The 57,671-nt window shown below is 34.2% G+C and carries 60 protein-coding genes and 2 pseudogenes (2 of these 62 cut by a window edge); 48 read left to right on the plus strand and 14 right to left on the minus strand.

Annotated features, from left to right (window positions below; genetic code table 11):
* The 3 genes from U860_RS0106495 to U860_RS0106505 form a co-directional block, all read left to right on the plus strand.
* Nucleotides 1-427 carry the 3' portion of a DUF2785 domain-containing protein gene (locus tag U860_RS0106495; RefSeq protein ID WP_025147847.1) on the plus strand. 398 nt of this gene lie to the left of the window's left edge, so the window shows 427 of its 825 coding nt (coding positions 399-825); its start codon lies beyond the left edge, outside the window; the stop codon is at nucleotides 425-427.
* Between the two features lie 51 nt (nucleotides 428-478).
* Nucleotides 479-898 carry a GNAT family N-acetyltransferase gene (locus U860_RS0106500; RefSeq protein WP_025147848.1) on the plus strand — a complete coding sequence of 140 codons (420 nt, stop codon included), beginning with the start codon at nucleotides 479-481 and terminating at the stop codon, nucleotides 896-898.
* A gap of 191 nt (nucleotides 899-1,089) precedes the next feature.
* Entirely contained in the window at nucleotides 1,090-1,404 is a 315-nt protein-coding gene (locus U860_RS0106505) for a DUF3892 domain-containing protein (protein ID WP_025147849.1), read from the plus strand.
* An 86-nt stretch (nucleotides 1,405-1,490) separates the two neighbouring features.
* Here the strand turns inward: U860_RS0106505 and U860_RS0106510 are convergent, their stop codons facing one another.
* Complete coding sequence (locus U860_RS0106510) at nucleotides 1,491-1,931, minus strand: YaiI/YqxD family protein (protein WP_025147850.1); 441 nt, start codon at nucleotides 1,929-1,931, stop codon at nucleotides 1,491-1,493.
* Nucleotides 1,932-2,942: 1,011 nt separating this feature from the next.
* On the opposite strand from U860_RS0106510, the gene U860_RS0106515 reads away from it, so the two are divergent.
* Complete coding sequence (locus U860_RS0106515) at nucleotides 2,943-3,824, plus strand: alpha/beta hydrolase (RefSeq protein ID WP_025147851.1); 882 nt, start codon at nucleotides 2,943-2,945, stop codon at nucleotides 3,822-3,824.
* Between the two features lie 197 nt (nucleotides 3,825-4,021).
* Nucleotides 4,022-4,795 carry a GNAT family N-acetyltransferase gene (locus U860_RS0106520; protein ID WP_025147852.1) on the plus strand — a complete coding sequence of 258 codons (774 nt, stop codon included), beginning with the start codon at nucleotides 4,022-4,024 and terminating at the stop codon, nucleotides 4,793-4,795.
* Between the two features lie 119 nt (nucleotides 4,796-4,914).
* On the opposite strand, the gene U860_RS0106525 is transcribed toward U860_RS0106520, so the two are convergent.
* Nucleotides 4,915-6,357, minus strand: a complete 1,443-nt coding sequence (locus U860_RS0106525) for a PLP-dependent aminotransferase family protein (RefSeq protein ID WP_025147853.1) — start codon at nucleotides 6,355-6,357, stop codon at nucleotides 4,915-4,917.
* A gap of 124 nt (nucleotides 6,358-6,481) precedes the next feature.
* Here U860_RS0106525 and U860_RS0106530 point away from each other — a divergent pair, with 124 nt between their 5' ends.
* Nucleotides 6,482-7,393, plus strand: a complete 912-nt coding sequence (locus U860_RS0106530) for a DMT family transporter (protein ID WP_025147854.1) — start codon at nucleotides 6,482-6,484, stop codon at nucleotides 7,391-7,393.
* 39 nt (nucleotides 7,394-7,432) lie between these two features.
* Here the strand turns inward: U860_RS0106530 and U860_RS0106535 are convergent, their stop codons facing one another.
* Nucleotides 7,433-7,876, minus strand: coding sequence for an NUDIX hydrolase (locus U860_RS0106535; protein WP_029952879.1), 444 nt, complete (start codon nucleotides 7,874-7,876; stop codon nucleotides 7,433-7,435).
* 96 nt (nucleotides 7,877-7,972) lie between these two features.
* On the opposite strand from U860_RS0106535, the gene U860_RS0106540 reads away from it, so the two are divergent.
* Genes U860_RS0106540 through U860_RS0106555 form a run of 4 tightly spaced genes read left to right on the plus strand, consistent with a single transcriptional unit; the run spans nucleotide 7,973 to nucleotide 10,769 of the window.
* On the plus strand, nucleotides 7,973-8,374 hold the full coding sequence (locus U860_RS0106540; protein WP_025147855.1) for a DUF3980 domain-containing protein: 402 nt from the start codon (nucleotides 7,973-7,975) through the stop codon (nucleotides 8,372-8,374).
* Between the two features lie 17 nt (nucleotides 8,375-8,391).
* A complete protein-coding gene (locus tag U860_RS0106545; RefSeq protein WP_025147856.1) occupies nucleotides 8,392-8,862 on the plus strand; it encodes a GNAT family N-acetyltransferase in 471 nt (156 codons plus the stop codon).
* A gap of 48 nt (nucleotides 8,863-8,910) precedes the next feature.
* Entirely contained in the window at nucleotides 8,911-9,801 is an 891-nt protein-coding gene (locus U860_RS0106550; protein WP_025147857.1) for a GyrI-like domain-containing protein, read from the plus strand.
* 23 nt (nucleotides 9,802-9,824) lie between these two features.
* Nucleotides 9,825-10,769 carry a serine hydrolase gene (locus U860_RS0106555; protein ID WP_025147858.1) on the plus strand — a complete coding sequence of 315 codons (945 nt, stop codon included), beginning with the start codon at nucleotides 9,825-9,827 and terminating at the stop codon, nucleotides 10,767-10,769.
* 194 nt (nucleotides 10,770-10,963) lie between these two features.
* On the opposite strand, the gene U860_RS0106560 is transcribed toward U860_RS0106555, so the two are convergent.
* Nucleotides 10,964-11,719, minus strand: coding sequence for a CPBP family intramembrane glutamic endopeptidase (locus tag U860_RS0106560; protein ID WP_025147859.1), 756 nt, complete (start codon nucleotides 11,717-11,719; stop codon nucleotides 10,964-10,966).
* Between the two features lie 170 nt (nucleotides 11,720-11,889).
* Here U860_RS0106560 and U860_RS0106565 point away from each other — a divergent pair, with 170 nt between their 5' ends.
* Nucleotides 11,890-12,189 (plus strand): hypothetical protein, encoded by a 300-nt coding sequence (locus tag U860_RS0106565; RefSeq protein ID WP_025147860.1) that lies wholly within the window; start codon nucleotides 11,890-11,892, stop codon nucleotides 12,187-12,189.
* 67 nt (nucleotides 12,190-12,256) lie between these two features.
* Nucleotides 12,257-12,370: pseudogene (locus U860_RS35790) on the plus strand (ABC transporter ATP-binding protein); the annotation flags it as partial.
* Nucleotides 12,371-12,706: 336 nt separating this feature from the next.
* Here U860_RS35790 and U860_RS0106570 read toward each other — a convergent pair.
* Nucleotides 12,707-13,876 carry an MFS transporter gene (locus U860_RS0106570; RefSeq protein WP_025147861.1) on the minus strand — a complete coding sequence of 390 codons (1,170 nt, stop codon included), beginning with the start codon at nucleotides 13,874-13,876 and terminating at the stop codon, nucleotides 12,707-12,709.
* Between the two features lie 223 nt (nucleotides 13,877-14,099).
* On the opposite strand from U860_RS0106570, the gene U860_RS0106575 reads away from it, so the two are divergent.
* From U860_RS0106575 to U860_RS0106615, 8 genes are all read left to right on the plus strand, one after another.
* A complete protein-coding gene (locus U860_RS0106575) occupies nucleotides 14,100-15,125 on the plus strand; it encodes an SDR family oxidoreductase (protein WP_025147862.1) in 1,026 nt (341 codons plus the stop codon).
* A 30-nt stretch (nucleotides 15,126-15,155) separates the two neighbouring features.
* Nucleotides 15,156-15,512 carry an SMI1/KNR4 family protein gene (locus U860_RS36960; protein ID WP_025147863.1) on the plus strand — a complete coding sequence of 119 codons (357 nt, stop codon included), beginning with the start codon at nucleotides 15,156-15,158 and terminating at the stop codon, nucleotides 15,510-15,512.
* Between the two features lie 455 nt (nucleotides 15,513-15,967).
* Nucleotides 15,968-16,357, plus strand: coding sequence for a GntR family transcriptional regulator (locus U860_RS0106590; protein ID WP_025147864.1), 390 nt, complete (start codon nucleotides 15,968-15,970; stop codon nucleotides 16,355-16,357).
* Entirely contained in the window at nucleotides 16,345-17,217 is an 873-nt protein-coding gene (locus U860_RS0106595) for an ABC transporter ATP-binding protein (protein ID WP_025147865.1), read from the plus strand. The genes U860_RS0106590 and U860_RS0106595 overlap by 13 nt, the downstream gene beginning before the upstream one ends.
* Nucleotides 17,205-17,822, plus strand: a complete 618-nt coding sequence (locus tag U860_RS0106600) for an ABC-2 transporter permease (RefSeq protein WP_025147866.1) — start codon at nucleotides 17,205-17,207, stop codon at nucleotides 17,820-17,822. The genes U860_RS0106595 and U860_RS0106600 overlap by 13 nt, the downstream gene beginning before the upstream one ends.
* A gap of 29 nt (nucleotides 17,823-17,851) precedes the next feature.
* Nucleotides 17,852-18,145: a YfzA family protein gene (locus tag U860_RS0106605; protein ID WP_025147867.1), complete on the plus strand. Its 294-nt coding sequence runs from the start codon at nucleotides 17,852-17,854 to the stop codon at nucleotides 18,143-18,145.
* Between the two features lie 362 nt (nucleotides 18,146-18,507).
* A complete protein-coding gene (locus U860_RS0106610; protein ID WP_025147868.1) occupies nucleotides 18,508-18,975 on the plus strand; it encodes an NUDIX hydrolase in 468 nt (155 codons plus the stop codon).
* Between the two features lie 63 nt (nucleotides 18,976-19,038).
* Entirely contained in the window at nucleotides 19,039-19,641 is a 603-nt protein-coding gene (locus tag U860_RS0106615) for an alpha/beta hydrolase (protein WP_240184457.1), read from the plus strand.
* Nucleotides 19,642-19,692: 51 nt separating this feature from the next.
* Here U860_RS0106615 and U860_RS0106620 read toward each other — a convergent pair whose 3' ends face one another.
* Nucleotides 19,693-21,642: a TetM/TetW/TetO/TetS family tetracycline resistance ribosomal protection protein gene (locus U860_RS0106620; protein ID WP_025147870.1), complete on the minus strand. Its 1,950-nt coding sequence runs from the start codon at nucleotides 21,640-21,642 to the stop codon at nucleotides 19,693-19,695.
* Nucleotides 21,643-21,905: 263 nt separating this feature from the next.
* Here U860_RS0106620 and U860_RS0106625 point away from each other — a divergent pair, with 263 nt between their 5' ends.
* The 4 genes from U860_RS0106625 (at nucleotide 21,906) to U860_RS0106640 (ending at nucleotide 24,127) form a co-directional block, all read left to right on the plus strand.
* Nucleotides 21,906-22,334: a MarR family transcriptional regulator gene (locus U860_RS0106625; RefSeq protein ID WP_002172515.1), complete on the plus strand. Its 429-nt coding sequence runs from the start codon at nucleotides 21,906-21,908 to the stop codon at nucleotides 22,332-22,334.
* Between the two features lie 19 nt (nucleotides 22,335-22,353).
* Nucleotides 22,354-22,992, plus strand: coding sequence for a nitroreductase family protein (locus tag U860_RS0106630; RefSeq protein ID WP_025147871.1), 639 nt, complete (start codon nucleotides 22,354-22,356; stop codon nucleotides 22,990-22,992).
* Nucleotides 22,993-23,038: 46 nt separating this feature from the next.
* Complete coding sequence (locus tag U860_RS0106635; RefSeq protein ID WP_025147872.1) at nucleotides 23,039-23,335, plus strand: putative quinol monooxygenase; 297 nt, start codon at nucleotides 23,039-23,041, stop codon at nucleotides 23,333-23,335.
* Nucleotides 23,336-23,761: 426 nt separating this feature from the next.
* Nucleotides 23,762-24,127: a hypothetical protein gene (locus U860_RS0106640; RefSeq protein ID WP_025147873.1), complete on the plus strand. Its 366-nt coding sequence runs from the start codon at nucleotides 23,762-23,764 to the stop codon at nucleotides 24,125-24,127.
* 70 nt (nucleotides 24,128-24,197) lie between these two features.
* Here U860_RS0106640 and U860_RS0106645 read toward each other — a convergent pair whose 3' ends face one another.
* Entirely contained in the window at nucleotides 24,198-24,410 is a 213-nt protein-coding gene (locus U860_RS0106645; RefSeq protein ID WP_025147874.1) for a hypothetical protein, read from the minus strand.
* 435 nt (nucleotides 24,411-24,845) lie between these two features.
* Between U860_RS0106645 and U860_RS0106650 the strand changes: the two genes are divergently transcribed.
* The 12 genes from U860_RS0106650 (at nucleotide 24,846) to colA (ending at nucleotide 40,739) form a co-directional block, all read left to right on the plus strand.
* Entirely contained in the window at nucleotides 24,846-25,694 is an 849-nt protein-coding gene (locus tag U860_RS0106650) for a ThiF family adenylyltransferase (protein WP_025147875.1), read from the plus strand.
* A 13-nt stretch (nucleotides 25,695-25,707) separates the two neighbouring features.
* Nucleotides 25,708-26,574, plus strand: a complete 867-nt coding sequence (locus tag U860_RS0106655) for a ThiF family adenylyltransferase (RefSeq protein WP_025147876.1) — start codon at nucleotides 25,708-25,710, stop codon at nucleotides 26,572-26,574.
* 15 nt (nucleotides 26,575-26,589) lie between these two features.
* On the plus strand, nucleotides 26,590-27,027 hold the full coding sequence (locus U860_RS0106660) for a DUF441 family protein (RefSeq protein WP_002172501.1): 438 nt from the start codon (nucleotides 26,590-26,592) through the stop codon (nucleotides 27,025-27,027).
* Nucleotides 27,028-27,041: 14 nt separating this feature from the next.
* On the plus strand, nucleotides 27,042-28,106 hold the full coding sequence (locus U860_RS0106665; protein WP_025147877.1) for an alpha/beta hydrolase: 1,065 nt from the start codon (nucleotides 27,042-27,044) through the stop codon (nucleotides 28,104-28,106).
* The gene (locus U860_RS0106670) at nucleotides 28,103-29,521 is read left to right on the plus strand and encodes a 2-isopropylmalate synthase (protein WP_025147878.1); all 1,419 of its coding nucleotides are present in this window, start codon (nucleotides 28,103-28,105) and stop codon (nucleotides 29,519-29,521) included. The genes U860_RS0106665 and U860_RS0106670 overlap by 4 nt, the downstream gene beginning before the upstream one ends.
* An 852-nt stretch (nucleotides 29,522-30,373) precedes the next feature.
* Entirely contained in the window at nucleotides 30,374-31,306 is a 933-nt protein-coding gene (locus U860_RS0106675) for a MoxR family ATPase (protein WP_025147879.1), read from the plus strand.
* Nucleotides 31,303-32,412, plus strand: coding sequence for a DUF58 domain-containing protein (locus tag U860_RS0106680; protein ID WP_025147880.1), 1,110 nt, complete (start codon nucleotides 31,303-31,305; stop codon nucleotides 32,410-32,412). The genes U860_RS0106675 and U860_RS0106680 overlap by 4 nt, the downstream gene beginning before the upstream one ends.
* 15 nt (nucleotides 32,413-32,427) lie before the next feature.
* Entirely contained in the window at nucleotides 32,428-33,156 is a 729-nt protein-coding gene (locus U860_RS0106685; protein ID WP_025147881.1) for a hypothetical protein, read from the plus strand.
* 503 nt (nucleotides 33,157-33,659) lie between these two features.
* A complete protein-coding gene (locus U860_RS0106690; RefSeq protein ID WP_025147882.1) occupies nucleotides 33,660-34,826 on the plus strand; it encodes a serine hydrolase domain-containing protein in 1,167 nt (388 codons plus the stop codon).
* A 387-nt stretch (nucleotides 34,827-35,213) separates the two neighbouring features.
* A complete protein-coding gene (locus U860_RS0106695) occupies nucleotides 35,214-36,956 on the plus strand; it encodes an adenine deaminase C-terminal domain-containing protein (RefSeq protein ID WP_025147883.1) in 1,743 nt (580 codons plus the stop codon).
* Nucleotides 36,957-37,072: 116 nt separating this feature from the next.
* Nucleotides 37,073-37,594 (plus strand): hypothetical protein, encoded by a 522-nt coding sequence (locus U860_RS0106700; protein ID WP_025147884.1) that lies wholly within the window; start codon nucleotides 37,073-37,075, stop codon nucleotides 37,592-37,594.
* 508 nt (nucleotides 37,595-38,102) lie between these two features.
* Nucleotides 38,103-40,739: a collagenase ColA gene (gene colA / locus U860_RS0106705; protein ID WP_025147885.1), complete on the plus strand. Its 2,637-nt coding sequence runs from the start codon at nucleotides 38,103-38,105 to the stop codon at nucleotides 40,737-40,739.
* A 367-nt stretch (nucleotides 40,740-41,106) separates the two neighbouring features.
* Here colA and U860_RS0106710 read toward each other — a convergent pair whose 3' ends face one another.
* Entirely contained in the window at nucleotides 41,107-42,486 is a 1,380-nt protein-coding gene (locus U860_RS0106710; protein ID WP_025147886.1) for a catalase, read from the minus strand.
* Nucleotides 42,487-42,775: 289 nt separating this feature from the next.
* On the opposite strand from U860_RS0106710, the gene U860_RS0106715 reads away from it, so the two are divergent.
* Nucleotides 42,776-43,993, plus strand: a complete 1,218-nt coding sequence (locus tag U860_RS0106715) for an aminotransferase class III-fold pyridoxal phosphate-dependent enzyme (RefSeq protein ID WP_025147887.1) — start codon at nucleotides 42,776-42,778, stop codon at nucleotides 43,991-43,993.
* Nucleotides 43,994-44,362: 369 nt separating this feature from the next.
* Entirely contained in the window at nucleotides 44,363-45,814 is a 1,452-nt protein-coding gene (locus U860_RS0106720) for an MFS transporter (RefSeq protein WP_025147888.1), read from the plus strand.
* A gap of 67 nt (nucleotides 45,815-45,881) precedes the next feature.
* Here the strand turns inward: U860_RS0106720 and U860_RS0106725 are convergent, their stop codons facing one another.
* The 3 genes from U860_RS0106725 to U860_RS0106735 are packed head-to-tail and all read right to left on the minus strand — an operon-like array spanning nucleotide 45,882 to nucleotide 49,058.
* Nucleotides 45,882-46,994: a DUF4018 domain-containing protein gene (locus U860_RS0106725; RefSeq protein ID WP_025147889.1), complete on the minus strand. Its 1,113-nt coding sequence runs from the start codon at nucleotides 46,992-46,994 to the stop codon at nucleotides 45,882-45,884.
* Nucleotides 46,969-48,132 carry a DUF58 domain-containing protein gene (locus U860_RS0106730; RefSeq protein WP_025147890.1) on the minus strand — a complete coding sequence of 388 codons (1,164 nt, stop codon included), beginning with the start codon at nucleotides 48,130-48,132 and terminating at the stop codon, nucleotides 46,969-46,971. The genes U860_RS0106725 and U860_RS0106730 overlap by 26 nt, the downstream gene beginning before the upstream one ends.
* Nucleotides 48,129-49,058: a MoxR family ATPase gene (locus U860_RS0106735; RefSeq protein ID WP_025147891.1), complete on the minus strand. Its 930-nt coding sequence runs from the start codon at nucleotides 49,056-49,058 to the stop codon at nucleotides 48,129-48,131. The genes U860_RS0106730 and U860_RS0106735 overlap by 4 nt, the downstream gene beginning before the upstream one ends.
* A 203-nt stretch (nucleotides 49,059-49,261) precedes the next feature.
* On the opposite strand from U860_RS0106735, the gene U860_RS0106740 reads away from it, so the two are divergent.
* From U860_RS0106740 to U860_RS0106750, 3 genes are read left to right on the plus strand one after another with little or no spacing between them, the layout of a single operon-like run.
* Nucleotides 49,262-49,579, plus strand: coding sequence for a PadR family transcriptional regulator (locus tag U860_RS0106740; RefSeq protein ID WP_025147892.1), 318 nt, complete (start codon nucleotides 49,262-49,264; stop codon nucleotides 49,577-49,579).
* A 7-nt stretch (nucleotides 49,580-49,586) separates the two neighbouring features.
* Nucleotides 49,587-50,123, plus strand: a complete 537-nt coding sequence (locus tag U860_RS0106745) for a DUF2812 domain-containing protein (protein ID WP_025147893.1) — start codon at nucleotides 49,587-49,589, stop codon at nucleotides 50,121-50,123.
* Nucleotides 50,124-50,145: 22 nt separating this feature from the next.
* The gene (locus tag U860_RS0106750; RefSeq protein ID WP_025147894.1) at nucleotides 50,146-50,874 is read left to right on the plus strand and encodes a type II CAAX endopeptidase family protein; all 729 of its coding nucleotides are present in this window, start codon (nucleotides 50,146-50,148) and stop codon (nucleotides 50,872-50,874) included.
* Nucleotides 50,875-50,929: 55 nt separating this feature from the next.
* Here U860_RS0106750 and U860_RS32900 read toward each other — a convergent pair.
* Nucleotides 50,930-51,039: pseudogene (locus U860_RS32900) on the minus strand (DNA alkylation repair protein); the annotation flags it as partial.
* A 328-nt stretch (nucleotides 51,040-51,367) separates the two neighbouring features.
* Between U860_RS32900 and U860_RS0106755 the strand changes: the two are divergent.
* A complete protein-coding gene (locus tag U860_RS0106755; RefSeq protein WP_025147895.1) occupies nucleotides 51,368-52,477 on the plus strand; it encodes a beta-propeller fold lactonase family protein in 1,110 nt (369 codons plus the stop codon).
* 168 nt (nucleotides 52,478-52,645) lie between these two features.
* Here U860_RS0106755 and U860_RS0106760 read toward each other — a convergent pair whose 3' ends face one another.
* On the minus strand, nucleotides 52,646-52,894 hold the full coding sequence (locus tag U860_RS0106760) for a hypothetical protein (protein ID WP_000433610.1): 249 nt from the start codon (nucleotides 52,892-52,894) through the stop codon (nucleotides 52,646-52,648).
* 299 nt (nucleotides 52,895-53,193) lie between these two features.
* Here U860_RS0106760 and U860_RS0106765 point away from each other — a divergent pair, with 299 nt between their 5' ends.
* Genes U860_RS0106765 through U860_RS0106780 form a run of 4 tightly spaced genes read left to right on the plus strand, consistent with a single transcriptional unit; the run spans nucleotide 53,194 to nucleotide 55,338 of the window.
* Nucleotides 53,194-53,577: a VOC family protein gene (locus U860_RS0106765; protein ID WP_025147896.1), complete on the plus strand. Its 384-nt coding sequence runs from the start codon at nucleotides 53,194-53,196 to the stop codon at nucleotides 53,575-53,577.
* Between the two features lie 15 nt (nucleotides 53,578-53,592).
* Nucleotides 53,593-54,135, plus strand: coding sequence for a GNAT family protein (locus U860_RS0106770; protein WP_025147897.1), 543 nt, complete (start codon nucleotides 53,593-53,595; stop codon nucleotides 54,133-54,135).
* Nucleotides 54,135-54,722 carry a kinase gene (locus U860_RS0106775; protein ID WP_025147898.1) on the plus strand — a complete coding sequence of 196 codons (588 nt, stop codon included), beginning with the start codon at nucleotides 54,135-54,137 and terminating at the stop codon, nucleotides 54,720-54,722. Before U860_RS0106770 ends, U860_RS0106775 begins: the two co-directional genes overlap by 1 nt.
* Nucleotides 54,723-54,753: 31 nt before the next feature.
* The gene (locus U860_RS0106780; protein WP_025147899.1) at nucleotides 54,754-55,338 is read left to right on the plus strand and encodes an HAD-IA family hydrolase; all 585 of its coding nucleotides are present in this window, start codon (nucleotides 54,754-54,756) and stop codon (nucleotides 55,336-55,338) included.
* Nucleotides 55,339-55,414: 76 nt separating this feature from the next.
* Here U860_RS0106780 and U860_RS0106785 read toward each other — a convergent pair whose 3' ends face one another.
* Nucleotides 55,415-56,368: a hypothetical protein gene (locus U860_RS0106785; protein ID WP_025147900.1), complete on the minus strand. Its 954-nt coding sequence runs from the start codon at nucleotides 56,366-56,368 to the stop codon at nucleotides 55,415-55,417.
* 169 nt (nucleotides 56,369-56,537) lie between these two features.
* Between U860_RS0106785 and U860_RS0106790 the strand changes: the two genes are divergently transcribed.
* Complete coding sequence (locus tag U860_RS0106790) at nucleotides 56,538-57,272, plus strand: response regulator transcription factor (protein ID WP_025147901.1); 735 nt, start codon at nucleotides 56,538-56,540, stop codon at nucleotides 57,270-57,272.
* Nucleotides 57,272-57,671 carry the beginning of a GHKL domain-containing protein gene (locus U860_RS0106795; protein ID WP_025147902.1) on the plus strand. 941 nt of this gene lie beyond the right edge of the window, so the window shows 400 of its 1,341 coding nt (coding positions 1-400); the start codon lies at nucleotides 57,272-57,274; the stop codon falls past the right edge of the window. The genes U860_RS0106790 and U860_RS0106795 overlap by 1 nt, the downstream gene beginning before the upstream one ends.

Consider the following 57,671-nt stretch of genomic DNA (forward strand, 5'->3'; position numbering starts at 1 on the left):
TTTAGAAGAAGATGTAAGGGGTTACGTAGAAGGAAAAGGATGGGCGCACTCTACGGCACATGCTGCAGATGCGTTAGATGCTTTAGCACGTACGATACAAAATCGCGAGTTTTCATATGCTATACTAGCTGCTGTTCGTCAAAAGGTTCGTATGAATGACTACGTATACATACACTTTGAGGATGAGAGATTAGTAAAACCAATTATGTCGTTGCGGGACCAAAATCTTTTAACTGAAGAGGAATGGAGCAACTGGCTACATAGTATAGCAATTGCTGAAGACATCCGACATCCTCAGTATGCTATTTTAATCCAAAATGTTAGAGCTTTCTTAAGAAGTTTGTATTTTACAGCTTTGGAGAAAGAGGGATCTACTGTTTTTACAGATGATATATTGGAGACTTTGAAGAATTTGCGTAGATATTAAAAGATGTCGAATTTATATACTTGTTGAAATTGAGGACTTGGAGGATACATTTTGAAGAAATATGAGTTTAAAAATAACATTCCAACATTGGAAGAATATAAATATTTGTGCGAGTCTGTCGGATGGACTAATTATATGAATTTTGAAGTGGTGGAAACATCACTGAAGAATTCAATTCACTGCATCACTGTCAATGATAATGAACAAATTGTAGGCATGGGGAGAATTGTTGGTGATGGGGCTATCTATTTCTATATTCAAGATATAGTGGTTCATCCAGATTATCAGAAAAATGGTATTGGGAAAGAAATAATGAATATTTTGGTTGAATATTTAAATCGAAATGCCCCGGATAAGGCATTTGTCGGTTTGTTTGCATCACAAGGTAAAGAATCGTTCTATGAAAAATATGATTTTCAAGATTACTCACCAAACATGACGGGGATGTTTACTGTAATCTCGAAAAAGTAAACATTAACAGTTTTAATTCCCTAATATTGAGAGGTACTCTATAAAATTTAAAAATGAATTTGTAATAGATTGAAAAAATTATGATTTGGGTTATCTCTTTTTGGGAGTGTATTTTTGTTAATTTGATAGGTAGAATACATAAAACTAATAGCTTCCAAACATACTAATAAAATGTTTTGGAGGTGAGTTTTATGGATAAAAAAGATTTTCAAAAAGTTTATAATGATTACTTACATCAAGGAGAAGAGCAAGCTCAATTGGAAGTAGCTCGGGAAGTCGATTCAGGAGTAGAACAAATTGTTGCAGTTCGTAAAAATGATGAAGGTGATTTGATTGCTTTTAAAACAAGTAGTGGAAGAGAATTAGATTATATTACTGCTCTTGATGAAGCAAAATCAGGGAAGTTAGCTCATGTGGACGTATTCCATAAGTATGGCAGGGATATTATACGTAGTGAACCAGATGGTATGAAAGAAACTAACTTAGATAATTTACCTTCTTTTTAAACGGGTAAACCTAAAGAAGAGAATGTTAATTTTGATATTCTCTTCTTTTCTTTGCCAAGATTCCCCTGCAAATAGACAGTTTGTTTCTAAAGTGAAATTACTTTTTTAAAAAGCTCCCTGAATTTTTCTCTATCTTCTGCTGTAAACGGTTTGGGACCCTTTGTACGCTTTCCGCTTTTTCGAGCCATTGCACTTAAATAACGTGTTTGTAATAATTGGTCAATGTTCTCATTTGTATACTTATACCCTTTATGATGAAGAACTACACAGCCTTTTGCTAAACCGAGCGAAGCAAGACCATAATCTTGCGTAACGATTAAATCTTCTTTTTTTGCTAACTGCATAATCCGGTAATCCGCAGCATCTGCTCCAGAATCAACATAAATTGTTTCCACACCTGCTGGCTGCTCCGCATTAGAAAAATGAGAAAAGCTAGTAACGAGGGTAACAGGAATTTCAGCATTCGTAGCTTCAAAGATAATAATATCTTTTACAGGACAAGCATCTGCATCAACGTAAATTTTCATTTTTATCACTCCCATAAATAAGTACGAATTGATAATAATGGCAGATTTATCTTTTGTCAAACGAGGAAGATTTATCTAAACTCAGTGAACTACTCACCACTTAGCAAAGCTTGAAGTGGGAGCTTCTCAGTTCCACGACGAAAGTAACCTTTCGTCTCCCTGAGCGTTACTTCGGGGTGTTCCACCCCTAGATGTCCAACGCTTGGGTGCTCTCTTGGTACGGTTGATATTTTACGCAGGAACCGAATGGCTTGATTTTCGCACTCTATTTTCTTCCTGCAACCTCATATATCAAGTTATCAAAGAACTTCATATAGCTAGTTTATCAAAAGTTTTTGGCTATGCCAAACCGAAATTCATCTCCCACCTACCGTTGGGCTATCGCCCTTCACACGCTTGAGGAAGGAGAATTCTTTCGGTAAATTCGTTAAAAAAACATTTTTTTATTAAAGGGCGCGAATGTTGAACAAGAATTATAAGGGTGATACATGACTAATATGTATCACCTTTCATTTTTTATGATTTTTCATGTTTCATGTATTGATAATAAAAAAGATTGATCACTCATTTATCCCGCATTAACGGGCAGTAAGACTCCCACCTCAAAATTCGGAGAATGCGAGGAAGTTAGGTGGGAGATCAACTGCACGTAAACGCCCGATTGGTTCAACTAATAATCAGTGGGGGATGAACAAAACCCCCACTGATTAAAGTTTCACTTTATATGAGGGGGTAAATATGGAGGATAATTAGTCTGCTAAAGGGTTGATTAACAGGTATAAATAGTGTATTCTGAAAATTACAAAAAGAACACAAGTTCCCTTTTGTGTCAACAGGAGATGGTTGATAAATAGAGATAAAAGTTATAGAAGTTCCAATGGTAACTAGTTTTGTTTAATGGCAAGACCATTTACTTAAATAGAATTATTTCATTGGGAACTTGTATAAAGTCAAGAAACTGGTTGCGATTGCTCGTATTGTGGTCAACATACTTATAAGGAGTGAGACAAAATGGTGAATACGAAAAAAGGTACAAAACCATTCTTCACACACAGGAAGGTTATTGTTAAAGAGATACCTATCCATGTAGTCGAAGCAGGTTCAGAGTCAAAGCAAACAATCTTTTTTATTCATGGGTGGCCGGCATGTTGGTTAGAGTTTGAAACAGTTATGACAGTCCTATCTGAGGACTATCATGTTGTAGCCATTGACTTGCCCGGTATAGGAGACTCGAAAATCCCGCTACAGTCATACAGCAAACGGAATATAGCAAGATATGTTCGAGGCGTTATGGATGCTATGAATTTAACCGATGTCACCTTAGTCGGATGTGATGTTGGTGGACAAATAACTTATGCATTTTTAAAGGAATCTCCAAATAGGGTTACACGCGCGGTTATTATGAATGTCGTTATCCCAGGAGTTGATCCTTGGGACATAGTGAAAAGCAATCCTTACATCTGGCATTTTGCTTTTCATTCTATACCTGAAATACCTGAACAACTTGTTGCGGGTAATGAATCTCTATATTTTTCCTACTTTTATGATGTCCTTGCAGGAAAAGGTAAGAAGATGAGTGATGCCCTTAGAAAATCATATACCAATGCTTACACCCGTCCAGAAGCTCTGAAAGCAGGATTTGATTTTTATAGATATTTTGATCAGGATCAAAAAGATAATTTCGCGTCGAAAGGTGAAATCGTTTTGATTCCGATTCTCTATCTGCGCGGAGAAGATGAACGTATATATATTGAAACATATATGAAAGGATTTAGAGAAAATGGTTTACAAAATATCAAAGCAAGGATAATCGGAAATTGCGGGCATTTTGCTGCCGAAGAACAGCCTGAAAAAGTGGCATCCGCTATAAAGGAATTTGTAAGAAGTAACTAGACTAGGTTCCCATGGTCATTTTTATGTTGAATGTCAAACTTATTCCAGAATAAGGTACTATTGTGGAATGAAACTTAGATTTTTAAACGACTTTATTGTTATATTTTTTAGTGTAGTTGAATTTTATTTATCTTAAAAAAATATATGATAACATAGTATTGATAGAAAAATATTAATTTTCAGAAATGAGGAATTGAATGATTTATGAAGCAGATAACAACGTAAGGGGAAAATTAGTATCAATGTTTGAAAATATTGATAGCACTATAGTTCTTTCATATTTCCAAGGACATATGGGAAATGCTTGGGTAGACAACCTTGAAAGTCCAACTGTGGCTCAAATAACTGTGGGGATTTTTGTATTTTATGCTGGGAATCCGAACGCAGAGGAAGCGGAAGAATTACTGTATAATCTTCCTGATTTTACTCTTGCAATTGTTGATTCGGATGAATGGAAACATCGGATAGAGACTGTTCACAAAGGATCAATTCAGAAATTTCAACGATTCAGATTTAACAAGAACCCTGAGGATTTAGATAGAGTACACATACAGAAACTACTGTCTACATTACCTGAAGAGTATGAAATTAAAAAGATTGATAAAAACATAGCAAAAGCCCCGTCATTCCATGAACTCTCAGAAGACTTTATAAGTCAGTTTGATTCTAGTGCTGATTTTATTGATAGAGGAGTAGGGTATGCTATTTTACATAAAGGGCAAGTCGTTTCTGCGGCAACATCATTTAGCATATATGATGATGGAATTGAGATTGAAATTGCTAGTCACCCTAACCATAGAAGAAAAGGTTTAGCAACAATTGTAGCATCTGCACTCATATTAGATTGTCTAGATCGAGGAAAATACCCTAGTTGGGATGGAGCTAATTCTGAATCTGTTGAACTAGCAAAAAAGCTGGGATACACGTTTAAGGAATCTTATGATACGTATTTTATTGATATTAAAAAGTGAACTAACTGTTGTACATAAACTAAAGGAGGCTTTAGTTTATGTACATAGCACAAAGAGTGATCAAACTACATTTTAAAACCAAAATGATGTGAATTTCCGCGTATATTAAAAAGTCCCACTCATTCCCCACAAACCAAAATAGCCTCACGCAAACGAGAAATACCTTCCTCAATTTGATCCATATTGACTTTTCCATAAGATAAACGAATGTAACCATCTTTAGCGCCGAAAATGCTACCCGGCATAAAGGCAATTTCTTGTTTTAAACTTTGCATAATAAGTTGTTTTTCATTTATTGGTTCGTTTAATTTTCCCCATATGTATATACCGCCGGTCGGATTAGAGAAAGAGATTTTATCTTGTAGTTGCTCGTTTAGAGCGCGGACGATAATGTCTCTTTTTTCTGCTAGTTGTTTTCGTAAGGGCGCTATATGTGACTGGAATGGAACGGTTTCGAAAAATTGTTGCATAAGCCACTGGGGGAAAATACTCATTCCTAATTCCATTTGGTGCCGTGCATCTGATAATCGCTCTACTACAGACTGCGGAGCGACAAGCCAGCCGACTCGTAAACCTGGTGCAATCATTTTTGATAAGGAATGTACATAAATAACTGTTCCGTTTTCATCAATTGATTTTAAAGTAGGGCAAGGTTGTTTGTTTTCTAAAGTAAGCAAACTTGACGGATCATCTTCAACGATCGCAATTCGTAAGTCCGCGCAAAGTGACAACAGTTTTTTTCTACGATTTGGATGCAGCATCGTTCCAGTAGGGTTTTGAAAATTTGGATTTAAAAAGATCATTTTAATACGATGCTTTCTATATAACTCTTGCACATCGTCTGGATTAATACCGTGTTCATCGACAGGTAATGGGAAAATACGAATACCTGCTGATTGGAATAACGGTAATGAATAACAGTGCGATGGACTTTCGAAAGCGACGGCATCACCTGGATTTAATAAACATTGTACGATTAGGTGAAGTGCTTGCTGTGCACCAGATGTAATCATAATCGACTGTTCGGTCGCTTCAACTTTTAAATATTCCTTCATATATTTTACTACCGCTTGTCTTAGCGGGAGATAGCCTTGCGGGTGATCGTAACTTAATGACTGTGTTAACGGTTGTTCTCGTAAAATCGTTTGTAGCTGATCATGAGGATAGAGATTACAACCAAGCTCTCCGTTTGCGAAGTCAATGATGTTTTCATTTTGCTGTATTTGCGCCCGAATGTGACGAAGTAATGGTAAGTTTGGTAAAAAAGTACCGCCCTCTACGAAACCTCTCCAGTTCGGCGTTAATGTTGGAGAAACGCCCCACATATGTGTACTCACACGTGTTCCTTTACCGGTCGTGCTTTCTACAATTCCCATTGCACGAAGTTCATTATAAGCAGTCGTGACAGTACTTCGGTTCACATTTAACTGTGTAGCTAATTTCCGTTCTGAAGGGAGGAAGCTACCTGGGGGAAGCTCTCCGTATGTAATACGTCTTTCAATGAAATCAACAACTTGCTGATAAATGGGGATTTTACTGTCGTTATCTAGCTTCCATTCCATACAAACGCCTCCGCATCTCTTATATACATAAAGTATAACAAATTGGCTGGGTAAAAAAACAGCCAATTGGACGGTGTTATATCCAGCCAATTTTACTATGCTAAATTTGGAAGGGGAGATTCGAATGAAACGATGGCAAATGGAGTGGCTCCTAGTAGCAGTTGCTTTAGTATGGGGAGCAAATTATACAATTGGAAAGTATGGCGTGGCATTTATGTCATCCATTCAATTTAATAGTTTACGATTTTTAGTAGCATCACCGGTATTATTACTTATTACATTTATGATGGAACGCTCACTTCGTATTGAACGAAAAGATTGGTTACGATTATTAGCAGTCGGTATCGTTGGAACGACAATGTATCAAACGATGTTTATGTTATCTGTAAAATATACTTCGGCAACGAATGCCTCATTATTAATTGCGATGTCACCTATTTTTACAGGGATATTAGCAGTATTGCACAAACAAGAACGTTTTTCGATGAAAGTACAAATTGGTTCTATATTATCCTTTATTGGTGCAGCACTCGTTTTATTAACAGGGCATACAGGAGGAGCAACTTACGAGTATGCGTGGCTCGGAAATTTAATTGGATTGGTCGCAGCAATTGCGTGGGGGTGGTATCCAATTTTGGCACAACCTCTCATTACAAAATACTCCGCAATGAGAGTCACATCATGGTCAACATTAATTGGAATTGTACCTCTTGTTGTATATTGTTTATTCAATGTAAATACATTAACATGGCCAGTAGACATGCTAAGCTGGGGGTCTCTAGCATATTCAATCGTCTTTGCGACAATCTTCGGACTTGCAATGTGGTATGTCGGTATTAGTAAAATCGGCTCAACGAAAGTAATGGTATATATGTATTTAGTTCCACTGTTCGCAGTTATTTTTGCGGCTGTAACAATTGGAGAAACGATAAACATGATGCAATTAGTTGGCGGACTAGTTATCTTTATCGGTTTATATGTTGTGAAAAAAGGCGGAATAAAAAAGCCAGCTTTCAATTTGAAAAAAGTAAGTTAACAGTAAAAATGATCTCTTTCAAATAGAAGGAGATCATTTTTATTTTTGCAATAAAAGCGCTTGTTCAACAGCCCATTTTTGATGATCATGAATTAAATGCTCTATAGCAAGTAGTGGAGACATCCATTGTAAAATATGGTCTTCTTCATGTGTTTCAACTTCATATATTTTTTGACCGATGTAAAAATAACCATCATTTAAATAATATGTATCTTCTTTTTCTGCATAAAAATATCGTGCTGCATGACCGATATAGTGATCAATCTCAATTGTCCAGCCTAATTCCTCTAGTAATTCACGATGTAAACATGCTTCTTTCGTTTCCGTACCTTCCATACCACCACCTGGTAAAAAGAAACGGTTTCCTTTTTTGATAATAGCCACTTTTGAACAAGTATTGTTAAAAATAACTGCATAACAACTAGGTCGTAATACATATTGCTCAGTAGGCTTTTTATAACCAAAAGTAAGTTTAGACATCATAAAACACATCACCTCTCTATAAAATACATAAAAGGAATAATAAGGTAAAAATAGAATTGTGTAAGTATAATCTGATTAGATTGGAGTGATAACAAAATGATAAATCGAAAGTGTTCGAGATGTAAAGAAATAACAGGTACATTGCATGGTGGTAAAAAAATTAAGGAAGAATTTTTATGTGAAGATTGTTTGCAAAAAGGAATTGCGAGTGGGGAAATCGAATTATCACAAGTGGAAGAAAAGCAAACTTCGTATCTTTCTATAAAAATATTAAAAATAATGAGTGTTATTTATTTAATAGTATCTATTATAACCGCTTTTTCTGCTGGAGCACTTATACAGGATCCAGGGTTTGGTGGAATATCATTTTCAATAACAGGTGCAGTTGGTGTTATGATAATTGGATCAATATTCCAGTCTGTTCTTGTATTTTCAGGTATTTGGGTATTCATTCTTTTAGTCGAAACGGTTATTAAAATTTATGAAAAAATGAAGTGAGTGAGAGGGAGAAACACATGCGAGTAAGAAACATTCAAGGGGAAGATTATGTAAAGATTCATTCCGTATTAAATGATTGGTGGGGCGGAAGAAATATGGCTCATCTGTTGCCGAAGTTGTTTTTCGTCCACTTTCAAGAAACTAGTTTTATTATTGAAGAAGATGGAGAAGCGTTAGGTTTCTTATGCGGTTTCTTTTCACAAACGCATAAAGATGAAGCATACGTTCATTTTATCGGTGTAAATCCGAAGTTTAGAAGGAAAGGGATTGCATCGACATTATATTCTTATTTCTTCGATGTCGCTCGTGCAAACAATCGTCAAGTTGTAAAAGCGATAACGTCACCAGTTAATAAAAAGTCGATACAATTTCATCAAGAAATCGGCTTTCGAATTGAAGCCGGAGATGACGAAATTGACGGAGTATCCGTACATATAAATTATGATGGGGACGGCGGGAGTAGAGTATTATTTTTAAAATATGTGTAAAGAAAGGCTAATGTGAAGTTAGCCTTTTTGTTGTGAGGAGGTATGAAATTGGAGAGTTCTCAAAGTAGGAACGAGTATTTACGACGCATATACAAAGTTCAAGATTATATAGAATCTCACATCAACGATTCGCTTTTAATTGAAGAGCTAGCTGATGTAGCAGGTTTTTCGAAATTTCATTTTCATAGAATTTTTAAAGGGATGATGGATGAACCGTTATCTCGGTATGTGAATCGTTTGAAATTAGAAAGAGCAACACATCTACTTACTTACCGTTCAGATATGACGATTACAGATATTGCTTATCATTTTGGTTTCACAGATTCAGCAGTTTTCTCCCGAACATTTAAAAGTCATTACGGAGTAAGTCCATCTCAATATCGAAACCACAATAGCAAGAATTGCAAAGACGCAAGCGAAGGTTATCAATACAATGAATGTAAGAAGGTTCGAGGCGATGTTGAAATAGTAACGAAGGACACTGTAAACGTTGCATACATAAGACATGTAGGTACATATAAAGATTTAACTATAGATTTTCCAAAGATGATAGAAAAACTATTTCATTATGCAACGGAGCAAAACTATCATGTATTCGAGGATACGAAGGTATTAACAATTTACCATGATCATCACGAATTTACAGAAGACTATCATTTAAGAACAAGTCTATGTATAACAATTCCGGATGAAGTAGTAGAAGGAAATAGCGAAATTGGAGTGATGACAATACCTTCAGGGAAATATGCAGTAGGCCACTTTGAAATATTGCAAGACGAATATAAAGGTGCATGGGATTTTTTATACGGTGAGTGGCTACCGAATAGTGGGTATAAACCGAGAGATTCGTATCCTTTTGAACTATATAAAAATGATCCGAGAAAGCACCCAGAAAATAAACATATAGTTGACATTTACGTACCTATCGAACCTTTTTAATCATAAATTAAGGGGGAAGCGCAATGGAAACTGCTGAAAAGTTAGATTGTATTATAAAAGAAGACTATAAAAATATAAATGGTATGTTAGTTTTACAAAAAGGTAATGTTGTTTTGGAAAAATATTATAACGGATACGGATCAGATGACGAATTTCATGTGGCATCAGTAACAAAAACGATAATCTCTGCGTTAATTGGGATATGTATAGATAAAGGTTATATAAAAAGTGTGGATCAAAAAGTAATAGAGTTTTTTCCAAAATATAATCTTAAGGCATCTGAAGTAACAGTGCGACACCTTCTAACAATGACAGCACCATATCCTTATGCAGACTGGCAGGAACCGCTAGAAGAATTATGTACACAAAAGGATTGGATAGAGTATACGTTAAATAGAATCGGGCAAGGCGGAGAAATTGGAACTTTTAAATATTCTTCTGCAGGAGCTCATTTATTATCAGCAATTATTACGAGTGTAACTGGGAAAAGTGCTCGTGAGTTTGCGAATGAACACCTATTTCAGCCTATCGGTATGAGAGAACTTCCAAACTACACTATGAAATCATTTGGATTTGATGACTTATTCGGAAAAGATGTGAAAGGGTGGGTTCACGATCCAAACGGTATTTCGACGGGCGGATGGGGACTTACGTTAACCGTTAGAGATATGGCTAAGTTTGGACGTTTATATTTAAATGAAGGTACTTATGATGGAAAACAAATTCTTTCAAAATCATGGGTAAAAGAATCAACAGCAATGAATTCGAATCAATACGGTTACTTATGGTGGTTACGAGAAGAAGATGGGGCCTTTTCATACTGTGCAATGGGCGATGGTGGGAATGTGATTTGTTGTGTACCGGAGGAGGAATTAGTGGTGGTGATTGCTTCTGAAATTATACCGGAAGCGCGGGATAGATGGAGATTAATCAAAGAGTGTATATTTCCTTATTTAAAAGTTTTATAAAATGACAATAAAAGGAATAGTTATACTAATTATGTTCTCCATAATTGAAATAAGTGTCGTGAGAACGAAGTCGTTCAATTAAGATTAGACAACTTCAACACCTATACGATTATTGAATAATTGAAAGGTGTTGAAGTACTTAATGAGCTAATTAAGGTACATTAAACTGAAATGCCTTTTTCTTTAATTGTTAACTATTTTTTAACTTTTCGATGTATAAGGTACATCATGCCGAGCACAATTGCTAATAAGATAAATTTAATTAATTCCATTAGGCTGGCATCCCACTTGTTTTGCAATCCATCTGTTAAATAAAATACATTAAACATACCATGTAAAATTGCGGGTGGTACTACAGAACGACCATACTCTCTCGTATACGTCAAGATTATAGATAATATAAATAATAATGAGAGATAACTTAATATTCCTACAAACCATAACTGATAGTTTTTATAAAAGAGTGCTACTGGTAAATGCCATAAAGACCAAAGTGAAGCGGTAATTATTGCTGCTTGTATTAATGAATATTTTTTTCGTAAATAGTAATGAAAATTCCCACGCCAAATAATTTCCTCTAAAAATGCAGATAAAGATCCAATTGTAAGACCAATGAGTAGGAGAAATCCCAGTTCATTACAATGATTAAATAAGAACTTTATATTATAAATATAAAAATAGAAATGGAGACATAGACCTAGAAGTAGTGGGAATAAAATGGAGAAAATTAGTGATTTTAATGTTGGACGTGAAATGCTAAATGTATGAACTATTTTTTGTTTCTTATATACTTTTTGATATGAAATAACCGCTAACAGCGGAACAACCATCGTAAAACCCAAATAATTACGACCATTTTCTATGTTTAGTAAAACGATATAAACAAGCGATGTGAGAAAATAAATGTATAATGTTGAATGATAAACTATGTTTTTATTAATATTTTTCACCTACCTAAGTACATATAATTTGTTAATCGAATATTGGATATTTTAATTATATATGAAATGGAAATAGACAGAATGAATATTTTCATACTGTTGATTCTAATAATAGAGAAGAGGATTAAATTTTATACCGCTATTATGTATAAGTAAGAGATAGAAAGAGATTGCTCTAGATGGATAAAAGACGTTGTTTGAAAGGTGAGGGTATGATGACAAAGTCTAATGTTGTAGAAATTATTTCAGCTTTAGTATCTATTATCGGTGTGTATATACTAATAAATGCACCAGAAATCGCGAGTAAGGCAGCCGGTGCATCTGTTGCAGGGCAGGGTGGTCATATGGATACGAGTACATATTTAGCTATATTACAAGGATACGGAAATGCTTATACGATTTTAGGTGCGATTTGTTTATTTATGGGATTGCTCACTTTAATTTCGATAATTTCAATTCAAGTATATAAAAGTAAATAGAGGTTGAAAAAACAATGCTCCTGTCAACTTGGCAGGAGTATTGTTTTTATAAATAAGAATTTTTACGTTACAAGTTAATGAAAAAGGACGAACTATTATTATAGTAACTCATGATATTGAAATAGCTAAGCGATGTAATAGAATTATTGAGTTAGTTGATGGACAAGTAATGCGGAGTTAAAGGTAGAGATAATAAGAGCTAAGGAGAAGGGGTTATTAGTGAAAAGGAATCTATAATTTTAGAAAGAAATTATATGTAGTTTTTTGAATAGTGTGGTAATTAATTCGAGAGGTTAATACTATTAGATTTGAGGAACGGAGAAATTTCATGTTTATCGCCACTTACACGAAACATTGAATCAAAAATAATTGAACAAGAGGATATTGTAATTTATTGAGGCATTCCATACAGCCAATGTTAATCAGTACAAGAACAAGTTTGCTCTTGTGCTCATTGACATCCACTGGAGATAACATAAGATAAACTCCAATGCCTGCTGTAAGCCTCATAATAAGATTATATTACTTTAGATTTTGTATTCACTTTTTGTTCTTTCTTTTGCATGGAAGCAAGGCCAGCAAATAAAGCCATTACCACGAGAATTCCACCTATAACAGCATTCGCTTCAATACCGAGACGTTCAATTGTAATACCACCAATTGTCGAGCCAAACGCCATTCCTACATGGACCGCTGAGTTATTTAAACTTTGCTGAATGTCCGATGTATCAGATGCAGATATGATTAAATAGCTTTGAATAGCTGGTTGAAGTGCCCAGCTCAGCATACTCCATACTATCATAACCATAAGGAAAAGTGCTGCGTTAAATGCTGTAAAAGGAAGAATGAAAATGGACACTGCAAATACGGGAATTACAGTAATTATCGTTTTCTTAGGACCTATACGATCAGACAACAATCCACCAATAGCTCCGCCGATGATGGCCGCGATGCCAACAATCAAATACATTACGCTTATCCAGTTTCCATCAAGACTGAGTGTTCTTTGTAAAAAAGGCGTAAGATAGGCATAAAGCGTTAAATGGCCTCCAAAGAATAAAACAGACGTAAGTTGAATGTAAATGATTTTTTTGTTTTTTAATGTTTGTAGTTGTGCCTGAATCGATATACTTGGTTTCGGTTCCATCTTTCCTAATAATAATTGGATACATACAATTGAAATTGCAGTTAAAACCACAATAAAGACAAACGGAGCGCGCCATCCAAAGGCATTACCGAGCATCAATCCAAAAGGAACACCTAAGACGAGAGAAGCACTAACACCCATTAATACTAAACTAATCGCACGAGCACGGTAAGCTAATGAACTAATATTAGATGCGATTGTTAAACAAAGGGAAATTAAAAGTGCCGCGCACATTGCAGATAGGATTCTAGTAACTAAAAGCATAGTGTAACTTGAGCTTAAGACAGTAATGATATTGGCAAACAACGCCACAGATAAAGTCAAAAGCATTAATCGTTTCCGTTCCATCTTTGATGTAGCAGAAAGTAGCAAGGGCCCCGATATGGAAAAAGTTAGAGAAAAAACGGAGATTAACATCCCTGCTTGGCCTAGGGAAATACCGAAATCATTTGCGACTAAAGGAAGAATACCTCCAAAAATCATCTCTACTAGGCCGACGACAAAAGAAACAATCGTCAGTAAATATACACGTTTGTTCATAAAACACCTCTCTTTAATAATTTTTTTAAAATGCACTTCAATATGGAAGATTACCATTCTATTACTTAAAGAGCAAGCTCAATAATAAAAAAAGAATTTATAGTAATTTTCTACATTCATAAATGTCATTCGATTCCGAAAAAAGTAAATCACCCCGTAACTTTCCACAATAAAAAATCGTTAAACAAAAGAAACGATTTTTAATCATGAATGGGGGAGAAATATGAAAATTTTAATTTTAGGTGGTACACGTTTTCTAGGAAGAGCTTTCGTAGAAGAGGCTTTGAAGAGAGGTCATGAAGTTACATTGTTTAATCGCGGAACGAATAAAGAAATTTTTCCTGAAGTAGAGCAGTTAATCGGTGATAGAAATGGCGATGTATCAAGTTTAGAAACTCGAAAATGGGATGCTGTGGTGGACACATGTGGATTTTCTCCGCATCACATTAGGAAAGTAGGAGAAGTACTTAAAGATAATATTGAACACTATACATTCATCTCAAGCCTTTCCGTATATAAAGATTGGATTCCACATCATATAAAAGAAGACTATATATTACAACCTCAACCTTCGATTGATAAGTTAAAGGCTGTAGAGAATGGTGAAATATCTCCTTATGAGTATTACGGTGCGTTAAAAGTATTATGTGAAAAAGAGGCAGAGAAATATTGGCCAGGTCGTGTTTTACACGTAAGAGCAGGACTTCTTTCGGGAATGTTTGATTATACAGATCGACTCCCTTATTGGATTCAGCGTGTAGCAAAGGGAGGAAAAGTGTTAGTACCAGGAAGAAAAGACCGCCCAGTACAGTTAGTTGATATAAAAGATGTCACAAGCTTTGGATTAAACATGGCAGAAAATAATAAAGCAGGTACATTTAATGTAACAGGTCCGAAAGATGAATTGACGATGGGGGAATTATTAAATACGTGTAAAGAAGTTACGAATAGCGATGCTGAATTCGTTTGGGTAAATGAATCATTTATGAATGAACATAAAGTGCAGCCATGGACAGAGATGCCATTATGGCTTCCTGAAACATTTCCATTAGAAGGGGAAACCGAACCGTGGAAAGGTGGATTTTCTATAAGTATCGAAAGTGCTGTAAAAGCAGGGCTTACTTTTAGAAGGTTAGAAGATACAGTTACAGATGTGCATGAGTGGATGAAAGAAATGAAAGATAGTGAATTAAAAGCAGGTATTTCAGTTGAGAGGGAGAAAGATTTGTTAGAAAATTGGAATGTATAGTTTGTATAGATAAAAGGAATGGAGAGAACTATGATAGGTCAATTAAAAAAGATTAGAAAAAGGACGATAATATTAACGGTTATAATGTTGCTGCTAACTGTTATTGTAGTAAGAAATAGTACGTGGTATATCTCTCGTTCCTTTTCTTCTGAATTTTTTCAATTGCCGATGCCATTGGATAGTAAAGTAATTAAGGATTATGAGGTGGATGAGAAGAATTGGATTGAAATAGGAAATGGTGATTTGTTTGGCTATTCCATTTTGAATGGGATAGTGCAAAGAGATGATATACACGTATGGAACCATGAAAATGATAGTAGAACGTGGGTTGCTCCTTCGTTAGAAACTTTTATGGAGTGGTGGGAGAGCGGAAAGATAACAATTTAGACATAGTATTAAGAAAAAAACGCCTTGTTACTAAAGAAACGAGGTGTTTTTCGAATGTAAATTTATAACTCAATGGGTTCTTCCCCGTACATTTCCCACAGCTTAGAAAACATATTTTTCAGTCCTTCTTCGTCATCCTCATCCTAGTCTAACTTGATATCAACTTTCTCAAATTTTTTTTCTATTTCAAACTCTTTCGCTTTCACACTATCAGTTGTGCCAATTTTTATGTAAAACACAACGAAGTCTTTATCGTGTATTAGCTAGTAGCAAGACCTCCACCTCAAAATCCGGCTAATACAAGGAAGGCCCGTATAAATAAGTTGTATGAATTCCATTTACTACTAAATTGTGTTTGTAACTATATTTTGGAAATTTTCTGTTGATTTAAAATGTGCGATAGTATATATTGTATATAAAGTATATATACAATATTCCCTTAAAGAGGTACTTGCATGCAAATCATTATTAAGAACACTTCAAAGGAACCTATTTACGAACAAATTGGTGTCCAAATAAAAAAACTTATTTTACTAGGTGATTTAAAGCAAGGAGATGCTCTTCCTTCAATGCGTCAGTTAGCAAAAGATTTACGAGTAAGTATTATTACAACGAAAAGAGCATATGAAGAACTGGAAAAAGACGGTTTTATTAATTCAATTGTCGGAAGAGGGTCCTTTGTAGCAGAACAAAACATTGAAACTATGAAAGAAGAAAAATTAAAAACAGTTGAAGAAAAGTTATGTGAAGCGATTCAAAATGCTAAGCAAATGGATGTTTCTTTAAATGAGCTAAAAGAAATGCTTACAATTTTATACGAGGAGGAAAATACTTGGAAAACGTAATAGAACTTCAAAATGTCAGTAAATCTTTTAAAGGGTTCCAAATAAACAATTTTTCGATGGAAGTAAAAAAAGGATTTGTTACGGGTTTTATTGGAGGAAATGGATCAGGTAAATCTACAACGATTAAAATGATTATGAATCTAATAAACCCGGATAGTGGAAACGTCTCCTTATTTGGCATGAACTATTCGACTGATGCGAAACGAATTAAAGAAAGAATTGGCTTCGTTTATGACGATAATGTGTTTTATGATGAACTCACATTAAAGGAAATTACTAAAATTATTGCGCCTGCTTATAAAAAATGGGATTTTAACCAATTTACATATTATAAAGATCTGTTCGAATTACCATTAAATAAAAAAATGAAAACATTCTCCAAAGGAATGAAAATGAAAGCCTCACTCGCAATTGCCCTTTCACATCATGCTGAACTAATTATTATGGATGAACCTACATCTGGACTTGATCCTGTATTCAGAAGAGAATTATTGGATGTTCTACAAAATATTATGCAGGATGGAGAGAAAACTATCTTTTTCTCATCACATATTACAACGGATTTAGACCGCATTGCCGATTATATTACATTTATTCAAAATGGGAAGCATATTTTCACAAAAGATATTTATGCCATTGCAGAGGATTATGTTTTAGTCAAAGGACCACTAGATTTGTTAAAGTTTGATACTGAGCGTGAATTTATTTCTGTACGTAAGGCAAATACAGGTTTCGAGGGATTGATTGAAAATGCACATTCTATCGAAAACTTATTTGATAAGGATGTGGTGATTGAAAAACCAAGTTTAGAGGATATTATGTATTTCATGAAAAAGGGGGAGTCAAGATGCTTAATTTAATTAAAAAGGATTTGATTTTACAAAAAACTTTCTTGCCTGCTTATCTCTTATTTCTAGTTACCTATTTGTGGGCCGGCATGGATGTAGCATATGTCATAATCATTTGTAGTGCCGTTTTTGTAATTAACACATATCAATCTGATGATAAAGATAATGCTAATATTTTAGTAAACTCATTACCGTATACTAGGAAGGAAATTATAAGTTCAAAATACGTTGGAACCTTACTTTTTACAATAGTAATCATCCCATTTTGTTTAGTTGGAAAATATTTTATTTTAGACAGCATGGAATTTCAACTTTCCTTAGAAAGTTACATCCTAGGCTTCTTGGCAGTCATGCTGATTACTGCATTTTACATCCCATTTTTTGTTGCATTTAAAGTGAAAACACTTGTACCAGTTTTTATATTTTTATCTATTGGAGTTATATATTTAATGCGAAATACTCCATATTTATTAAATAAATATGCTAATGGCGTACTGACCTTTTTAAAAGAGATTTCAGATTTGAAATTATTTCTTATATTTGCTGTCATAGCAGTGGGGTGCTATGGGGTTTCATGGATATTATCTATTCGTATCTATCAGAACAAGGCTCTTTAATAGCAAGTTCTAAAAGGAGAATCATTTAAATGACATCAAAAAAAGGGCGTCCTATTCGAATACGAAATTGGCTGAAAACTCTTGGAGCATTTTTCGTTATGCAACTAATTTTTATCATCCTTGATATGAATTCGTGGATACCGAACTTCAGGGAAGGAGGAGTTGGGGATCGTCTCGTTAATTCAGAGTTCTTTACGGAATGGTTCGCTCCTTATAAAACAAAGCAATTTAACGTATTAACGGTAGTTATGGCTATTTTATTATTCCTAAATGTATTAACAAGTGCAATAAAAGAAGCTTTTTCTAGAAAAAGAATTAATTAGCACATAAGTTGACCTTACGTCTTTTTTAATAATGTCTTAACAATATATAAAAACAACAGGGGAAAGATAAAAACTACATTTATTGAAGTTTTACTTTATCTTTTATAATGATTCTCTGGAAGTTATTTGATTTTTCAGTTTTGTAGAATGACAATGTTTCCATTCGTCCCCCATAATGCTTCTCTAGTGTGCGCAGTGATTGTGACATATGTATTTATACTTGTGATGACAAATGATGCGTATTGTTTTTGGAAAGTTCGAAAATTATTGAACGGAATAGAAAAATTTAGTAATCTTATTTGTGCAGCATATACATAATAGTTTTGTAATAATTCGATATTTAATATATAGGGGGCAATGGGATGGATCTTACGTTTAAAGTAGAGGCAACATGTTTTAATTACCGCGTCGGAGCAATTTGTAAATATGATAATAAAATACTTATCCTTCAAGACGAAGGTGAAGATTATTGGTACGTACCAGGTGGACGAGTGAAAATGCTAGAAAATAGTGAGGATGCGTTAAAACGGGAGCTGGCAGAAGAAGTAGGTGTTCCTATTAAAGGGAAGAGATTAATATGGTCAGTAGAAAATTTCTTTACACTTTCTGAGCGAAAGTTTCATGAAATTAGTTTTTATTATGAAGTAGAGCTACATGAATTGCCTGCAAATGGAGCGAATCAGTATATTCTGCAAGAAGAGGGTAGAACATATATGTTTAAGTGGGTGCCGGTAGAAGAGTTAGATGCATATAATTTACAGCCAGCATTTATAAAAGATAAAGTAAAGGATTTATCAGTTCATACAGAACATATCGTTTTACAAAAGTAAACGTATTCGGAGGGGAAAACGGTGAAGGGGACTAAAAAAGAGATACATATAGATGATAAAGTAATGCGTTACACACATATCAAAAAAGGTTTTAATACAGTTTGCTTTATGTTTTCAGGTTCAGGATACAATTACGATAAACCATTATTTTATTATGCAACGATGTTAATGCTTGAACATAAAATTGATGTAGTGCATATTCATTATTCTTACGACGAACAGGTAATGAATAGACCAATGGAAGAAATAACGAAAGTAATGATGGATGATATTAATCCCGTAATAAATGAAGTATTAAAAAGAGGACAATACAACGATACAATGTTTTTAGGGAAATCACTCGGAACGATTCCAATCGCAAATGATTTAATGAAGAGAGAAGAGTTTTTACAGTCAAAAATGATATTATTGACACCTTTACTGACGTTTGATACGATTTTTGATTCTATCTTACATAGTGATCATGAAGGGCTTTTAGTAATTGGGGATAAAGATCACCAGTACGATGCAGATCAAATTGATCAGTTATATAAAACGAATTTAAAGATCGATGTTGTCAAAAACGCAAATCATTCTGTAAATGTTGGGGAATTTGAAACAGAGAATTCAATTGAAGCTATAGCGAAAGTAATAGAACAACTTAAAGAAGTTGTAAGGACAAACTAATTTAAGTTTCAATACATGCAAAAAGAGGTGCAATTTGCACCTCTTTTTTATTTAATAAGCCTTCATCACATGAAGCAAATAATCCTTCCGATTCAACGGATTATAATCAACACGTTTTCGAGTAGGGAAGGGAGCCAACAATTCTGTGAAACCAGCTGGCTTTGTTGTAAAGATACCTTCTCCTTCAGTAAATGAATGTAGCATTCGTTTAAAACTCTCTGTTTTTGCAACAAGTAATGATCCTGTTAACTGGTAAGTGTCATTATATAATGTAGGCTCTGCAAAAGTTGCTGGAATGGCAGCTAGTTTATACATCGCTGTACTAATTGCGTGCTCCGGAACTGTTAACTCAAATTCATTTACTGGTTCATATACACAAGTTTCGGCTTGTTTTAAAGCATCCATTAAAACGAGCGGTGTTATATTTCTAAAGTCGCTCGCTGTTGTCACAGGGCTTGCATAACCGGTATGAGTTAACGTGACGATAATGTCAGTAACTTCCCATCCGTATAAACCTTGTTTTAATGTTTGAAATACAGTTTCCTCAATTGCTTTATGAAACGCTAAAGGTAGTGATCCAAGCTCAACACCTAAGTTATACGTTATGCCAGAGTTAAGCTCACCTCGTTCAATTTTGAAGCCGATTGTTGCGTAAAAAGGATTCGCCTTTTCACCCATTACTTCAACGCTATTTCCTATTCCGATTGGCTTTTCAATACAAACAACTCGCGTATTTGAAAAAGTAACTTGTAGATTGTATTTTTCATGAAGCGTTGTCTCGATAACTTCTTTTTGTACTTCACCGAAAAGGCAAATGTACAGTTCATTATGAATATTATCTTTCCACACTTTTATGAGTGGATCTTCTTCGCATAGCTCCATAAGTGCAGCGTATAAATCATGAATTCGTTCTTTTGGCATTGCTTCAATAGCTGCTTCCATTTGTGGTTCGGCCAATTGAATGTCTTTAATATGATTCGTCCGTTCGCCGATAATATCACCAATTTTAATATCGCTAAATCCCCACACTTTACCAAACTCTCCACTTTGAACAGTAGGAGTTTGAACTGCATTGCCATTATGAAAAATACACATTTTTTTAATCTTTTCTTTATGTGATAAGGATTCAGTACGGTGTATATTCACGTACTTTCTAACATATAAGCATCCAGAAAACACTCTTACATAAGCAATCTTTTCACCAGAAGGCTCACGTTCAATTTTAAAAACAATACCGGATAATGTATCATCTTCACAATGCGATGATGTATCCGCGGGAAGCATAGCTGAAATATTTTCAAGTAATTCAGTTATCCCTATACCTGTCATTGCTGAACCGAAAAAGATAGGGTATACATTTGTTCGCTGTATTTGCTTTTCTAGTTCTTTTCTTAATAGTGCGTCCGGTACAATTTCGTTATTTACATACGATTCAAGTAATGATTCGTTATATGGCGCTAATAGTTCAATACAATCGTCATATGATTCATATTCAATAATGCGAGCTTGTTTTGTTCCTTCGTTTTCAACTGCATAGAAGGGTAATACTTCATTTGATAGAGTTTCTCTTATTTGTTTCACAACTTTTTCTGTGTTTGCGCCACTACGATCAATTTTATTAATAAATAAAACAGTCGGTATGTTTAGTTTCTGTAATGTCCGCATTAAGATTTTTGTTTGTGCTTGCACACCTTCAACGGCAGAAATAACTAAAATCGCACCGTCTAAAACGCGGAATGATCGCTCCACTTCAGCGATAAAATCAGCGTGTCCAGGTGTATCAATGACATTTACTTTTAAGTCATTTATAAAGAAAGAAACGACGGATGCTTTAATCGTAATTCCTCGTTGTCTTTCTAATTCCATTGAATCAGTATGCGTATTTCCGCTATCCACTCGGCCGATTTCTTTAATCACATTTGTTTCATAAAGAATACGCTCAGTCAAACTCGTCTTGCCAGCGTCCACGTGCGCGACAATCCCTATATTTATTGTTGTCATATATTAAAATCCTCATTTCATTTTCCATTTTCATTTCCTCTTTTCTATTTGTGAATTGCCGCATTACAATCACTCTCCAGTCATTTAAATTATTACTATTATAATGTAATTTACATTTTTTGTAACGTTACAAAGCGCCTTAATTTGGAAAAATAAAGTGAAAACAAAATACTTGCATTCTAAATCGATATACATTATATTAATTGACATATCAACTATTGATACATCAAACATTTTTGTTTTGAATGTAAAGGAGGGGTAATTTGACAAGTTCATGCTCAAAAGAAGCGATTATTTTATATAAATTACACTTCCTCAATAAAGAAGTAAGTTCGAAGTTTGAAGGGTGTACTGGTATGAGTCAGTCTAGATTAGAGCTCATACTTCAGTTATATGAAGTAGATGAAATTAGTCAAAAAGCACTTCAGCAAGAAGTGAATATTGATAATGCCGCGATTACGAGGCATTTAAAACAGCTGGAAGCAAACGGAATGATTACAAGACGTAAAAATCCAGATGATAACAGAATTACTTTAGTTTCTCTAACTGAAGAGGGACGAAATAAAATTCAAGTATTTCAAGAGGAAAAAGAACGTTTTGCAGCTTCAGCATTTAAAGGATTAAGTGAAGAAGAACGTGATAATCTTTTAACTATGCTAGATCGCATTCAAGAAAATATAAAAGAATTATAAAAAAAGGGAGAATACAACTATGACTAACTTACTAAAAACAAATGATTTTAACGAAATTTTAAAAGGACGTCGTTCAATTCGTAAGTACGATACTTCAGTGAAAATTAGTAAAGAGGAAATGACTGAAATTCTTACAGAAGCAACACTTGCACCGTCTTCAGTAAACATGCAACCATGGAGATTCCTAGTTATTGAAAGTGAAGAAGCAAAAGCAACACTTGCACCACTTGCAAAATTTAATCAATCTCAAGTAGAAACGTCTTCAGCGATGATTGCTTTATTTGGTGACTTAAACAACTTTAATAACGCAGAAGAAATTTACGGTACAGCAGTTGAGCGTGGTTTAATGCCAGCTGAAGTAAAAGAAGATCAAATGAAAAGACTTTCAGGTTACTTCTCAATGGTTACACCAGAAGTAATGAAAGATACTGTACTAATTGACGGTGGCCTTGTAGCAATGCAATTTATGCTAGCAGCTCGTGCTCACGGTTATGATACATGTCCAATTGGTGGATTTGAAAAAGACCAAATCGCAGAAGCGTTCGGATTAGATAAAGAGCGTCACGTACCAGTAATGTTAATTTCAATCGGAAAAGCAGCTGATAGTGGTTACCAATCAGTACGTCTTCCAATTGACAAAGTTGCTGAGTGGAAGTAATCTTATACGGTCTTAGAAATATATGGAATATGAGAGGGGAAACACCATGATTATTATTCACGCAATATTTCAAGTAGATCCAGCAAAACAACAATCATTTTTAGAAGAAATTCAGCCACTAATTCATGGTTCAAGAGAAGAAAGTGGAAATGTATCTTATGATTTATATAGAAATACAGAAAAAGAAAGTGTTTATACGATGGTAGAAGTATGGAAAGATGAATCCGCAGTTGCGAGCCATAATGCGAGTGAACACTTCACCTCTTTCGTTAGTAAAGCATCACAGTTTTTAACTGCTCCGTTAAATGTTCAAGTGTATAATGGAGAGCTAGTACAAAAATAAGAGAAATCCTTGGGAACTTTGAACTAAACCCTAAAAAAGATGACTTTTGCTAAAGTCATCTTTTTTATATCTACGATTCGTGGTACAGCTCAAATAGAAAATAAAGTCGATGAATTCGATTTGTACTTTCATTCTTACATGCTTCCCTACAGTATTTATACTAATTTATGAGTATTTAACTAAAAAAATCACAAATCTAGAATCAAGAACAAAAAATGAATCAATATCTTATAAATTAGATAAAAACTTAGCAAAAAAATATAAACGTTTATATGTACAAACGGCAGGTAACTGACTAGGTTAGCCGCCGTTTGTGCATGACACGGAGGAGAAATCCCCGTTTTGAAAAGAGTGAAGCCGGTGGGAAGTCGGTTCTGAGGTAGTATGTGTAATATAAAAAAGATTATTCGTAAAGGGGAATGGGAGATGGACAAACAAAAACGCATTGAAATCGTAAATTCACTTCTTAGTTACTTAGCAGATCACGAAAAAGATATCTTTCATTATGAAGATGAAAATAGAACAGCTCATTTTAAACATGTTGGTAGAAATCTATGGTTCGTTGACCACTATTCCAATGCGTATGACAAGAAGCAATGCAGATACTTCTCAAGTGGCGGAACGGTGTGGGGGTTAATTAGAGATTTCCCGGATTGTATATTTGGTAATGATAATTCAAATGGGCGAAATGGTAATGCGGGATTGTATTGTACCCATGGGAGGCGGCCAGAAGAAGGAATGGAAAAGATGTGTAATTGTGCAAGGGAAATCAGGTATTTAAAAGCTTCATAAAATAGTTATTTGAATAGGAAAAGGGAAAAAAATTAAGATCACTCGTTCTTAAGATTTTTCCCTTTAAAATTTACTTTTTGTTCGTTGTTCTATATACGTCTGAAATTGGTAAGTCCACGCCATGTAAATCTTGAGTAATGCCTGTCTTTTTAATATCGGTGTTGTTTGGATTATGTGCCTCTTGAGATGTTTCTTGCATTTGTTCTTGAGCCTTACTAGGAGTATTCAGAGCATCTGATGATACTTGGTCAAGTTGTTGACTTAATTGATTTTTTTTATCCATGTTATGTAGCTCCTTTGTGAATTTAGACATAAAAACAATGTAATTATAAATAGTTACTTAGATATTTTGTATCTTTGAATGGAATCATATGCACAAATTATATTGAGAAATTAACTAATTATAAAAATTCAGTTTCCACTTGAACAGATTTTGCTTTTCTATACCAATCACATCCTTTTTTAGAGTGCTAGTATCAGTATGTCCAAGTTTGATAGACCATTTTCATATATTTCAAAGTTTTTGCACCAGAACCAGGTAGATTAATATATAATAACTCACTCAAAAAAGAAGTGAAAAGTAAGAATTGAAAGTCTTTTCACATTTTTTTCAAATAACACACAAAAATGCCATAAATCTATCTTATTTTTATATATAGCAGTTATTTCATAAGTAATGTTTCTTGAAATAGTTACTACATAGAAAGGAGATTTTAAAATGGATATGGATTCATATTATTGGGAAATGGTTAAGAAGAATATTGGGGTTTATTCTAAGCAGGAACAAGAATGCCTTCGAGAGAAGAGGGTCATTATTTTTGGATTAGGGGGAGTAGGTGGATATGAAGCGATTCTGTTTTCTCGAATGGGAATAGGGCATATTACAGGTGTTGATCCCGATGAATTTGAAGTTTCTAATATTAACAGACAAATGTTAGCGCTTTCTAGTGTGTTAGGTGAACCAAAAGCAAGGGTGGCAGAACAAGTTGTAAAAGATATACACCCCTATATATCAACAAATTTTATACAAACAAGAGTAGATGAGGATAATGTAATTGAACTTATAAAAGGACACGATGTTGTAGTAGAAGCCGTCGATGATATGCCTTCAAGAGTTATTATACATAGAACAGCTAGGGAATTAGGTATACCAAGTGTTGGGATGTCAGGTAGCCCCCCCACACGAGGATTTGTTTCTACATTTTTTCCAACCGGAATTCCTTATGAAGAAGCATTAAACATCTCAAGTGTCGGATGCAAATTAACAAATCAAGAATTAAGACAACAGATTGCTGATATAAAGAAAAGTCGAGCTTGGTATTCTGTGGAGAAAGGCGCACCAAAAGAGTGGGCACAAGATTTTTGTGATGGAAAAGCAGGGTGGATTATCACACCGATGCGTGCTCATCTATTGTCACTATTTAGTTTTCATGAAGCAATACAAGTTTTAACTGGTCGTGAACCTTTAGCTAGAGCGCCTAAAGGCATTGTAATGGATTTAGATAGTCATATTCCGGTTCAAGTAAAAGAAGTCCCAAAGGGTGGATGGGATTATAAAACACTGTAAGGAGGAATATAATTTGTTAACAAAAAATAATGATATGCAAAATATATATGAAGAAAGTTTTACGCGAAATATTGGTGTCATCTCTGTAGAGGAGCAGGAGAAATTAAAAAATTCTCGAGTTACTGTAGTTGGAGCAGGGGGCGTAGGAGGAATTACACTCATCCAATTGGCACGAATGGGTGTGGGTTCTTTGCATGTTATTGATCAAGATATATTTGAAACAAGCAATATCAATCGACAAATGCTAAGTTCCTTCAGTAAATTAGGACAGCAAAAAGCAGCAGTGGCTTTAGAAGTTTTGCAAGACATTAACCCGTCATTACAAATAGAAATAACAAAAGAGTTTGTTACAGAGGACAATGCATTGGGACTTCTAACAAATACAGATGTCATTATAGATGCGACTGATAATTTAGTAGCAAGAGTAATTATCCATCGTACAGCTCAGACCTTAGGAATTCCTTCAATTTGGATTGCAGTTACGCCTCCATTTAGAGGTGGTGTCATGTCTTTTACTCCTTACTCTACACCCTATGAAATTGCGTTAGGATATCCGTCTTATCAACAAGAGCTAACAACAGAAATCCAAGATGAAATTCATAAATTAAAAGATGGACGTGCTCTTCATTCTGTCACGTACGGCGCGGATGAGAACTGGGCAAATAGTTATGTACAAAAAAATCGGCCATGGGCGGTACTCTCTCCTGTTGCGAATATAGTAGGCATTCTAGCAAGCTTTGAAGCATTTAAATTTATGATAAATCGAGAAGAACTAAAACCTATAATAAGTCCAAATTTAATTCAAATTAACCTTGCAAATCAGAATATGGTACAAGTTTCTGTACCGGAAAATGGTAGTTGGGATTATACAACACTATAGATGAGGTAAAAGAATATGTTTCCTTTTTTGTTACTCGGAATTATTGTGGCACTCGCCCTGCTAATAAAGGATTATGCCCTAGCTGGTGCGGCTTGTTTATTAGGAGTTGTACTTGCTGTTGGACAAAAAACTTTATTACATCTTATTCAACAATATTCTTTTCCAATTGGTATTTTCTTTCTGATGTTATTCCTTTTAGTACCAATTACATCTGGGAAAATTACAAGTGAAAATGTAATAAAATTAATTACCTCTCCTATTGGATTAGGATCCATTCTAGCAGGTTTTACTGTGTCATACATAGGAGGAAAAGGTGTAGGAGTTCTACCTATGAATCCTACGATATTGCTAGGTGTCTTAATAGGTACTCTTATTGCTGTATTATTTACAAAAGGGTTACCAGCCGGATTAATTATTGCGGCAGGGATAATAGCTATTATTTCTATGAAATGAAAGGAATATTCTAAATGAAGATAAAATGGGCACATATTAGTTTAGTAGGGATTTTTTTGATAATACTTATGTCTAGTTGTTCTAATATCAAAGAAACTTCTCAAAATGATCAAACTTCTAAAGTGGTAAAACAAGAATTAGAAATTCAGCAAGGAGAAGAAAAATTATTTTTACTTAATAAAAACTTAAATAATAAAAAACAGTATACATCTGATGAAATTATCTTATTTTTAGAACCGTTTAGTGTACCTACAGCTCAAGCATTTGATGTACCCAAACTTTCGTGGATGGATGAGTATGCCAGAAAAGGGTATGATACTTGGGCTATGGATTTCAGAGGGTTTGGTCGTTCTTCTCGCCCTAAAGAAATGTCAGATTCTCCTTCCCAAAACCGTCCGGTTATTCATTTGAATGATGCAACTAAGGATCTAGAAACAATTGTAAATTGGATTAAAAAGAAGAGAAACGTAAAAAAAATTCATATTGTTGGATGGTCGTATGGAGGCGTTGTGGCTGGAAATTATGCGATCTCCCATCCACAAGATATTAATAAAATGGTGTTATACGGATATATGCATGGATTCACGCTTCCTATGATGACAAAACCTCTTGAAAATCCATTACAACCTAATCAATTTAATTCTGAAGCATCAGCCTATCAAATGGTGGACTTTGATAAAGGAATGCATCATTGGCATATGATGATGGGAAATAAAAAAATTGTTACAAACGAAGCAATGGATGCCGTAAAACAAGTTTTTATTGATTCAGATCCTATGAGTAAGAAAAATAATCAAATGATTCGTCGACCAGTTGGTCCACTTGAAGATTTATTTTATATTTGGAAAAATCAACCTCTATATGATGTATCTAAAATTACTGTCCCAGTACTTGCTATTTATGGTGAAGATGACATATTTGCAGACCGAAATATGATGTCAAAATTAACAAGTACAAAACAAAAAAAAGAGGTAGTAATCCCTGATGCAACACACTGGGCTCTTTATGAAAAGAATCGTAATACCCTATTTGAACAGACATTAAACTTTATAGAAGCGAAAGAAGGCAAACAGGAATGAAAAAGGGTTTAACAATATTAGATGCTACCTTACGTGAAGGAGAACAACAATGTGGTATTCGTTTCTCCAAGGAAGACAAAATTAAACTACTTCACATGTTAGAAGATTTTGGAGTAAGTCTTATTGAAGTTGGACACCCTGGCATCTCTGAAGAAGAAGAAGAGATTTGCCGAGAAGTTACAGCATCTGCAAGGCATGCCGAAATACTTATGCATGCTCGAGCTACAAATGAAGAAGTTCATGCGGCTTATCGGGCTGGTGCCAATTGGATAGGAATATGGGCGTCTATTAATTCAATTTCTTTACAAACAAAGTATAGTAATCGCTCAAAAGATTACGTCATCGATCAAGTGAAACAAGCAATTGAAGAAGCAAAATCTTTAGGGATGAAAATCCGTTTTACTATTGAGGATGCTTCACGAACTGAATGGGAAGATATCGCCTACATTGGACAGGTTGCAAATCTAGCTGGAGCAGACCGAATTAGTTTAGCAGACACTGTAGGAATTTGGGAACCAAGTCAGTGTGCGGAAATCGTGAAGAAATCTGTTCAGACATTCCATTGTGAGATTGAAGTTCATCTTCATAATGATTTAGGATTAGCACTAGCAAATGCTCTTGCTGCAATCGATTCAGGGGCATCTGTCATTGATACCACATTGTGCGGAATAGGTGAACGTGCAGGGATTGTTGACCTGCTAAACTTATCCGTTTTATTATCTCAAAAGCGTAATCTTCCGTACTTTAAACTACAGATGATTCCTGAATTAACTCAATCACTTCAATTAGCTACTGGTTGTAAAGTAGATCATTGGAGACCAATTATTGGGAAAAATATATTTACACATACCGCACCCTATCATATGAAAGCTGTTCAGCAGAATTACTCAGCGTACGAGGGCATTCAGCCAGAAATGATAGGAAGAGTAAGGAACATACAACAAAAACGCATAGAGAGAAAAGGGTCTAGGCTTTCAAAGTCTTTGCGAGTTAGTAAACCATTTGTAAAGGGGGCATCTGAGCTTTTATATCATCGAGATGGTCCAGGAAAACGTTGGGTACAGATGGATTATAGAACTGATGAACGAGCATCATTTTATGTGATACAGCGTGTATTTTACGATGCACAGATGGATGAGAACTTAGAAGGACATGTAGATATTCACGCACATCATTGTGATAGTGCCTTTATTTTCTGGGGGAATAGAATAGATGGTACAGGTCTCATATGTGAAGTGGAAATTGAAGGGGAATTGCAAATAATTGAAAGTCCAGCATCTGTTTTTATTCCATCGGGGTTAAAACATAGGTACAAATACCTTTCAGGGACAGGAACATATACAAACATCGTACTAGCACCTAATTATAATTCTAGTTTACTAGAGAAAAATTTATGGGAAATGCGTGTGCATTGATTGAAGATAGCAAAAGTTAGTGCGTATATGAATTAAAAAAGTATAGAACGCCCATTCTATACTTTTTTCTATAAGGGGTCACCATACATGCCAATCTCCATAAAGCTATGGTTTTACACCATTCATTAAGCAAAATAGACGGTATTCTTTCTGTAGAAGTATAGGAAAGGATGGCGTTTTTTGTATGGTCGTAAAATGGATGTTATTTTAAGAAAGACGTGATGTTTTGAACAAAGTTGAGACGTTTCTAAAAAAGTTACGATGCTTGCTCCTTTTGATATGGTTATCTAAAGGGGAAAGCTACATAAGAAAATAAAAAAATAGCATATACTATATTTGGATGCTAGATTCTACAACATTTCAGCTTTGAGATAGGTTTTCTTCACATCATCAAGGTTTAGGTGGAAGTAGCCTTACGGCAGGAGTCAAAATTCAATTATCGTATACAAGAAAGAAAGTTTGCTATCGAAATTGCAGATAAAACTATTGAAAACCTTGAATTTAGAAGGGAGTTCACTGAACTCAACTATAATTACATATGGATGTGGATTTCCACCAGTACTACACCTCAAAACTGCCGCGCAAGACGTTCTACTACATAAAATAGCACCTAATAGCATTCCAAATTATAAAATGTTATAATTTGGAATGAATTATTATTTTAATTTTCAGAAATTATATCAAGGGAAATATAATCTATCTTATGCTGTAAACTGGTGTAGTCTACAGTATAAGGTCTGTTCCGCAAACTATTATAGTCAATAGTCATGGGTACATAATGGGTACCTTTAGCCTAAATACCTGGGGGGATTTAGTGAAATAAAATATAGGATAATAGATAGGGGTAGATGTATGGGTACATTTAAAAAAATTATCAACAACATTTCAAAGGTAATCATAGGAAAAGATGAATCGATTGAACTTGCAGCTATAGCTCTTATAGCGAGAGGGCATATTTTATTAGAAGATGTACCTGGGACTGGAAAAACAACTTTAGCAAAAAGTTTAGCGAAAAGCGTGGATGCTAAGTTTCAAAGAATTCAATTCACAGCTGATACTTTGCCAGGTGATGTTATTGGTCTCGAATATTTTGATGTGAAAGAATCAGAATTTAAAACGAGATTAGGACCTATTTTTGCAAATATAGTATTAGTTGATGAAATTAATCGAGCTGTACCAAGAACGCAATCTTCGTTACTTGAGGTTATGGAAGAACGTACCGTTACGATTGCGAAGCATACATATTCGTTACCAGATCCTTTTTTAGTTATAGCAACGCAAAACCCTCTTGAATCAGCTGGCACATTTCCACTACCAGACGCTCAATTAGACCGATTTTTACTCACTATACGTCAAGGTTATCCAACAAGAGAAGCAGAAAAGGAAATGATGAGACGATTTCAAACGAATGATCCTCTAGAAGCACTACATTCTATTATTTCAACTGAAGAAATTATTGATATACAAAAACGTGCAAGAGAAGTGTTAGTAGGAAATGATGTGCAAGATTATCTTCTTGAAATCATTGAGGCGACGCGTAAGCATGATCTGATTGAAATTGGTGTTAGCCCACGAGGTACATTGGCATTTATGAGAGCGATTCAAGCGCGAGCGATATTAAATGAAAGAGACTACTGTACGCCAGATGATATAAAGCTACTAGCAACATCAGTTTGTGCTCATCGGTTAACGTTAACGATTGAAGGGGAGATGAAAACGACGAAAGAACAAATCATTAAAGAAATTCTTCATACGATTAGTGTACCAGTGGAGAATGTACGATGAATCAACAGCTCGTTTATACATCGTTAGCGGAACCTTTCGTAATAGGGGTTATATCAGTTGTAGCCGTTATTTTATGTATATTTTCAAGTAATCTACTCATTTTATCTCTCGTATTTTTATATTTAATTTTAATAGGAACCACGCATGGATACATACGTAAAGTATCTCGTGTTGAATGGGAATACAACCAAGGGAATTCGAACGTTTTTATAGGTGAAACGGATATGTGCAAAATAAAAATTTCAAACAACTCGATATTTCCTATTTTCAATATCGTATTTCGATTTAAATGTGAAAACAAGTTAGCTTGGGAGCATAATGAACTAAACAAAAATCAAAGTACAGGTTCAAATTATTATTTGAATTTCAATATAAAAGGAGGAGAGACGGTTTCATTTGATTTACAAAGTATTGCATTACGAAGAGGGATTGGGAAATGGGAAGAAGTTGAAATGGTTATTACGGATCCTTTTGGATTCATAGCGAACCACATAACATATAGTCATGTTGATACACCATCCTATTTAGTTTTACCGGCTGTTCCGAAAATACAAGTACCAGAATTACAAGAATGGTCACGTGGATTTCGAAAAGCTATGTCTTCACCGCTGTATGATGAAACGAAAGTAATGGGAGTGAAATCTTATGAAAATGAAGATTTTCGCTCCATTCATTGGAGTGCAACAGCAAAAACAGGGACGATAACTGCGAAAAAATACGAACGGACGCAATCTGATAAATATGCGATATATCTAAATTTACAAAATAAAAGTGGCGTTTCTTTACGAAATGATATTGAAGAGCTTATTGAATTAACAGTAGGTATATGTAAACAACTACTCATGCAAGATTGTTCATTTGAATTATGGATTAACAGTGTGAAAGATAACGGATTGTTACATATAAAGAACGGCGATAATCGGAAACATTTGCAAAATGTATTAAAGGTACTTGCCTCAATATCGGATCAAGATACTCCTGTATCTACTTCTTATTTTTACACAGCTGGCTTTCGTCGTAAGGAATTGGATGCGGTCCCCTTAATACTCGGTACCTCTCCAAAAAGGATTAGCCGAACAAACAAATGGATTGTTATTAAAGAATAAGAAGGGGCTTATGTCATGTTTAATAAAAAGCGCCATATGAAAGTGAAGTTTTGGAGTGTAAGAGCCTTAATAATACTCTTCTTTGCGATTAGTGCGATAACGTTATCACAAGGTGTTGTGCATTTACAGGACATAGTAAAAGAGCGTTTTTTTAGTGAGACTAAACCGGAAAAAATTTATAATGATACTAGTAAAGACGAACAGTTTGATGATTCTGCAAGATTTATGGATGAAGAAAAAGGAGATACAGGTATAAGAACGAAAACGAATAGAAAGTTTCCAGTTTTTGAACGGGAAAGTTCATGGGGGGACGTATTTTCTGCGCTCTCAAATTCATGGACTACTATAGCTTTTTATGTGATTATCACAGTGGTAATTATATATTTCCTTTACAAATCTATTAGGAAAAGGTTGATGAAAACAGAAATAGAGCAGGAGAAACAATCGGGAACAAAAGAGAATTCGGTAAGAACCGTAAAGAATGAAAAAGTCATTCATCAGTCAGAGCAACCACTGCCTACAGATACAATAAGGAAAAGATTAATTGAATGGGAGAGAACTTTACCATTTCACGAACAGCGAAAGTCCTATGAAACGATGCAACAATGGTTAAGGAGAATTTGTAGAACGGGAGACATTATTCCGATATATGAGTCTGTACGATATGGTAAAAAGATGTATACGGAGTTAGATCTAGAAAAGACTATGCGGTGGATAGAGAGGGATGGGAAGGTGGATATTTAAATATCCAGCCTTACTTTTTATAGGGGAATTTCAGTTGGAATATCTAAGTTTATCGGTATTGTATTTGATATACTGGCAGCGAATAAGATGGCTAAATTAGATCCAATTGAGTGTTTACGATTTGAAAATAAAAAGAGAATATAACTTTTGTTATGTTCTCTTTTTATTTTCATACATAACTCTTTCTCAGCTTATCATATCAAAATTTGAACGTAAGCATTTTGTAAGGAATGGATAAGAAAAAAGAGAGATTTATCATATAGGATTAAAGTATAACTTGATGTGAAGGGAGAAGAAATTAACTTAAATAATCAATTAGATAATGGAGTATTGCAAGAAATAGTAGTGATTTTTTGGCACAACATGTATGTCAAAAAGTGAGAGTTACAGGTTGTTAGGAACGAAATTATTGGTACTTAAAATAGAGGCATTATATTTTTAGTGAAGAAAAGAGTTGTACGAATGAATCATTAATACGATATTAATAGAGGAGAGAGAGCCTTATGAAAAAATGTAATTTAATTAAGTTAGCAAGTTTGGCAGCTTTATTAGCAGGTACTACTTTACTTACACCGGGATTTACTGTGAAAGCAGAGTCTGTTCAAAATGTATCTAGTTCGTCACAATCAAATGATCAAAAAAATCATAATGGTTGGAAACGAGTAATGCAGGAAACAGTACAACTCGGAACTCCAGGGATATTAGCTAAGGCGTCTAAGAACGGAAAAACTAGTAGTTATACTGCTGGAGTGGCGGATTTGAGCACGAAGAAACCAATGAAATCGGATTATTGCTTTCGGATTGGTAGTGTGACAAAAAGTTTTACTGCTACGACTGTTCTTCAATTAGTAGGAGAAAACCGCGTACATCTTGACGATTCAATTGAAAAGTGGCTACCGGGTCTCATCCAAGGAAATGGGTATGATGGGAAACAAATTACGGTACGTCAACTTTTGAATCATACAAGTGGTATAGCTGAATACTTAAAGTCAAAAGACGCTGATATAATGAATACAAAAAAATCGTATACAGCTGAAGAAATAGTGAAGATTGGGCTTTCCCTGCCTCCAGATTTTTCGCCAGGTAAGGGATGGTCGTATTCAAATACAGGATACGTAATATTGGGAATGCTTATTGAAAAAGTAACTGGAAATAGTTATGCGGAAGAAATTGAAAAGCGAATTATTGAACCTTTGGACTTGTCAAACACGTTTTTACCAGGGAATTCAACCGTTATTCCAGGAAGTAATCATGCTCGAGGGTATGTGAAAAATGATGAAACAAGTGAGTTGAAAGACGTAACGTATTATAATCCAAGTATAGCTAGTTCAGCCGGAGATATGATTTCTAATGCTGACGATTTAAATAAGTTCTTTTCATCTCTGCTCGGTGGTAAGTTACTGAAGGAACGCGAGCTAAAAGAAATGCTTACTACAGTTCCTACAGGAAGGGAAGATATTCGCGACGGATATGGTCTTGGAATCTATGAGACAAAGCTTCCAAACGGTGTTTCAGTTTGGGGCCATACAGGGGGGATTCCTGGATTTACTACTTTTGCTGGGGGAATAATTGGAGGGAAACATACATTGGCTGTCAATGCTAACTCTTTAGGTGGGATTGATATTGGTACGCAGTTTAATAAAATGATGCAAATTGAATTTGGTAAATAGATAAAAAAATGTATCTTTTGAGTTAAGGTAATTCTCGATTCTTTATTATTCTGCTCATAATGAATAACTAAAATTCTTTATTAAATATATTAGTTATTACTTTCAAAAAACTTGCTATTAATCAAAATGGCAAGTTTTTTATTGTAAATAGTTAAAATTATATATTAAACTTACTAGGATTCTAATGTGCAGATAAGTGAGAATACTGAGAATTGTTATTGTTATTACTGTTCCATATAATAAGAGTATAGAGAGATGAAACTAATATATATGGGAGCTAAGTCGATAATGGATATTACTTTAGTTGGTTAAGTATTTCTTGTTTTATTCTAATCTGTTTAAATGTTTAACACAAAATAATAGTATATTGAGTTGGAGTTGAATACATTGGGACAAAATCAATTTAGATGGAGTAATAAGCAATTACGAGGGCATGTTGAAGTAATAGATGGCAAGAGAAGTCTGCACATTTTATTAAAGAATGCAACATATTTAAATCCGTACATACGTGAATGGACGATGGCGAACGTTTGGATTTATGATGATCGAATAGTATATGTGGGAGAAAAGTTGCCACAACAATTAAATGATTGTGAAGTTATAGATTGCGAAGGAAAGTATTTAGTTCCCGGTTATATAGAACCACATGCACATCCATACCAATTATATAACCCAGAGACTTTAGCAAATCATGCAATGCAATTTGGTACAACAACTTTAATTAATGATAATTTAACTCTATTTTTCACATTACAACGTGAAGTAGCGTTTCGTTTGTTAGATGAATTCAAAAAGATTCCAGCAAGTATGTATTGGTGGTGTCGTTTCGATGGACAGACCGAGCTGCAAAATGGTCAATCTTTGTTTAATAGTGAAGAAATAATGCAATGGCTTAACCATGAAGACGTTCTTCAAGGCGGCGAGTTAACAGCGTGGCCAAAACTATTAAATGGTGATGATGAAATGTTAAATTGGGTACAGGAAACGAAACGGTTACAGAAGAAAATAGAAGGCCATTTTCCGGGGGCATCTGAAACTACGTTAGCGAAATTAAAGTTACTAGGTACCGATTGCGATCATGAAGCGATGACAGGGCAGGAAGCACTAACACGTCTTATGCAAGGCTACACCGTTTCTCTTAGAAATTCTTCGATCCGCCCAGATTTAGAAGTTTTACTGAAAGAATTACTGGAATTAGGTGTTAGACAATTTGATAGATTCATTTTAACAACTGACGGTTCACATCCGTCATTTTATGAAAATGGTATGACAAATGTGATGATTTCTACCGCGATAAAACAAGGAATCCCAATAATTGATGCTTATAATATGGCAAGCTATAACATTGCTCGTTACTATAATATGGAGCATTTACACGGTACGATTGCAACAGGAAGAATTGCAAACATTAATATATTGGTAAGCAAAGAAAATCCAACTCCAATTAGTGTAATTGCAAAAGGGAAATGGGTGAAGCGTGAAGGAATAAACAAAAATGAATCAGTAAGTGTACAATGGGATAAATTCCAAGTAACTCCTTTACAATTAGACTGGTATTTACAGAAAGAAGATATGATTTTCACTGGTGCAACTGGCATAAAATTATTAAACGACGTTATTACAAAGCCATATGTTAGTGAAATCGAATTAAACTGTGAGGAACTTTCTTTTGAACATGATGAATGTTTCTTTATGATGATTGCTCGTGATGGTACTTGGAGAGTGAATACAGTTGTGAAAGGTTTTGCGAATCGATTAGGCGGTTTTGCAAGCTCTTATTCTGGTACAGGGGATATTATTCTAATTGGAAAGAGTAAAGAAGATATGTTAGGCGCCTTTAATAGAGTAAAAGAACTCGGCGGTGGAATGGTACTAACTGAAAGGAATGAAGTTTTACATGAAATTTCATTGCCTTTATTAGGTATTATGTCAGACTTAGAAATGAGTGACTTAATAAATGAAGAGAAGATGATGGTGAAATTACTTCAAGAACGAGGTTATTCTTATAACGATCCAGCTTTCACAATACTATTCTTTTCAGCGACTCATCTACCTTTTATTAGAGTGACACCAATAGGTTTATATGATGTAAAGAATAGAGAAGTAATTGCTTCACCAATTAAATGTTAAATATAAATCCTCTATAAAAATTAATTTTATAGGGGATTTATATTTATAGAATAAGAATAGAATCTCCTCAAAAACAAATAATATAGTATCTAAATTATTTGGAGTGATACTTAAATATGAAAAAACTACTGTATGTTTTAAGTGTATTTATTTTGTGTGTATCTATTCAACAGGTTGTGCATTCTCAAACAGATGCATCAAGGCTGTCTTCGGATTGTCTGGAAGAAAGGAAAATTCGTGATGAAAAGTATGTGAAAAATATAATGAAGGACATCAAATCTACTTTCGAAATAAATATTGATGAAGGTGGATTTATGGAAGTAAGTAAAAAAGATTTAGAAGCTGCGCACTTAATGTATGGTGGACGGGAAAATGATTCTTATTATAATTCGTTAACTAAAGTTTTTGCTAATGGTGGATATAGAGGAGAGCCTAGGTTGTTTGTGAAGGCACTTGAAGCATTTTTACTGTATAAAGAAATAGACGATACAAATGTTATGAAACGCCTAAAACTTGAAAAAGGGGAATGGGTTGTTACCGAAACGAAAAAGAACCAAGGGAAAATAGTGGAATACAAACCGTTACAATGTGAAAAGGGTTATCTGAAAAAGAGAAATGAATATCAAAATATAAAATGATGTAACCAAATACTAATTAATGTTGTTTCTATCCACTGATAGCTTGTTGTCTATATAAAATAGGGAAAGGTAAGTAAACATATTAGTCTTATGTAATATGCTTATTTACCTTTTTTTGAATGGGTTTAAAATTCGGAATGGTGTTTGGTGAAAATGATTTGCTGGCTAATGCAATTATAATATTCAACGGATCCTTTCATCGTAAAAAGAGGAGTTTGTGTCAAAAGATTTATACATTGTTGAACCGTTTGTGTATATTTTATTCTACAGTAATAATAAAAGAATGTTTGATATTCACAGGAAATATTATTGGCACAGTTTTTGCTAGTATTAAGTTTAAGGAAGGAGGATTACATTTAAGAAATTTGTATTAGTAATAGTAAAAAACAAACTACTATTGCATCATTGATCTTACTTGTATTTATAGCGGAACTGTAAATACATACAAATAAGAATGTTCCGCTTTTAAAATTCAGAATTTTCTTTTAAATTATTAGGGGGTAGCGGTATGGTTAAATATTCGAAAATTTCTAAGCTGATTCTTGGTGTTGGACTAGTGACAATATCATGTAATGGTTTGCAAATTCAAGCAGAGACAAAAGAAAAAAATGTGAAGAACGTATTACAAATGGAGCCGGTAGGAATACAGAAATCCGTTGATGAGCTGGCGCACTCTTCGAAAGTACAAGAAAATGCATCTTTTACAAAACGGTTAAAGTTAGCGGATTTATCGCAGCGTCCGCTAGCACCAAATGAGAATGAAAAACAGTTAGCTGAAGAGAAAAAATATTCGATGGCCGAATTAAATCAATTAAGCAACAAACAATTAACTGATCTTCTTGTGACGATTAAATGGTATCAAATTCCGGAATTATTTCAGTTTAATAGTGATAGTCTTAAGTTCTATCAAGATGATAGTCGCATGCAAGCGATAATTGATAAACTAGCAGAACAGGGACAAGCTTATACGAAAGATGACTCAAAAGGGATTGAAACATTAGTAGAAACTCTACGTGCGGCATTTTATTTAGGTTTTTACCATGATGAATTAAGCAAACTAAATGAGCGTAGCTATCATGATAAATGTTTACCGGCTTTAAAGACAATTGCAAAGAATCCAAATTTCAAACTCGGTACACCAGCACAAAACCAAGTTATTTCATCTTATGGAATGTTGATTGGAAACGCATCCGCTGATGCTGAGGTTGTTCAATATGCAGGTGAAATCTTCAAACAATATAACGATAATGTGGCAACTTTCATTGAAGACCATACAAAAGGAAATGCTGTATATGAGTTGATGAAAGGAATTGATTATGACATTCAGACGTATATGTATAATACGGGAAAAGAAGCAAAAGATACGATGTGGTATCGAAACATCGATGGTTTTATTAATGAAATTAGTCGTTTTGCGCTAATTGGTACTGTAACAGATAAAAACGGATGGTTAATTAATAACGGAATTTACTACGCTGGCCGATTGGGCAAGCTTCATAGTACGCCAACAAAAGGACAGCAAGTTGTTACAGATGCAATGCGAATTTATCCATATTTAGGGGAGCAATATTTTGTTGCGGCAGAACAAATTACTACAAATTATGGAGGAGTAGATGCGAACGGAAAAACTATAAATTTAGATCAAATTCGAGAAGATGGTAAAAAGAAATATTTACCGAAAACGTATACGTTTGATGATGGAGCAATTGTCTTTAAAGCTGGAGATAAAGTTAGCGAAGAGAAAATTAAACGTCTATACTGGGCGGCAAAAGAAGTACGTTCTCAATTTTATCGTACAGTTGGTAGTGATAAACCACTTGAAAGTGGACATGCTGATGATGTGTTAACAATGGTTATTTATAATAGTCCCGACGAATATCAATTTAACCGTCAATTGTATGGTTATGAAACGAATAATGGTGGGATATACATTGAAGGCAGTGGAACGTTCTTTACATATGAACGTACACCAGAGCAAAGTATTTATAGTTTGGAAGAATTGTTCCGCCATGAATTTACACACTATTTACAGGGAAGATACGAGGTTCCGGGATTATGGGGCCAAGGGGAAATGTATCAAAATGAACGTTTAACATGGTTTGAAGAAGGAAATGCGGAGTTCTTTGCAGGTTCAACGCGATTAGACAGTGTAGTACCACGAAAAAGCATAATTGGTGGATTGTCTTATGACCCTGCGAAACGTTATACAGCAGCACAAACATTAAATGCAAAATATGGAACGTGGGATTTTTATAACTATTCGTTTGCATTACAATCTTATATGTATAATAACCGTCCAGAAATGTTTGATAAAGTGCATGATTTAATTCGTGCAAATGATGTTCCAGGTTACGACACGTACCGTTCTACATTAAGCAAAGATAATAAATTAAATGAAGAATATCAATCTTATATGCAAATGCTTATTGATAATCGTGATAAGTATACAATTCCACAAGTATCAGATGAGTATTTAGCACAGCATGCTCCAAAACCGCTTTCAGATGTTGCGTCAGATATCACCAATGAAGCAAAGTTAAAAAATGTGAAGGTAACGAAGAATAAATCACAATTCTTTAATACATTCACACTACAGGGAACATATACAGGAAGTGCAACAAAAGAAGAAATTGAGGACAGGAAAGTGATGAATCAAGCAACGAATGATATGTTGAAACATCTCTCAGAAAAAGAGTGGAGTGGATACAAAACATTGACTGCTTATTTTGTAAATTACCGTGTCAATGATGCTGGACAATTTGAATATGATGTTGTATTTAGTGGAGTAAATACGGAAGAAGGTACTGCTGTAGAAAAAGAACCGAATAATTCATTTGATACAGCCAATCCATTATCTTTGAACACGTTATTAAGAGGAAACTTAAGTGATCAAGATCAAGTTGACCGATTTGTTATCGATGTAAAGGATCCAAAAGATTTACAAATTACAGTTACGAACGAACAAAACCTTGGACTGAACTGGGTGTTATATTCTGAATCAGATCTAGATAATTATGTAACTTATGCAACAAAACGTGATGGAAACAAATTGCTTGGAAATTATAATGCGAAGCCAGGGAAATATTACTTAAGTGTATATAAATATGGTGGTGGAACAGGGAATTATACAGTAGAGGTAAAATAATTTAATATAGTTGTTTTGCAAGGCTGCTTTTTACTAATTGTTCTTTTTGAAAGTATGTAAGGGCAAAAATTAAACAACGTTAGTATAACCCCGTATTAAAATTAGAACGGGGTTATACTGGTTTTAAATTTTATAATTAAACAATTGCATTGGATTTTGACAAGAAAGAAACTAATACGGATTAAAATTCTCGTTCGTATAGCATCTTCATGGTTAAATCTACTGAAATCATTTTACATATAAATTCATCTCGCTATAGTAGTTCATCAATAGATTCATACAAAGAATGGAGTGAATAACCTGTAGGTTAAAAAAAATTATAATATGAAAATCACGTTTCACCATTAAAATGACCATTTTAATCTTCTTAATGCTTCTTCATTTCTATCTCTATTTTTTTTGTCAAATCAGTTGATACCTTATTGAAATACCCCATAACTATCTTTCTAATATCATCGGATATAACTTTCAAATCATTAGCTAAATTTTCAGCAAGATGTTCTTTTTCAATGTGTGATAACTTCGCATAAAATTCACCAGCCTGCCCAAAGTCATCTTGCTTAGTTATAGAAGTTCTTTCAAGTTTTCCATCAACGTATCTTCCGTCACCACTTGTAATTTGATTAGCAGGTGTCCAATCTTGCTGCTGGTTAATCGCTATTTTACGAAATTCGGGTCCAATTCTTCTTCTTTGAGAATCACTATAAATGTTAGCGCGGCCTTGCAACATTTTATCATCTGATATTTCTGCACCGTCTAGTAAATTAGAAGGGGAGAAGGCAACTTTTTCTACTTGTTCCATATAGTTTTCAGGATTTTTATTTAATACCATTTTGCCTACTGGCATAAGAGGATACTCCTTTTCATCCCATACTTTTGTATCATCTAAAGGGTCATAAGAAAGATGTGCTTCATCTTTTGGATCCATGAGCTGGACATATAAACCATATTCCACTAGTTTACCAGCCTCAATTGCATCATATAAATCTTTCCCGCTATAATCAGGGTTTTCGGCAGCTAGTTTATTTGCTTCCTCACTATTTATGAATTGTACACCTTCAAATGGATACCAATGATACTTTACATACTTTCGATTACCTTGAGCATTTCTCCAAACATATGTATTTACACTATGTCCTGGGATATGCCGAAGACTTTTTGCCGTACCAGTATCAGAGTATAAACGGACAACAAAATGAATGGATTCGGGTGCTCTTGCGACAAAACTCCAAAATCTATCAGGGTCTATTAAGTTATTTTTAGGTGAAGGCAACAACGCCTTAATAGTTTCAGGGAAGCGCATCGGATCACGAACAGAAAAGACAGGAATGTGATTACATAAAAGATCAAAAACGCCTTCTTTTGTATAAAATTTTGTAGCAAAACCGCGTACATTTCTAGAAGTATCAGGTGTTCCTTTCGTACCAACAGCTAACGAAAACCGTACCATAACAGGAACTTTCTCATTTGAATTTTGTAAAAAGCTTAGTTTTGTATGCTCAGACATCGGATATATCGTTTGAAAATAACCGAATGCACCAAATCCTTTTGCATGAACAGGTCTTTCTAAAATTTTTTCATGAATAAATTCTTGTAACGCCTCGTGCAGTACACTATCTTGCTTTAAAACAGGTCCACGTGAACCAACTGTTTGAGAGTGAAGTTTAGCTGGTTCATTTAGTTCTCGATCGCTATTAAAGTCTTCTCCTAATAAAGATTGCCTCTGTTTATCATAGTTTTCATCCATCGGCATAGCCTCCAAATCTTTTTTGTCCATTGTTACTAAATATGATTTTTTAGTCTTGATTATGTATGACAAGCAAAGCTCAAAATAGTAACAGACCGCTAGATGAAAAAAACGCGCATGTAGTGGACCTGTTGAAATAGAAGGAATTATGGAAAAATGAATATCGGGAAGAGAAATAACACGTTTTAGAATAACACTATTACAATTTCAATCTTAAAAATGAATTTATACATGACTTTATAGAGAATGAACATAAATAAACAGGGAAAATAACTAGGAGGAATTTAAAATGTCGGATTGGTTTCAATTAGATAAAGAATATATGATGCCTACGTATAGTCGTACGAAGGTTGCAATAGAAAGAGGAGAAGGTTGTAAACTGTATGATGTGGATGGGAAAGAGTATTTAGATTTATTTTCTGGTGTAGGAGTAAATGTATTAGGATACAATCACCCGAAAATTGTGCAAACGACAATGGAACAAGTTACGAAATCGTTGCATCTTCCATTTCATTTTTTAAACCCAATTGCGATTGAGTATGCAAAGAAATTAGTTGATTGCTCTTTAAAAAATGGAAAAGTCTTTTTTACAAACTCTGGTACGGAAGCGACAGAAACAACGTTAAAATTAATTGATAAATATAGAGCTAATACGGATGAAGAACGTGAAGGAATCGTAGTGCTGAAGAATAGTTTCCACGGGCGTACGTTAGGAGCACTTCATTTTACGAGACAAGAAAATGTATATCAAAATTTCCCTAAAACATCTATTCCTATATATGAAGTAGAGCGTGAGAATATAGAGCAATTAGAAGAAACAATTATTCATAAAAATCCAATTGCGATTATGTTAGAACCTGTATTGGGTAGCGGCGGTATATATCCTTTATCGGGTGAATATTTACATGGTGTTCAATATTTATGTAATAAATATAATGTACTACTTATCGTTGATGAAGTTCAAAGTGGTATGGGTAGAACAGGGAAGTTGTTCGCTTATCAAAATTTCAATGTTACACCGGATATTATTCAAATTGGAAAAGGAGCAGGAGGCGGGATACCGCTAGGAGGAATCATTGTAGGTGAAAAGTTATGTAATGTATTTTCACCAGGAGATCATGGAACAACATTTGCTCATTCATCAATCGGAACGGCTTTAGGATTAACGGTATTAAAAACATTAATTGATGATGGTTTAATGCAAGAAGCTTATGAAACGTCACTATACTTAAATGACAAACTTCAAGAAATTCAGAAAGAAAATTCGTATCTCATTAAGGAAGTACGTCATGCTGGTATGATGTTTGGTATTAGTATGAATGAGACGAATGGGAATGTGAAAAAACTACAAGTAGCATTAATGGATAAAGGTATGTTAGTGGATGTAACACAAGGAAATATTATTCGTTTACTACCGCCGTATATTATTACAAAAGAAGAGATTGATACATTTGTATATGAGTTTATTTCTTGTATTCATAGCTTAACAGCTGTAGCAAGTATTTGATTTCAATTTATAATATTTTTGCTACTGTAACTTAATTATTTGTGACGATTAGGATGTGAAAAAGCAACTTGTTTTCAACTCTCATAAAAGGAGAGTAGGGAAGACAATCATTGATTTATGTTCTCTCACGCACTATAAAATATAATAAATGTAAAGCTTGAAAAAGGCACTAATATAGTGTCTTTTCTTATTTTAAAGTACTTATTTCCTTAATCAAGGAAGCATCTCATTGGACAAATAATTAATTATGTGAAATAATAATAACAGATAAGGAGACGTTGCTTTTCCTTAAGTGCTTCGTATTAATTTTATTCAATAAGAGAAGGTGTGCTTAAAGAAGATAAATTAAATAAGGAGCTGTTTTACTATATGCAACAAAATAATGATTTAAATTTTGAACCTCAAGACGTTAATATTGTCAATCCTAAACAGGCTAGGAAAGCAGTTGTTGCTACTGGCATTGGGAATGCAATGGAGTGGTTTGACTTTGGATTATACGCGTATTTAGCGGTAATTTTAAGTCAATTATTCTTCTCAGGTGTGGATAATAGTGGTTTGCAACTTGTACTTACATTTGGTACATTTGCGGCGGCCTTTCTAGTTCGACCAATTGGAGGTATTTTCTTTGGGAGAATTGGTGATAAATATGGCCGAAAGATTGTTTTAAGTACAACTATTATTTTAATGGCACTATCTACATTATTCATCGCATTACTACCAACCTATGAACAAATTGGTGTATGGGCACCAATACTACTTTTAGTTGCTCGAATGATTCAAGGCTTCTCTACAGGCGGAGAATATTCAGGAGCAATGGTTTATATCGCAGAATCTTCTCCAGATAAAAAGCGTGGTATACTCGGTAGTGGTCTTGAAATAGGGACACTCTCAGGTTACATTGCTGCTTCGGTAATTGTTACCATTTTGACGTTATTATTAACAGATGAGCAAATGCTCAGCTGGGGATGGCGTATTCCTTTCTTAATCGCTGCACCAATCGGTTTGGTCGGCTTATATTTACGACGTCACTTAGATGAATCTCCAATCTTTGAAGAGATGGAAAAAGCGCAAGAGGAATCTGAAGACAATGAACAAATTCCGTTTAGTGATATATTAAAATATCACAAAAAAGACTTCTTATTAAGCACAGTAATTGTTGCCTTCTTTAACATTACAAACTATATGATCCTTTCATATATTCCTTCTTATCTAACACAAGTATTAAAAGTCAAAGAAACAACAGGCTTATTAATCATTTCAATTACGATGGCACTTATGATTCCACTGGCACTTTATTTCGGTAAATTAAGTGATAAAGTTGGTAATAAGCGCGTAGTACAAATCGGTTTAATTGGTTTAACATTATGCTCAATTCCAGCGTTTTTATTAATAGGGAATGGACATATTGCAGCCATATTTGCAGGTGTTTTCGTTTTAGGTTTCTTCCTAAGTGTTTATGAAGGAACATTACCATCGTTATTACCAGCACTCTTTTTCACCGATGTACGTTATCGTGCACTTTCAATCTCCTTTAATATATCTGTATCCATATTCGGTGGGACAACACCACTTGTATGTTCATACTTAGTTCATGCTACTGGTAACCCACTGGCACCAGCATTTTATTTAACAGGTGTAAGTGTAATTGGATTAATTGTATTTAGTGTACTATTTGTCACAACATCAGGGCGTGCATTAAAAGGATCTTATCCTACAGTAGAATCGAAAAAAGAAGCACACCTAATCGCTAAAGAAGATCCTGAAGAAACACTTTGGTGGCATGAAGAATCTTTAGAAATTGCAGAAGAGCGAAAAGCATAAATTGTGAAAAGCAACGTGGACTTTTACACAAAAAGACTCCTAGTTAATAGGAGTCTTTTTGTATTCATTATTTTTTCTTCTTCTTCAAACTCTTCTCATACGCATAAAGCTTATGAACCTCTTCCTTAAATTCATGCAGAAGTACAGTGTTTTCACCATTTGAGTAACGTACTGCATTATACGCATCTATAATGATATGCCTCTGAATATTTACACCTTCTTCATCATTAATTCTCTCTAGCCAAGCTTCAACTGTTTCTCCTCGTTCACGGTTTAAAGGAGGGGATAACTTACTTTCCAGTTTGAAAATTTCTTTCCGAATTTCGTTATGTGGTGGTTTATTTCGCTTCATTCGTTTTTGGCTAATTCCTTCTTTATCAGTAATGATTGTAGATTCGAAGACTGGCATGTTTGCCAAGCTCAAATATTTTCGTTTTTTTACTATTTTCCAAACGACGTAAATAGCGATGGTTGTACAAACTATTATTGTAATGCTATTTATGAGTATTGGGTCAAAATCAGGAAGTTTTTTCCCATCTTCAATTTTAGGTTCTAATAGATGCCCTTTATTTGCCCAAACTCCTTCTGTATCTTTCATTTCAGCTGCTATTAGTAGTGGATTTATAGCATAACCAAATCCTAAAGCAACTGCCTGTATGATGTAAGAAAAAATAAGCCGAATATAAGGGAATACCGGAATAAGTAAAGCACTAATTATTCCAATAGTAATGATAGAAGCGAAACGTAATAGTTGTTGTTTGCGATTGGCCCCAGTTAGCCAAAATGTAATCATAATGTGCAAAGCTAATAATAATAATTTCCATAATGGAGGAAATGGTGCATAAAATATAGCTGAAACGACAAACCATACAATGCCGCCTAACGATTTTTGAACTGGATATCCAGGTCCGACCGCGTGTACGATAAAGAAGAAAAGCGGTAACATAATTGTGCCAAAAAGAGAAAATGGTAGTGTTAAAGAACAACCGACTATTTGAGTAACTAACAGTATTACAAATCCTGTTGTTGTTTTTTTCTTCATAAATTTATTAATAAAAAGCACTCCTACATAACCGGTCGCTAAAAACATAGCAATACCAACTAATTCATCCCTTTCTGTTAATAATGAAAGGAGGAGGAGCAGAATAAAGTCATTAACGTGATAGAGCCAAGTTTTCAACTGGTTCCACCATCCCTTCGTTATTAATGAGAAACGTAGGCTGCGATAGAAGAGGGAGCTCATTCTTCTGCAAGCCAATGTAAATCAATGTAGATGATCGCTCTCTTTTTCTCGTGACATAATGAAGGAATCCTTGTTTCGGAAGTAACGTACTATCATCTGAAATACGTGCTAATTCCTCTAACGTCTTTGCGTAATGCGTTTGTCCGTCGTTTAAAGGTAAGTGCAATGGGCCACCTTCTGCTAAAATACTAATAAATAATTCAAATGGAATTTGATGCTTCGTTGCGAATTGACAAATGTACGTTGTAAATGAAATAAGGTCTTCTACATTCTCTTTCCAACCAAACCCACGATCAGCAGCTAAAGAAAGACAAATCGTCCAACTATAATTTTTTACAGGTTCAAATTGCTTCGCCTGTAACGCCTGCATTTTAGCAGATGCTTTCCAATGAATAGAGCGAAAAGACTCACGCTCGTATCGCTTTACTCCGATAATAGATGTTTCATCATTGTAAAAAGAAAAATTCGTTCGATAAGTACCATTTAATAGTTGCAGAAGTTCTTGTAAACCCACTACTTCTTTAGGAGAAGGGTATACTATAATTTCAGTTTTTAACTTATCGAAAACAGGTAAATGTACAGTTAATAAATGAAAAGGGTCTTTTAATACACATTCGAACTGTTCAATTTGAAACACACCACGTTTCGTTGCAGTTAATGTTAAATCCCATTTTTGTGCTGAATGAGCAGGTTGTGAAAATGGGAAAGAGAATAACGTTTTTGATATTTGTTCAATTCCTTGATCTTTATGCGGTATAAGGGACGAATTTAAATGAAAATAACAAACACCGTTAACGAGTGGTATATTTGCTCCATTTTTTAAATGAATAAAAAACTGTCCAGATTCATCAGGGAAAAGCCGAGTAGTTTGCTTCTCATTTATAACTTGAAATTTTCTCTCTATGTAAGCGACATATTTATAAATAAAAATCGCAAATAAATAGTAGAAGAAAAAGAGAAACATAAGAATTCGTTGCGGCAGAAAAAACGTGAATAGTATAGCGCCTGGCACAGTTAATTGAATAATATGAATTTGAAAAAATAAAGGTACAGTTACAACGCGCTGTCCATTCATGCTTGCTCAATCTCCACAGGTACGTCAATTTCTTTTAAAATCCTTTGCATGATTTCATTTTTTGTCGTACGTAAAGCACCTTCCATAGACAAGACAATACGATGATTCCAAACGGAGGGAACTAAAAATTGTATATCTTCAGGTGTGCAATATTCTCTACCGCGTAAAAAGGCTAGTGCTTGAACTGCGCGCACTAAAGTTAAAGTGGCACGTGGGCTTACACCGTTAGCGATGTAATCATGATTTCTTGTAGCATGAGCAAGTTTAATAATGTAGTGTTCTAACGGTTCTGATAAGAAAATTTCTTTTACTCGTTTCTGTGCTTCTAAAATGTCTTTTAAAGAGATGACAGATGTGACACTTTCTAATGGTGTATCGTTACGAAAACGTCGCATCATTTGTAGTTCATCTTCTGGAGTTGGATAGCCAATTGAAATCGTCATTAAAAAGCGATCAAGCTGTGCATCTGGAAGAGGGAAAGTCCCTTGAGATTCAATTGGGTTTTGCGTCGCAATAACAAAGAACGGTTTCGGAAGAGGAGTAGACTGTTTTTCAAGCGTTACTTGTCGTTCTTCCATCGCTTCTAACAAACTAGATTGAGTTCTCGGCATCGCGCGGTTAATTTCATCCGCAAGTAATATGTTTGTCACGACTGGTCCGAGTCTTAACTCGAATTCACTCGTTTTCGGATTAAAATATTCAATACCTGTCACATCGCTCGGAAGTACATCGGGTGTAAATTGAACACGAGAAAAACTACCGCCAATGCTTTTTGAAATTGTTTTCGCTAGTAATGTTTTCCCGGTGCCAGGCACATCTTCAAGTAGTACGTGTCCGTCAGCAAGCAGTGAAACGATGAGTAAATCAATAACATTCTCCTTACCGACAAAAACAGATCCTATATTTTCTTTTAATTTATTTATCACATGTATCATTCCTTTCAAAATAAAAGCGGATATTTCTATATTTTAACAAATTATTCAGAAAATTGATATTATTTTCAATTCGAAGAAATAGATATTTAATTTTTATATTACACTTGCATATTTTGGAATATGATTATACAATATCGTTATACGATGTATCGTAAGGCGATATATCATAGAGCGATGTATCGGAGGTAGTTATAATGAATGAGAAAGCACAAAAATATATTCCATTAACAGAGGCGACATATTACATATTGTTGTCACTAGTAAAGCCAATGCACGGTTATGGAATTATGCAAATGGTAGAAGAGATGACAAATGGGGAAGTAAAGCTCGGTCCTGGTACTTTATACGGGAATACGACGAAGTTACTAAAAGAGAAGTTAATTGTTGAAGTTGCCTCTACAGACAGAAAGAAGTGTTACGAGTTAACACCACTTGGTAGAGAAGTGTTAGAGCTAGAGTATAAAAGGTTGCAGAGATCTGTAAGAAATGGAAATAGTATTTTAGGGGAGTGAATGGAAGATGGAGACAAAGAAGGTATTGAAATTTTTCGCGGCATGGAGTTTAGAAAAAGAGGAAGCTTTTTTACGAAAGATGCATCAACAAGGCTGGGCACTACAAAAATATAATGTGATGTATACGTTTAAGAAAACGGAACCTAAAGATGTAATATATAAAGCAGATTTTAGAATGGATTATAGAGATTCGAAGGAAAAACAAAAAGAATATATTGAAATATATGAAATGTGTGGGTGGAAACATGTAACTAGTTTCACCAAATGGCACTACTTTTGCAAAGACATAGGTGATGATAATGAATTGCCAGATATATATTCGGAAAAAGAGACGAAAATTGAAAAGTTTAAGGACTTATTTAAATTTCTTGCATTTATCTTTTTACTTGTAATGCTATGCATGTCTCCGAGTTTCCTAGGTTCTTCGGAAGTTAGGATTCCAATTTTGATAAAAGGGTTAATAGGATTTTTAGGTTGTATGTATGTGTATATATTTGTAAGGTTATTTTGGAAGATAAAGAAATTAAAAAAAGAAATTCTTTAATAATATAGTAAGGGGGATTGAAATGATTATTTTGACTATGTTATTTATATATTTGACCTTAGGCGAAGGGGTTCTTGGTAAGCGTCTGTACAATAGGTTGAAAGAAGATATACAAATAAACCAAAATGCGCGAGTTTCATTTTATATAAGAACAATGAGTTTACTGTGGGTGTTAACTATCCTTATGCTAATAACATCATATTCAATTAACATCCCATTTGAGGAGTATGGGCTTAAACTACCATCTGCTAATTCTATGGTAAGTAAGTATTTTGAAAATATGAATATATCATGGTTGATAGGTGTATGCATTGGTTTGATAGTGCCGTTGATTATTTTAAAGAAAAATAAAGTTTTTCAAAGGTATACAGAGAAACAAATGAGTGATGTTTCAGAAATGCTCCCTAATAATTACAGGGAATCAATACTATGGATTTTTATTTGCATTACAGCAGGCGTAACAGAAGAATTATTATTTCGTTCTTTTATGATGAATTACTTATTACAGCTATTCCCAGCGCTATCGACAATAGGGGTACTAGTTATCTCTTCAATTATTTTTGGGTTAGCGCATTTTTATCAAGGCTGGAAAGGTATAGTCGGGACAACAATTTTAGGTTTCATGTTAGGAAGAGTATATGTTGCAACAGGATCGATTTATCCATCTATGCTTATACATATGCTAATTGATTTATTTGTACTTGTGCGACTATTTCTATTGAAAGGAAAAGTAATATTACAGAGAGCCTAAAGTAAGTGCAGAATGAGATTACAAAAAAGTTGCTTGAAATACAAGCAACTCTTTTTCATGAGAAAGACTGATTTTGCGCAGGTTTAATAAATTGTTCAGGGTTTTCAACGAGTCCGTAGGTCCTTGATAAGTCATATTGCAATCGTTCATCGTTTCATTTTAATATATTTAAGGTGTAGAACTATGAGAGTAGTAAATACTTAGAAAATTCATAAATGATGAAGAAACTGTTAAGCGACAATAAAGTCATTTGAAACATAATAAAGTAGTTTTAAAAACGCCAGTCATGCTATGCAATAATCGGACCAGATTGTTGCGTACCGTTTTTGATAATATTTTAGATTTATGTTAATAACATCATGGAAGTTGTTAAGGTTTTCACTTAAAGAAACTATAAGGGGAGTAGGATTTGTTTCTAAACCAGTTTACATTTGTTTGGGAATTTAAATGGAAAAAGAACCATATAAAATTATGAAGGGAGGAGAGTCATAAAATGCAGAGAATGAACAATTATTTTCGTGCACGTGCGAGTATGGTGTACATGATGACTAATAATGAAGTAATGAATTCCATTATTGCTTTTCACATGGACACGAATGGGATACTCACCTTTGTGGGTTCTTATCCAACATACGGAAGAGGTACTGGTATAAAGGAAGTTTCTACAGAAACGGCAAACGATGGTATAGATCCTCTAGCATCACAAGGTTCTCTGACTTTGTCCCGTGATGGTCGTTTCCTATTTGCAGTTAACGCAGGCAGTCATAGTATCAGTAGTTTTATCATAGCAGATAACGGGGTACCGGTTTTCGTGGATGTAAAACCATCAGGAGGTGCTCAACCGAATAGCATTGGTGTGTATGGTAATCTTCTCTATGTCTCCAATGTAGGTTATGCTGCAAACAATTTTGCATCAAATATTACTGGTTTTCACATAGATGATAAAGGAAATCTTACTCCTATTCCAGGATCTACTCATGCTCTCAGTACCTTCAATGCGCAGCCAGCACAAGTTCTCTTCACCCCGGATGGTAGTAAAATCGTAGTCTCCGAGCTTACATCAAACCATCTCAGTGTATTCACTGTAAATAAAAATGGTACGGTTACAGGACCAATTGTTAATAATTCTTACGGTAAAGGCCCATTGGGAGCTTACTTTCTATCGTCTGGAATTCTCTTAGTTACAGAAGCAGTTTCAAATGTACTGTCATCTTATTCATTGAGTAACGACGGTACTCTTCATGTAATCAGCGGCTCTGTACCAAACGGATATAAAACTGCTTGTTGGGTTATAACAACGAAAGATGAACGTTTTGCCTACACTACCAACACTTTAAGTGGCACCATTTCCACCTACCAAATTGCCCCGAATGGAGAACTGTCGGTAGTAAGGCATATTACTAGTACACCGCCGGGTACAGCACCAGGTCTTCCGATGGATGTTGGAGTGAGTAAAGATGGAAGGCATTTTTACACCCTTAACGGAAATCAGGGTACAGTGTCAGTATTTAATATTCAAAGTGATGGTAGTCTAGTAAGGTTGCAGGTTGTTGCTTCATCCAATGTGCCTTACTTTGGATCGCAAGGTTTAGCTGTTCTTTAATTCGAATGGGTCCACTATAATTGTGTGAAACAGAAAAATATATGACGGTGTATGAATAGTAGACATGTAGATGAATTATGAACCTTTGACTAAAAATCAATTGTTTACCTTACTTACGTAAAACGGAAAAACCCCCTATAGAAAATTGATAGGGGGTAGGGAAAATGTTTAAGAGAAAGACTGATTTTGAGCCGGCTTAATAAATTGTTCAGGATTTTCAACAAGCCCGCACACAGCACATTGGACGCGGTATGTTGGTCCTTGATAAGCCATATGAAAAGCGTTCATTGTTTCATTTGTGTATTCTTCTTCTACTTGACCAGTTTGCGGATTTAATTTTACTGGTTTTACTTGTTGCTCAAGAATATTAAAGCGAGTTCGGTTCGTTTTACAGCTTGGACATAGCATTGGTTCCATATGTATACACCTCCATTTGTAGCATTTCTTAAATGGTATGAATTTATGCACATAGTTTTATGGTCATGTAGAAAAAACTTTCTCAATATAAATAGGTATATATTATATTTAAAATTCAGAAAAAATAAAATATAATATATGTAAGAACTGGTTATGTCCAAACCAAATCTCCTGTTTTATGCCAATAAGCTGGGGGGCCGAGAAATCGGCCTCATTTTTTTGTGCTCGGCTTTATAAGGTACAAGGTTTTTAAAAACATTTGTCGAATTTTTAGAGGTGAAGGTAAAGGAGGAATAATGATGAACTTAAAAATGAAATACATTATTTTATATGTAGAAAAATTTGAACAATGTCTTCAGTTTTATAAAGAAATTTTAAAATTACCGATAAGAGCTGAACACGGTACATATATCGAATTTGAAACAGGAGTAACAATTTTAGCGATGAATACAAGAGAGGATGTTAAGGAGTTAACAGGACTACCTCTTACAGAAGGTGTACTACAATCTTCTCATTTTGAGTTAGGGTTTGTTGTAGAGAATGTAAAAGAAACGATTGAGCAATTAAAAGAACAAGGGGTTAAAGTTTTAGTTGAGCCAATTGTAAAACCGTGGGGACAAACAATAGCTTACATAGCCGATCCAGACGGTAATTATATTGAAATTTGTAGTTCATTAGAATAGAAGGAGAAGAAGAGGATGGAGTTTCCAAAATTAGAAACAGAGCGTTTACTATTAAGAGAACTTACACTGTTAGATGCAGAAACAATGTTTCATTATTTTTCAAAAGAATCCGTTATTCGTTATTTCGGAATGGACTCTTTTGAAAATATTGAGCAAGCGAAAACGACAATTCAAACGTTTAGAAAGCGTTATGAAGAAGGAAGTGTATTTCGCTGGGGAATAGAGAAGAAAGGCACGGATCAATTAATTGGTACGTGTGGGTTTCATTTAATTAACAATCATCATAAACGAGCTGAAATTGGTTATGAGCTAGATGATACATATTGGGGGCAAGGATACGCAACAGAAGCACTGCAAGCAATGCTAGATTACGGGTTTGAAAAGTTGAACTTTATAAGAATTGCAGCCGTCGTATATATAGAAAATGAAGCTTCCCGTAATTTATTAAAAAAAGCAGGGCTTCAAGAGGAAGGATTACTTCGAAAATATATGATTCAAAATGATGTTGCTCATGACACGGTCGTTTATTCATTATTAAAAGAAGATTGGCAAAAGTAATGAGCATAAGTGAAATAATGAAAGTTATTAAGGAACATAAAGATGAGCGATTTATTTTAGGTATAGACGGGCTAAGTCGTTCGGGTAAAACAACTTTGGTTAAAGAGTTGGAAGAAGATATGAAACAAAATGGAATCCCGTTTCATATCTTCCATATTGATGATCACATAACCGAACGTAACAAGAGATATAATACTGGATTTGCAGAGTGGTATGAGTACTACAACCTTCAATGGGATATAGAGTGGTTGCAGCAAAACTTTTTTTGGAAGTTACAAAGCAATATACAAATAGAGTTGCCTTTCTATCATAATGAAACAGACTCATGTGAAATGAAAGAAATACAGCTTCCTTTAGTAGGTGTAATAATTATTGAAGGTGTTTTTCTTCAGCGAAAAGAATGGAGAGAGTCCTTTCATTATATGGTGTATTTGGCTTGTTCAAGAGAGACAAGGTTTCTTCGCGAGAGTGAGGAAACGCAGCAGAACCTTTCAAAGTTTCAAAGTAGGTATTGGAAAGCTGAAGATTATTATATGGAAATGGAATTACCGAGGAAGAGGGCGGATTTAGTAATACGCAATATGTAACAATGTAATTATAAAATAGAAGGTGTATTAAATGAATATATTATGGGATTTTGACGGGACGTTATTTGATACGTATCCTGCATATACAATGATGCTTTCTGAAATATTAGGTGATACAGTAGATAAACAAGAAATATACAAAAACTTAAAAATATCATATTCCCACGCAATTCAGTATTACAATATTTCATATGATCAGGAACAAAAGATTAAGATTTTGAAGGGGAAATTTACTCCAAAAGATATGAAACCTTTTGCAGGTGTCGAAGAAATTTTGAAATTTACGGATAAAAATGTGATTATGACCCATAAACATAGGGCAGGAGTTATGGAAATCTTAAAGTATTATGGATGGGACAAATACTTCGTCGATATGGTTACAATTGACGATGGTTTCCCTCGAAAACCGAACTCTTTAGCTTATGATTATTTACATAAAAAGCACAATATTGATCTAGCAATTGGAGATAGAGAGTTAGATCTATTGCCTGCAAAGGAAATAGGTATTTCAACATGTATGTTTCAAGGTAAATGTGATGTAGCGGATTATTCTTTATCGCATTACTCTGAGTTTTTTAAGGTAGTTATTGATAGAGATAGGGAGTTTTCATTATAGAGTATAGACTGTATCTTTTGTTTAAAAGGTACAGTCTGTATGCTTTAGAGTTATTGCTTCTTTATGAGACAATTATTTAAATTCTATACACTTCAATACGTTCTTTCCCCCATGTATCTTGCAAGTTATTAATATGTACTAATTGCCACGGATTAAAGAATGATTGTCCATCTTTATTAAAGAAATAGCCATCACCTACATAATAAGAAGCATGTATTATATTTTTTCCTTCATTTCTCCATACAAGGATATCTTTAGGTTGTAAAAAATCTAATGACATTGATTTTAATCTATAATTTTTTACGTCTAAACCTTTTAGAAAACTATAATCATGGACCCATTTTGTAATAATCCATTGTACTTCGGAATGTTCGCTACGTATACTCGCTAAAGTTGATGCAAAGCAGTTTGGTCCATTTGTAGTACTAAAAGTATTAAAATATGTAGCGATATGTGGGAACTGTTCATTAAATGTTTTAATTTGATTTTCATTTAATGAATTTGGATAAACAAATTGTCTCGCTAATAGAAGTAGAAATTTATATTTAAATTCTTTATGTAAGTTATCCCATAGCGTTTTTTGCATACTGATATATTGCTTCGAATTGTGTTCAAATGAATAAAGAGATAAATATTGTAATATAGAATCTCTTATTGAAACAGAATGGATATCTTGTAGTGCAAGTTCAATAAAATCCCATTCATAAATTGAACCGCTATTAACTTCAAGTTGAATTTGAAATATAATTTGGCGTGTCTCATTGTCTAATTGTGTAATCACATTAGGATTTGCTACACAAATTAAATTAACGTCTTTATGGATATTCCATATTTGATAGCTATTTCTATTATCAATATTGTTGAAAATAGAATGATTGAAAAACTCCTGCTTAGTCATAAATAAAGTGTTAGAAGTAAAATACTTTACTATACATTCATTTTTAGCTGAAAAAAAGAATAAATCATATTCAGGTAGGAATTGTTCTATCCATTTATTTAGTATATTTGTTTCAATATGTATACTAGTCATTAAAAATCACCTCTAGTTTGTATTCTATAATGGTAGTTTAAATGCCTTTTCAGTTTGAGGGAAAAAGGATATTAACTATTATTATATTTGAAAATATAGGGAATATTATTCATTATTTGTAAGGAATCATGATATTCTAATGGTAGATTTCTATAAAGTGAGTGATTATATGAGTATTTTCATTTTAGAAGATGATGTCATACAAGCGCAGCAAATGAAGCGGCTAGTTGAGGAGATTTGTGCAAAATATATGTTGCCTTTTGACTTTATTGAGGTAACTAGCAAAAGTGAAAAAATTATTAATAACATTTCAAGGGCGACTTATGTCCCAATTTATTTTTTGGATATAGAGATAAAAAGAGAAGAGCGTAAAGGTTTACAAGTGGCACAAGAAATAAGAAAGTATGATACGCAAGGGATTATTGTGTTTGTAACGACGCATTCTGAATTTGCACCTATTTCATATCAATATATGGTATCAGCTTTAACTTTTATTGATAAAGGATTGCCATATGAAGAGCGATACAAAGTTTTTGAACAATGTTTGCTTCAATATGAGGCGCGCAATAAGACTGCTATTCCAAATGACGATTTTATCGTTGAAAATAATAATACGACTGTGCGAGTACCATTTCAAGAAATCGAATATATTATGACCGATGAACCACATCGTTTAGCATTAGTTACGTTAGATCGTATCGTTTATTTTTACGGGACATTAAAGGAGATTGAAATAATAGATGAACGTTTATTTCGTTGTCATCAATCATATATCGTGAATACGAAGCAAATGTCTTCTTACGATGCGAAGCAAAAAATGATGATTTTAAAAAGCGGGAAGAGTATTCCAGTATCACGTCGTTTAGTGAATAAAGTACGTAAAATGTTTAAGGGTGAGATGTAATGTATATTTATGATTTATTTGCACTGCTACTTACTAGTATGAGTCATACATTCTTATACATTCAATTAATCCGGTACAACAGATTATCTTATAGAATGTTAGCAGTTTTAAGTGCTGTATTTATTATTTTGCTTGCAATTGTCGTAACAGTAACGAGATATCCAGAGTTAAATAGTACAATTGTGTTATTTCTAATAAGTTTAGGATTAATGCAAAATGAATTGAAATTTAAGCATAATTTATATTTTGCACTAGTTAGTATGGTTGTTATTACATTGGTGAAAATGTTGTGTTTTGCATTGGGTATGAAGTTATTTATGTTAACACCATTTAATTTATATTTATGGACAGGGAGTATCATCCATCTTTGCGTGTCATTAATTACTTTTGTTGGTATTA

Origin of the sequence: Bacillus sp. H1a, assembly GCF_000633475.1 — a bacterium.
In the GTDB taxonomy this organism is placed as follows: domain Bacteria; phylum Bacillota; class Bacilli; order Bacillales; family Bacillaceae_G; genus Bacillus_A; species Bacillus_A paramycoides.

Bases quoted from the DNA above. Each gene is read 5' to 3' on its own strand.
- U860_RS0106755 (WP_025147895.1), top strand. From the start codon at position 51,368: ATGCAGAGAATGAACAATTATTTTCGTGCACGTGCGAGTATGGTGTAC.
- U860_RS0106575 (WP_025147862.1), top strand. From the start codon at position 14,100: ATGAAAATTTTAATTTTAGGTGGTACACGTTTTCTAGGAAGAGCTTTC.
- colA (WP_025147885.1), top strand. From the start codon at position 38,103: ATGGTTAAATATTCGAAAATTTCTAAGCTGATTCTTGGTGTTGGACTA.
- U860_RS0106740 (WP_025147892.1), top strand. From the start codon at position 49,262: ATGAATGAGAAAGCACAAAAATATATTCCATTAACAGAGGCGACATAT.
- U860_RS0106700 (WP_025147884.1), top strand. From the start codon at position 37,073: ATGAAAAAACTACTGTATGTTTTAAGTGTATTTATTTTGTGTGTATCT.
- U860_RS0106565 (WP_025147860.1), top strand. From the start codon at position 11,890: ATGGATAAAAGACGTTGTTTGAAAGGTGAGGGTATGATGACAAAGTCT.
- U860_RS0106715 (WP_025147887.1), top strand. From the start codon at position 42,776: ATGTCGGATTGGTTTCAATTAGATAAAGAATATATGATGCCTACGTAT.
- U860_RS0106590 (WP_025147864.1), top strand. From the start codon at position 15,968: ATGCAAATCATTATTAAGAACACTTCAAAGGAACCTATTTACGAACAA.
- U860_RS0106510 (WP_025147850.1), bottom strand. From the start codon at position 1,931: ATGAAAATTTACGTTGATGCAGATGCTTGTCCTGTAAAAGATATTATT.
- U860_RS0106685 (WP_025147881.1), top strand. From the start codon at position 32,428: ATGTTTAATAAAAAGCGCCATATGAAAGTGAAGTTTTGGAGTGTAAGA.
- U860_RS0106690 (WP_025147882.1), top strand. From the start codon at position 33,660: ATGAAAAAATGTAATTTAATTAAGTTAGCAAGTTTGGCAGCTTTATTA.
- U860_RS0106505 (WP_025147849.1), top strand. From the start codon at position 1,090: ATGGATAAAAAAGATTTTCAAAAAGTTTATAATGATTACTTACATCAA.
- U860_RS0106760 (WP_000433610.1), bottom strand. From the start codon at position 52,894: ATGGAACCAATGCTATGTCCAAGCTGTAAAACGAACCGAACTCGCTTT.
- U860_RS0106720 (WP_025147888.1), top strand. From the start codon at position 44,363: ATGCAACAAAATAATGATTTAAATTTTGAACCTCAAGACGTTAATATT.
- U860_RS0106650 (WP_025147875.1), top strand. From the start codon at position 24,846: ATGGATATGGATTCATATTATTGGGAAATGGTTAAGAAGAATATTGGG.
- U860_RS0106785 (WP_025147900.1), bottom strand. From the start codon at position 56,368: ATGACTAGTATACATATTGAAACAAATATACTAAATAAATGGATAGAA.
- U860_RS0106535 (WP_029952879.1), bottom strand. From the start codon at position 7,876: ATGATGTCTAAACTTACTTTTGGTTATAAAAAGCCTACTGAGCAATAT.
- U860_RS0106635 (WP_025147872.1), top strand. From the start codon at position 23,039: ATGATTATTATTCACGCAATATTTCAAGTAGATCCAGCAAAACAACAA.
- U860_RS0106570 (WP_025147861.1), bottom strand. From the start codon at position 13,876: ATGAACAAACGTGTATATTTACTGACGATTGTTTCTTTTGTCGTCGGC.
- U860_RS0106780 (WP_025147899.1), top strand. From the start codon at position 54,754: ATGAATATATTATGGGATTTTGACGGGACGTTATTTGATACGTATCCT.
- U860_RS0106530 (WP_025147854.1), top strand. From the start codon at position 6,482: ATGAAACGATGGCAAATGGAGTGGCTCCTAGTAGCAGTTGCTTTAGTA.
- U860_RS0106630 (WP_025147871.1), top strand. From the start codon at position 22,354: ATGACTAACTTACTAAAAACAAATGATTTTAACGAAATTTTAAAAGGA.
- U860_RS0106545 (WP_025147856.1), top strand. From the start codon at position 8,392: ATGCGAGTAAGAAACATTCAAGGGGAAGATTATGTAAAGATTCATTCC.
- U860_RS0106520 (WP_025147852.1), top strand. From the start codon at position 4,022: ATGATTTATGAAGCAGATAACAACGTAAGGGGAAAATTAGTATCAATG.
- U860_RS0106555 (WP_025147858.1), top strand. From the start codon at position 9,825: ATGGAAACTGCTGAAAAGTTAGATTGTATTATAAAAGAAGACTATAAA.
- U860_RS0106680 (WP_025147880.1), top strand. From the start codon at position 31,303: ATGAATCAACAGCTCGTTTATACATCGTTAGCGGAACCTTTCGTAATA.
- U860_RS0106525 (WP_025147853.1), bottom strand. From the start codon at position 6,357: ATGGAATGGAAGCTAGATAACGACAGTAAAATCCCCATTTATCAGCAA.
- U860_RS0106675 (WP_025147879.1), top strand. From the start codon at position 30,374: ATGGGTACATTTAAAAAAATTATCAACAACATTTCAAAGGTAATCATA.
- U860_RS0106665 (WP_025147877.1), top strand. From the start codon at position 27,042: ATGAAGATAAAATGGGCACATATTAGTTTAGTAGGGATTTTTTTGATA.
- U860_RS0106670 (WP_025147878.1), top strand. From the start codon at position 28,103: ATGAAAAAGGGTTTAACAATATTAGATGCTACCTTACGTGAAGGAGAA.
- U860_RS0106770 (WP_025147897.1), top strand. From the start codon at position 53,593: ATGGAGTTTCCAAAATTAGAAACAGAGCGTTTACTATTAAGAGAACTT.
- U860_RS0106730 (WP_025147890.1), bottom strand. From the start codon at position 48,132: ATGAATGGACAGCGCGTTGTAACTGTACCTTTATTTTTTCAAATTCAT.
- U860_RS0106710 (WP_025147886.1), bottom strand. From the start codon at position 42,486: ATGGATGAAAACTATGATAAACAGAGGCAATCTTTATTAGGAGAAGAC.
- U860_RS0106610 (WP_025147868.1), top strand. From the start codon at position 18,508: ATGGATCTTACGTTTAAAGTAGAGGCAACATGTTTTAATTACCGCGTC.
- U860_RS0106765 (WP_025147896.1), top strand. From the start codon at position 53,194: ATGAACTTAAAAATGAAATACATTATTTTATATGTAGAAAAATTTGAA.
- U860_RS0106775 (WP_025147898.1), top strand. From the start codon at position 54,135: ATGAGCATAAGTGAAATAATGAAAGTTATTAAGGAACATAAAGATGAG.
- U860_RS0106605 (WP_025147867.1), top strand. From the start codon at position 17,852: ATGACATCAAAAAAAGGGCGTCCTATTCGAATACGAAATTGGCTGAAA.
- U860_RS0106750 (WP_025147894.1), top strand. From the start codon at position 50,146: ATGATTATTTTGACTATGTTATTTATATATTTGACCTTAGGCGAAGGG.
- U860_RS0106515 (WP_025147851.1), top strand. From the start codon at position 2,943: ATGGTGAATACGAAAAAAGGTACAAAACCATTCTTCACACACAGGAAG.
- U860_RS0106615 (WP_240184457.1), top strand. From the start codon at position 19,039: ATGCGTTACACACATATCAAAAAAGGTTTTAATACAGTTTGCTTTATG.
- U860_RS0106640 (WP_025147873.1), top strand. From the start codon at position 23,762: ATGGACAAACAAAAACGCATTGAAATCGTAAATTCACTTCTTAGTTAC.
- U860_RS0106620 (WP_025147870.1), bottom strand. From the start codon at position 21,642: ATGACAACAATAAATATAGGGATTGTCGCGCACGTGGACGCTGGCAAG.
- U860_RS0106645 (WP_025147874.1), bottom strand. From the start codon at position 24,410: ATGGATAAAAAAAATCAATTAAGTCAACAACTTGACCAAGTATCATCA.
- U860_RS0106600 (WP_025147866.1), top strand. From the start codon at position 17,205: ATGCTTAATTTAATTAAAAAGGATTTGATTTTACAAAAAACTTTCTTG.
- U860_RS0106745 (WP_025147893.1), top strand. From the start codon at position 49,587: ATGGAGACAAAGAAGGTATTGAAATTTTTCGCGGCATGGAGTTTAGAA.
- U860_RS0106540 (WP_025147855.1), top strand. From the start codon at position 7,973: ATGATAAATCGAAAGTGTTCGAGATGTAAAGAAATAACAGGTACATTG.
- U860_RS0106790 (WP_025147901.1), top strand. From the start codon at position 56,538: ATGAGTATTTTCATTTTAGAAGATGATGTCATACAAGCGCAGCAAATG.
- U860_RS0106660 (WP_002172501.1), top strand. From the start codon at position 26,590: ATGTTTCCTTTTTTGTTACTCGGAATTATTGTGGCACTCGCCCTGCTA.
- U860_RS36960 (WP_025147863.1), top strand. From the start codon at position 15,156: ATGATAGGTCAATTAAAAAAGATTAGAAAAAGGACGATAATATTAACG.